The sequence below is a fragment of the Pseudoduganella buxea genome, assembly GCF_009720835.1.
Classification (GTDB): domain Bacteria; phylum Pseudomonadota; class Gammaproteobacteria; order Burkholderiales; family Burkholderiaceae_D; genus Rugamonas; species Rugamonas buxea.
Genome location: NZ_WNKZ01000040.1, coordinates 1 through 53,551, shown reverse-complemented (window position 1 = coordinate 53,551; position 53,551 = coordinate 1). Strand labels below are relative to the sequence as shown.

Sequence of the window (53,551 nt, the reverse complement as noted above, 5' to 3'; positions counted from 1 at the left end):
CGGGCACCTTCGCCGTCGGCATCGCCGCCGCCGGTGCCGTGCTGGCCACCCTGTGGGGCGCCGGCCAGTTCGCCACGCGCAGCCAGCTCCATTCGCTGCTGGCGCTGGACCTGTACCTGGCCATCCTGGCCGTCAGCGGCATGGTGCTGACCAATACGGCGGCCGGCCACCGCCTGCCCGCCAGCGCGCCCGTGCGCAGCCGCTGGCCCGTGCTGACCCTGGCCCTGTGCCTGTCGGTGACGATCGGCGCCTGGCATGCGGCGGCCCGCTACACGGAACGGCGCATCCAGGAACAGTTCCAGGCCGTGGCCGACACCACCTGGCAGCAGATCGACTACCGCCTGGCCAATTACCGCCGCCTGCTGCGGGCCGGCAAGGCACTGTTCGACGCGGCCGAGACGGTGACGGCGCAGGAATGGCACGTCTTCGCCAACAGCTTCGCCCTCGACAGCGCCTTCCCCGGCACCCAGGGCCTGGGCTACGCCAGCTGGATGGCGCCTGGCGCCATCGACGCCTTCGAACGCTCGATTGAACCGCACTGGCCCGGTTTTAAGGTCTGGCCACGGGGCGACACGTCGATGGTCGCCGTCGTAACCTACCTGGAACCGCACGGCGCACGCAACGACCGGGCCATCGGCTTCGACATGGCCTCCGAGCCGGGGCGGCGCTCGGCCATGCTGGCGGCCGCGCGCATGGGCCGCATCGCCAGCACGCCCGTGGTGGTGCTGGTGCAGGAGATCGACCGCAACCGCCAGCAGGGCTTCCTGATGTACGAGCCGGTGTACCGCCACGGCGCGCCTCTCGCCACGCCGGCGCAGCGGCTGGCGGCGCTGCGCGGCTTCGTCTTCAGCCCGTTCCGGCTGGGCGACATGGTTAACAGCATGGTGACGCCGGGCGCGCCGTTCACCGTGCGCATCTGGGACGGCGGGCAGGCCCGCGGACGCATCATCTTCCGCAACGACCCACCCGCGCCGCGGCACGCGCGCTACGAGCGGCCCCTGTCGCTGGCCCAGACCCTGGCAATCGACGAGACGGGGCGGCACTGGACGATCGAGTTGACGGCCACGGAAGCCTTCGAGACCACCATCGACCGCTACAGCAGCCTGACCATCCTGGCACTGGGCACCCTGATCAGCCTCCTGATGTTCGAGGTGGTGAAGAACCTGGCCACGACCCGCTCGCGCGCGCTGCGGCTGGCCCAGGACATGACGCAGGAAGTGCACGAGCAGCAGCGCGCCGTGGTGCGCTCGGAGACCCGGCTGCGCCTGTTCACGGCCAGCGTGCGCAGCCACGCCATCATCTTCCTCGACGGCGGCGGCCAGGTGGAGGCGTGGAACGAGGGCGCCACCAACCTGTTCGGCTACACGGACGAGGAAGCGGTGGGCCGTGCGCTGGCCGCGCTGCCGGTGTGGCGGGATCCGGCGCAAGCTTGGGCGGCGCTGGCCCAGGCCACGGCGCACGGCACCTGCGCGCAGCTGTGCCGCTTCGTCTGCAAGGAGGGCAACGACTTCCTCGGCGAGATGCAGCTGTCGGCCGTGCACCTGGACGGCAGCGACGAACTGACGGGGTTTGCATTCATCGTGCGCGACGTGACGGCGGCCCACGCGGCCGAGGAGCAGATGCGGCGGGCCAAGGAGCACGCGGAAAGCGCCAGCCGGGCCAAGTCCTCGTTCGTCGCCAATATGAGCCATGAATTGCGTACGCCGATGAATGCCGTCCTGGGCCTTGCCACCCTGCTGGGGCGCACGCGACTCGACAGCGAGCAGCGCAACTTCGTCGGCATGATCAGGAGTTCCGGCCAGACCCTGCTGGCGGTACTGAACGATATCCTGGATTTCTCGAAGATCGAAGCGGGCAAGATCGAACTCAATCCCGAGCCGACGGCGCCGGATGCACTGGCCCAGGCGGCCGCCGCGCTGATGGCCGTGGGCGGCGGCGGACGCCTGAAGCTCGTCGTCGACGTCGATCCCGCGCTGCCGTACGAGATCGTGGCCGATCCCCTGCGCCTGGAACAGATCCTGACGAACCTGATCGGCAATGCGCTGAAGTTCACCCAGCAGGGCGGCGTGCGCTGCGCGCTGGCGCTGGCCGGCACGGACGCGGCGCCCCTGTTGCGGGTGGACGTCAGCGACAGCGGCATCGGCATGGACCAGGACCAGCAGCAGCGCCTGTTCTCGCCCTTCGTGCAGGCCGATGCGTCGACCAGCCGGCGCTTCGGCGGCACGGGCCTGGGCCTGACGATCGCTCGCGGCCTGGCCGAGCGGATGGGCGGCGCCATCGCCGTCGCCAGCGCACCCGGCTGCGGCAGTACGTTCACGTTGACGGTGCCCCTGGTGCCGGTGGACGGCGCGTCCGACCACTACCGGCTCGATGCACCCTGGCAGGACCTGGACGTGCTGCTGTTCGAGTCGGACGGCGAGGTGGCCGCGGCGCTGGCCAACGCCACCGTGCGCTGGGGCTGGCGCCTCCATCCCGTCAACGATTTCGACCAGGCCAGGGCCGTGCTGGGCGGTAGCGGGTCCCTGCCCTACCGGCTCGCCATCATCGGCCCGGGCAGCCAGGGCACGACGCCGCTGGCCCTGCTGGCCCAGCGCAAGGAGCGCCTGCCGGCCGGCTTCGCCCTGGTGCAGGTCAGCGCCGGCTTTGCCCCGCCCGTCCCGGGGGCCGCCCAGGCCTTCCCGTTCGCGCTGGTCCACGCCCCGGCCACCCGCGCCACGTTGCACGCGGCGGTGTCGCAGCTGGAGCGGCACGATGGGGCCGCCCTGCCTGGCCACGCCGCGCCGGGCGAGGCGCCGCTGTCGGGCATGCACGTGCTGCTGGCCGAGGACCATCCCGTCAACCAGACTGTGGCCGTGACGATGCTGGAGTATGCGGGCGCCATCGTCGCAGTGGCCAATAACGGCCGCGAAGCGGTGGAGGAACTGCGGCGCCACCCGGCCCGCTACGCCGCCGTGCTGATGGACGTACAGATGCCGGAACTGGACGGGCTGGAGGCGGCCCGGCTGGTGCGCGACTCGCTGCGCCTTTCCTTGCCGATCATCGCCATGACGGCCGGCGTCACCGAGGGCGAGCGGGCCGCCTGCGCCGCCGCCGGCATGGACGACTTCATCGCCAAACCCATCGAGGAAGAGACGATGATCGCCACCCTGCTGCGCTTTCGTCCGGCCCGCCTGGACGCCATATGATTGAAACGGAAACAATCGTTGTTGCTTTTACGCATATTTATGCCGCACGCTCTGCGGTTGCGGCGCCTGCCGGGCGCCGACTCCGGTATAGTCGGTCCTGCCGAACCAGCCTGGAATGTGACCGGATTGTCCGACGATCCGTCTGACAATCTGTCTTGCGCTTCGGATGAAGATCGATTTATCTATCGAATGCCCCAATGTTAAGCGGTTATTACGACCCTACCCTCGTCATCGTTTCCATCCTTGTCGCGATCTTCGCGTCGTACACCAGCCTCAGCCTGGCCGACCGCGTCAAATCGTCGCAGGGACTGGCCGCCTATATGTGGACGGGCGGCGGGGCCCTGGCCATGGGCACGGGCATCTGGGCCATGCACTTCCTCGGCATGCTGGCGTTTCGCCTGCCAATCCCGCTGGGCTACGATTTCGGGCTGACGGCCCTGTCGCTGCTGCTGCCCGTGGCCGTGTCGGCGCTGGCCCTGTGGCAGCTGCGCCACCGCACCGTCGATTCGGTACGCCTGGCCGCCGCCGCCCTGCTGCTGGGACTGGGCATCAACTGCATGCACTACACGGGCATGGCGGCGATGCGGATGGAACCGGGCATCGTCTATGACCCGCTGACCTTCGCCGCCTCCGTCCTGATCGCCATCGCCGCCGCCAGCGGAGCGTTGTGGATCGCCTTCCGGCTGCGCCAGCGCACGCCCCGCGCCAGCCTGATCCAGATCGCCGCCGCCATCGTCATGGGCCTGGCCGTGGCGGGCATGCACTATACCGGCATGGCGGCGGCGCACTTCCCGGCCGACAGCGTGTGTCGCGCGGCCGGCGCCGGGGCGGACTACACGACCCTGGCCCTGTTCGTCACCCTGGCCACGGGCGGCATCCTCACCATCGCGCTGATCGTCTCCATCTACGACGCCCGCCTGGAAGCGCGCACCCATATCCTGGCCGCGTCGATCGCCACGGCCGAGGAACGCCGCACCCAGTTCCTGCACGAGCACGACGCGCGCGTGGCGCTGGCGCGGCTGAATGAGCAGAAGGATGAATTCCTTGCCACCCTGTCGCACGAGCTGCGCACGCCCTTGAACTCCGTGCTGGGCTGGTCGCAGCTGCTGCAGCAGCAGGGGCTGCAGGAGCGGGTCGACCCGGCCGCGCTGCAGCGCGGCCTGGCCGCCATCGAGCGCAATGCCCGTGCCCAGGCGCGCATGATCGACGAGCTGCTCGACATGAGCGCCATCGCGGTCGGCAAGGTGCAGATCGCCCCATCGACCGTGTGGCCGGGCGACTTCGTGCTCGCTGCGCTGGAGACGGTCGGGCCGGCGGCGCTGGCGGGCAGGATCGAGATCGTCACGCAACTGGACCGCAGCGCCGGCCCCGTGTGGGCGGACGCGTCGCGGATGCAGCAGGTGATGGGCAATGTGCTGGCCAACGCCGTCAAGTTCACGCCGCCGGGCGGCCATGTCGTCGTCACCTTGAGCCGCACGGCCGAGGGCATCGCCATCCGCGTCGCCGACAACGGCATCGGCATCGCGGCCGACGTACTGCCGTTTATTTTCGAGCGCTTCCGCCAGGGCGATTCGTCGACGACGCGCCGCCACGGAGGACTGGGACTGGGACTGTCAATCGCGCGCCAGCTGGTGGAAATCCAGGGCGGCGCCATCGTCGCCGAAAGCGCCGGCACGGGCGAAGGCGCCGCCGTGACGGTGCGGCTGCCGCTGCATGTGGCTTCAAACGCGCCACGCAATACGCCGCAACCGGTGCGGCGGGAAGACCGCAGCGCCGATTGCGGCGGCCTGCCGGCGGGCTGACGGGAGGGTTCAGCTCTCGCTGGAAGGATTTGCGGCCTGCTGCGCCTGGAAAGGCTGTGCAGCCTGTCCTTCGCGCGGCCGGAACTCCGTGGGACTCATGCGGTGGCGGCCGCGCCGGTCGCCCATCAGGTCGCGCAGCTCGCGGATATCGATGCCCGATGCCTCGTGCATGCGCAACAGGATCGACGCCCCCACCGGCAGGCGCCCATGGCGGATCTTGCTGACGATGGCCGGTGCCACCTCGATCGCACGGGCCAGCGCCGCATCGTTACGGGCATTCAATTTCGCGGCCAGCGTATCGAGCAGGCGCCCGGGGCTGTAATCCCCACCCAGCCCCTCGCCTTGTGTCGTGTCGTCGTTCGCTTCGTAGTCCATCGCTCTCTCCCCATCGTTGTCACGAGACCATGCACTGGTATCGGCTGCGCCTATTGCAGCGCGCGCCGTTGCAGCGCACGGGCCACCTGGACCAGGATGGAGCGGGTCAACGGCGCGTCGCGGTGTTGCTCGCGCGACGCCTCGGTCAACAGTCGCGCGGCGGCCCGGGCATTGTTCCCCGGCGCGCCCTGCAACACCCGTCCGACCAGGTCGCACGCATCCAGCACGGCGTCGATCTCGACCTTTTTCAGCCCGAGCGTGTAGTGCGGCTCTTCACCCATTTGCAATTCATTTTCCATGTCTGGTCTCCGCTTCCATTGGACTCCAACGGCAAGGTCCGTTGCATCGGCATGCGAGCCGGGGTTTTGTCGGAATGGATGCCGTTGGGATGTCGGGTTGGGGCTGATGGCCGACGGTTTAATACAATCTCGGCAATTCAACTGTTGCCAACCGATGCACAAGAATAATAAATGTCCAATGTATTGCGGCAATTTTCGGGCACCGTGGTGACGTAGCGGTGCATTGATTTTCGGCCTTGTCGTTAGTACGCTGGTGTTATCGTACGGGCTTGCCCCAATCATTTTTCTTATCAAGACTGGCCTGATCGGTTTCCTTCCAAGCGAACACGTTCTAAAGACTCCAGGCGGTGTCGCAACGACCGGGACCATAGCAGGAGCTGCGATAACGGTCGCTGCCATGCTGAAGAGTAAGCCATGGCAGCGAAAGGTTGATTTCTCAGCAATTCGGAGATATTCCCGAAGAACAGTATGTTGAAGCAAGAGCCGAGTAAAAATTATCCGCGTCAGCTGTGGTATTGGACGGCACGATTCTTCGGCTTCGAGACGACTCGCACCGTGCGATTTCGGACAGCATTCCAGCCCAAAAACAAAAAACCCGCCAAAGGCGGGTTTTTTTCATCGCGGCGGATGCCCCACACTATCTGCGTGGTGGAATCCGCCGTTCAGGCTTGTGACTTAGATGGCGGTGATATTGCCAGCTTTGTCGCCTTTAGGGCCGGTCGAGCGCACGAACGAGACGCGCTGGTTTTCCGACAGACTCTTGAAGCCTTCCGACTGGATGTCCTGGAAGTGCGCGAACAGGTCGGCGCCGCCTTCGTCAGGGGTAATGAAGCCGAAGCCCTTGGAATCGTTGAACCATTTTACGGTGCCGGTTTGAGTAGTCATTTACAATCCTTTAAATTTGCATGGGCAAAATCGCCCGAGTGCACATTCGACCAAGAGGGGTGTAGCGGAGGATATCAAACAGGACTGCCGTAAAGGCGAGACGGGAAAGAGACCAACTAGTGCGACGACGACTTGATGTAGTGCGAGTTGGAGAATACATGGGTTTGCCCGATTCACCTACTCTTTTCTGGTTTATTTTTAAAACGTGATCAATTGACCATGGACGAAAAAAAGCGCCGCCCGAGGGCGGCGCGAACTCACTGGGGTAAGACGGGGATCAGAACTTGAAGTCGGCGGTCAGGGTCGCGCTGCGGCCCGGTGCCACGCCGGCGTAGTGCGGCGAGCTGACCTTGTCGAAGTACAGCTTGTCCGTCAGGTTCTGGATGTTCAGCTGCAAGGTGATGTTCTTGTTGACGTCGTAGCTGGCCATCGCGTCGAAGCGGGTGTAGCCCGGCGCGTATTTCGTGTTGTTGATGTTGGCGTACACCTTCGACACGTAGTTGACGCCGCCACCGACGGTAATGCCCGGCAGCACCGCGTACGAGGTCCACAGCGAGGCGCTGTTCTTCGGCGTGGTCGGGAAGACGTTGCCGTTGTAAGGCGACGCCACCCAGACCGGCGCAGCCGTCGTGCCCGCGTTGACGAAGCCGTTGTCATCCACCTTGCCGTCGAGCCAGGTGTAGCCGCCGAAGACCATCCAGTTCGGCGTGATATTTCCCGACACGCCCAGTTCCAGGCCCTCGACGCTCTTCTTGCCCACGTTCTGCGTGGTGCCGTCCGGCGCCGTCACGCGGGCATTGTTCATTTCACTCTTGAACAGCGCGGCGCTGACGGACAGGCGGCGGGCCAGCACTTCCCACTTCGTGCCCAGTTCGAAATTCTTGCTGTCCTGTGGTTTCAGGTTGTACACGGTGACGGACAGGCCGTCCGAACCGTCGCCGCCGTCATTGCCCGGCGGGGTCGACGAGGTGCCGTACGACGCGTAGACGCTGCTGTTGACGGAAGGCTTGTACACCAGGCCGGCCTGGTAGTTGGTGAAGTTGCTCTTCACTTCCGCGTGCTGGGCCGCCGTGGCGGTGCCGTTCAGGGTGTACGCCGGTACATCCAGTTTCGAGCGGAAGTCATCCCAGCGCAGTCCCAGGTTCAGCAGCCACTGCGGCGTGAATTCGATGGTGTCGAACACATAGGCCGAGCGCGTGTTGGTGTGCACATTGGTGCGGGCCGGCGACACGGAACGGCTGTAGACCCACGGGTCGTTGGCGTTCGGATTGACCAGCGGCGCGCAATTGTACATGGTCCCGGCGCCCGAGGTCGGGCACGTGAAGGTCTTCGTCAGCGGATTGTTCGTGCCCGGCGTGAACAGGTAGCTGCTGCGGTCCGTTTCCTCGCGGCCGATTTCCAGGCCCGCCGTGAACGAGTGCTTGATGCCGCCGATCGTGCGCGACCCGGTCAACGCGGACGTGTTCGCCAGCGAGTCCGTCTGCGTCACGCGCGTGTTGGCGCGGCGCCATACGGTGCCGTACAGCACGGCATTGCCCTTCGAATCGTCCGGCTGGGTCCACACGTAATCGTTGGTGTTGCGGCCGTAGCGGGTCACGTTACGTAACGTCAGGCCGTTGCCGAAATCGTGCTTGATGTCGATGGTGCCGATATCGGTCTCGGTGTCGCGGAAGTCGCGGTTGACGAGGCCGTAGAAGGTATCGCGCGCCACGCCGATCGGGGTGCCGTTGCCGTTTTTCGACACGTTCGGGCCGGTCGAGAACGGGTTATTGAAGGGGATGCCCGTGTCCGGCAGCTCGCTCGACTCCATATGGTAGTAGCTCAGCGCCACGGTGGTCGGGCCCTTCAGGCCGAACGTCACGGAAGGCGCCACGCCCCAGCGGTTGCCGTTGATCTCGTTGCGGCCGGCCACGTGGGCGTCATGGCCCATCACGTTCAGGCGCACGGCGGCGTTCTCGCCGATGGTGCGGTTCAGGTCGGCGGTGACGCGGCGGTACTTGGCCGAGCCGACAGCCACGGTGGCGTTGCTGAAGTTCTCGCCCTTGGCCGTCTTGCTGACCAGGTTGACGCCGCCACCGGCCGACGAGCGGCCGCCGTAGGCCGAATTCGGGCCCTTGACCACTTCGACCTGCTCCAGCGCGAAGATTTCGCGCGAGGCCGATCCCGTGTCGCGAATGCCGTCGACGTAGGTGTCCGTCTGGGCGTTGTAGCCGCGGATGAACAGATTGTCGCCGACAGGATTGCCGCCCTCGCCCGCACCGACCGTGATGCCCGGCACCGTGCGCAGCGCTTCCGTCAGCGACACGGCGCCCGTTTGCGCGATAACGGCCGTCGGAATCACGGTCACGGCCTTCGGCGTGTCCAGCAGGGGCGCGGTGAACTTGTCATTGGCGGAGTTGCGCACCTGGAATTCGCTGGTGGCCTTGCCTTCGATACGCACTTCCGGCAGCACCTGGTCGGTGGTCTGGGCATGCAGGGCCAGCGGCATTGCCAGGGTGGCGATGGCCAGCGCGGCAGGGTGTTTCACGGTCTTGATGTAAGGGGAGGTCATTCTCTGTCCAAAGTTTTTTATCGGCTGGCGCGGCGTGCGGTACACGGCCTGGCTGGCACTTTGCCGCCTCCGCCCCGAAGGGTGCGGCGGGATCGAATCTGATTGGTGATGATAGTACTAATGCGAATCATTCTTATTATTACATAGCAAGTTGCCAGTCGTCTACGGATTGTGACGGGATGGTGACGAAGCGATCACGGCATTGCGGGTCAGCACGAAACAAAGCCCGGCGCGGAGCCGGGCGGTCGATGTCGGGAGGAGGTCAGAACACCCAGAGCTTGTCCGCCGGCAGTTGCAGCCAGTACTGGCCGTCGTCCAGGCGCGTGCGGGCATAGGCGCGCAGCACGATGTCGCCCCGCTTGAACAGGCATTCCCACCGGTCGCCCAGGTACATGCACGTCACCAAAGGCAGTTGCAGCGCGTTGTCCACCTGGCCCGCGCTGATGCGCACTTCCTCGACGCGGATCAGCGGCGTGATGCCCTCCCCCACCTGGCCCCGCGCCGTGCCGTGCAGGCGGGTGCCGTCGATGTCGATGGTCACGCCCCCGCCATCACGCGAGACCAGTCTGCCCGGCAGACGGTTATTACTGCCCATGAACTCGGCCGTAAACAGGGTGTCGGGCGTTTCGTACATGCTTTGCGGGCTGCCCTGCTGTTCGATGCGGCCGTTATTGAGCAGCAGGATGCGGTCCGAGATCGCCATCGCCTCGCCCTGGTCGTGCGTCACCATCAGCGCGGACAGGCCCAGGCGCACGATCAGTTCGCGCAGGAAGGCCCGGGCCTCCTCGCGCAGCTTGGCGTCCAGGTTCGACAGCGGCTCGTCCAGGAGGATCACGGGCGGGTTGTACACCAGCGCGCGGGCGATCGCCACCCGCTGCTGCTGGCCGCCGGACAGCTGGTGCGGGAAGCGCTCGCCCAGGTGGCCCAGGCCCAGCTGCGCCAGCACCTCCATCACGCGCGGCTTGATGTCGGCGGCCGAAAGCTTGCGCAGTTTCAGCCCGTAGGCCACGTTGTCGAACACGGTCTTGTGCGGCCACAGCGCATAGGACTGGAACACCAGCCCCAGGTTGCGCTCCTCGGCCGGCATCTCGAAGCGCCTGCCACCGTCGAAGACGCGCCGTTCGCCGATATCGATGGTGCCGGCGCGGGGGCTTTCCAGCCCCGCCACGGCGCGCAGCAAGGTGGTCTTGCCGCTGCCCGAAGGCCCCAGCAGTGCGACAACTTCGCCTTTGCGCAGGTGCATCGACACGCCCTTCAGGATGGGATTGGCGGAGGCGCCGCTGCCATAGTCCAGGTACAGCTCGTCGACGGCCAGTTCGTTCACGCCCTGCTGGTTCATCGTCAGGTCCCGTTTCATAGAGTCTCCTCAGTCGTGCAGCTTGACGCCGAAGCGCAGCGCGATGCCCAGGCCGATGGCGACCAGGGTGATGTTGATGAATGACAGCGCCGCCACCAGCTCGGTCGACCCGCCCGCCCACAGCGACACGAGCATCGCGCCGATCACTTCCGTCCCCGGCGACAGCAGGTACACGCCCGTCGAGTATTCCCGCTCGAAGATCAGGAAGATCATCAGCCACGCGCCCAGCAGGCCATAGCGCACCAGCGGCAAGGTGACGTCGCGCACCACCTGGCCGCGCCGGGCACCGGCGGCACGCGCCGCTTCCTCCAGCTCCGGCCCCACCTGCAGCAGCGCGGCCGAGATCAGGCGCATGCCGTAGGCCATCCACACGACGGAATACGCCAGCCAGACGGCGAAGATGGTCGAACGCACCGCCCGCAGCGCCGGCACCAGGTGTTCGGCCAGCCACACGGCCAGCGCGTTGTCGCTGCCCCGCAGGGCGCCGTCGAGCCAGCTGGGCACGAACAGGAACACCCACAGGAAGGCCAGGCCGGCCAGCAGGCCCGGCACGGCGCGCGGCACCAGAACGCTGTAGTCGAGAAAGCGCGTGACGCCATCCTGCCGCCGGTGCATCGCCAGCGCGATGAACGAGTAGCAGAGCACGGCCAGGCCGCCGCCGGCGACGCCGATCAGCACCGTGTTGACGATGGCCCGCACCAGTGCCGGTTGCTCGAAGATGTCGCGGAAGTGCTGCAAGGTCAGCACGTCCGCAAGATGGACGCCCTCGCCCCAGTTCTGCACGAAAGAACGCAAGCCGATGCCCGACAGCGGCATGACGATCGTCAGCAGCAGCCACGCGCCCAGCAGCGCGAAAGCCAGCCACTTCCACCGGCCCAGCGGCATGGGCTTGCTGCGCGCGCCCTTGCCCTTGATCGACACATACTTGTTGGCCGACTTCAGCAGGCGGCGCTGCAGCATCACCAGCGGCATCGTCACCATCACGAGGCAGACGGCAACAGCCGCCATCAGGTGGTACGACGGCGTGCCCAGCTTGTTCGTCAGCTTGTACAGGTAGGTAGGCAGCACCAGGTGTCCTTCAGGGTCGCCCAGCACCAGCACCAGGCCGAACACCTCGAAGCCGAGGAAGAACACCAGCACGCCCGCATAGGCCAGTGCCGGCATGATCATCGGCAGCGACACGCCGAACATCACCTGTACGGGCGACGCGCCGGACACGCGGGCCGCCTCCTCCACGTCCGAGCCGAGGCTGCGCAGCGCCGACGAGGCATACAGGTAGACGTGCGGCACGTGCGTCAGCCCGGCGATGACGACGATGCTGGTGAACGAATACACGTTCCACGGCACGAAGCCGATCAGCTCCTTTATATATGTCGAGTAGAAGCCCACGGGCCCCATCGACACGACATAGCCGAAGCCCATCACCATGGGCGACACGAAAATCGGCACCAGCAGCAGCGGCGCGATCCAGCTGCGCCCGGGCAGGTCCGTGCGCACCATCAGGAAGGCCAGCATGCCGCCCAGCGGCACGGCGATCAGTGCCAGGCCGCTGGCCAGCAGCAGGCCGTTGGTGAAGGCGGTGGTGAAATCCGGATCGTCGATGATGAAGCGGTAGGCATCCAGCCCCGGCATGGCGTCGGGCATGAAGAATGGCGCGGACAGGAAGCTCTGGTAGAAGATCAGTGCCAGCGGCCCGAAGATCGCCAGCGCGGCCAGCACGACGGCCAGGCCGCGCGGCCAGTTCACGCGCGTGCGCCGCGCGGCCGGCAGCACGCCGGCCGGCATGGTGGAAATGGCGGTGGTCATGGCCGTCCCTTATTTCCTGCCGGCCGTGTCTTTCCAGCCCTTCAGGAAGGCCATCCGCTTGGCCGGCGCCAGGTATTCCAGCACGCTGGGGTGCACGGGAATCGGCTTGACGTTGGCCGCGCCCACCTGGGCGATCAGGTCCGCGCTGGTGGTTTCGCCCTTGACGTCGGCACGGATCGCGTACAGCTTCGATTCGTTGGCGATGATGGTCTGGCCCCGCTGCGACAGCATGTAGTCCAGCCACAGCTTGGCCGCATTGGTGTTCTTCGCCGCCTTGTTGATGAAGACCACGCGCGACATGATCTGCGTATAGTCCTTCGGCAGCACGACCCCGATGGCCGGGTCGGTCTTGGCGCGCACCAGCGCGTAGGAGCCCAGCACGTTGTAGCCGATCAGGTTCTCGCCCGAAGAGATGCGTTCCATCATCGTGCCGGTGGAGGACTGCACGCGCACCTTGGCCACGCCGAAGGCCTGCTGCAAGGCGGGGAACTGGGGATACAGCCTGGCGTCCTGCGTCATGAACATGAAGCCGACGCCGGACTTTTCGATATCGTAGGTGGTGACCTTGTCGCGGAACTTGGGTTGCTGGATCAGGCGCGCGAAGTCGGCATGCGTCTGCGGCACTTCCTTCGGATCGAGCAGGCGCTTGTTGTAGACGATGGCGGCCGGCTCGAACGTGGTGCCGTAGGCCTTGTACTCCCATACGGCCCATGCCGGAATCTTGCCCGCCTCGACGGATTTGTACTGCAACGCGTTGCCGCCCGATGCCAGGCGCAGTTGCAGGTCCATGGCCGACGACCACACCACGTCGGCCGTGTTGCCGCCGGCGGCCGCCTCCGAGATGAAGCGGTTGTAGACCTCGGTGGAATTCATGTCGTTGTATTCGACCGTGATGCCGGGGTACAGCGCAGTGAAGTCGCGGATCAGGGGCTGGGTGGCCTTGCTGTCGGTGGCGCCGTACACCACCAGCTTGCCCTCCTTCTTCGCGCCGTCGATCAGCTTCTGGTAGTCGGCGGGGTAGCCTGCGGGCACCTGCGCCAGCGCGGCGCTGGCGATGAGGAAGGCTGCTGCGGCGATCAGTGTGATTTTCATTTTGTCTCCTGGTTGTGTTTTTTATTTGCGCATCAGGCCAAGCTGGCCGGCGCGCCTGCCGTAGTCGTCCACGGCTTTTTGCACATGCTCGGTCAGGGGCTTACCCGTCAGCGACAAGGGATACAGGCCGGCGTCGGCGCGCAGCCGGGCGAATGCCGGCGTGGCCATCATGCGCTCGAACGTCTCGACCCACTCGCGGTAGGCCCGGTCGGAAACCTGGGGCCCCATCCAGACGCCCCGGATGGTGGGCCAGACCACGTCATAGCCCTGCTCGCGCGCGGTCGGCACCCTGGCCAGCACGCCCGGCAGGCGCTGTTCGGACATCACGGCCAGCACGCGGATGCTGCCGCCGGCCGACATCAAGGTGGCCTCCGAAGCGTCGCCGGACACGACTTGCACGAAGTTCGCGCCCATCGCGGTAAACGCTTCGCCACCGCCCTCGAGGGCGACGAAGCGCACCGCCTTCGGGTCGATGCCGGCCAGCTTGACCAGCAGGGCCACCTTCAGCCAGTCCTGGCTGCCGATGGTGCCGCTCACGCCCACCAGCACCTTGGCCGGGTCTCGCTGCAGCGCGGCGATCAGGTCCGACAAGGACTTGTAGGGCGAATCGCTGCGCACGGCGATCATGCCGTAGTCCGTCCCCAGCGCGGCGACCCAGCGTACGTCGCCCGCCCTGGCCTTGCCGAACTTGCCCTGCGCAAGGTTCAGCAGCGAGCCGCCCGAGAACGCCACCAGGGTATCGCCCTCGACCCGCCGGCGTGCCACCTGGGAATGCCAGGCCACGGCGCCGATGCCGCCGGGGACGTAGCTGATGCGCAGCACGCGGCCGGCCCCGTCGGGCAGCTGGCGCATGCCCTGCTGCACCAGCTTGCACGTCAGGTCCATCGCCCCGCCCGGCTTGGACGGCACGATGCAGTCGACGCCTTGCGCGGGCAAGACGGTGCCTGCCGATGCTGTACCGGCAAGCAGCAGCATCGGTGCAAGGAGGCGGCACATGTCAGAAGCGGTGCTGGATGCCGACGATGGCGCCGTGCTGGCGCGCGTCGAAGCCGGCGTCGTCGCGCGACAGGCCGACGAGCTGGCCGTGCCTGGCCTTGGCGTACCCCACGGTGGCGTACAAGTCCGTGCGCTTGGACAGCGCGTAGCGGTAGCGGGCGACGAACATCAAGGGGTCGGCATCCGTACCGGATGCGACGTTGCGCACGTCCATATAGTAGATGGCGCCCGTCAGCGTCACGTTCGGGACGGGTTTGTAGGCCACGCCGGTCCAGTACGTGTTGGCCTTGACGTCCGCATTGATGCCGTCCTTGCCCGCCTTGCCCGATTCCTGCGCATAGCGCCGGCCGGAAAGGTAGAACTTGACCGGGCCGGCCGCGTACGTGCCGCCCAGGTGGTAGACGCGCGTGGCGTCGCGCCGGCCGGTCGCAGGCACCGTGCTGCCGTTGACCTGCTCGGCCGTGGCCATCAGGGCCAGGCCGTCGCTTTCCCAGCTGCCCGCCACGGCCAGCTTGGCGCCGTCGCGGCTGCCGGAACTCTGCTCGCCGAAGCCGTACGAGGCGCCGTACTTGAAGTTGCCGCTCGTGCCGGAATACTTGACCAGATTGTCGAAGCCCGTCGTCATGCCGTACTTGCTGGGCCCTGTCGCGTTGCCCGTGGTCGCCCACGAGTAGAACGGCGCGAAGCCCATCGGGTCGAAGCGGATGACGGTATCGTAGACGCTCGTGAACGAGCGGCCCAGCACGATGCGACCCATGCTGCCTTCCAGACCCGCGTAGGCCTGGCGTCGAAACAGCGAGCCGTCGATGCCTCCCGTGTCCATCAGGATGCCGCCTTCCAGGTTCCACACGGCCTTCAGGCCGCCACCCAGGTCCTCGCTGCCGCGCAGGCCCCAGCGCGACGTGTTCATGCCGCCGGAACTGACGCGCGTCATGCCGTGGCCGTTGGGCGCGGCATCGGACGCGTAGTCGATACCGGTGTCGAGCAGGCCATAGATCTGGACATTGGATTGGGCATGGGCGGCATGCGCCGCCAGCATGGCGAGGGCCGCCATGGCGATGGAAGTTCTTTTCACGGACTGTCTCCTGGGTTTATAGTGTGCTGCGCTTGCCCTCATTGGCGGGGCATGTCCCCACTATAAATTCGCCAACCTTTCAAAGTCCTTTCAGATGCGCATACTGTTAGTCGAAGACCAGATGGAACTCCAGCACTGGCTGGCCAAGGCACTGCGCGAGTCGCACCTCACGGTCGAGTGCGCGGACAACGGCGCCGACGCGGACGCCCTGCTGCACACCCAGGACTACGCCCTCGTCATCCTCGATTTGACCTTGCCGAAGATGGACGGCCTGGAAGTGCTGCGCCGGCTGCGTGCCCGGGGCGGCGCACGCGGCAAGACGCCGGTGCTGATCCTGACGGCGCGCGGGGGCCTGGACGAACGCGTGCAGGGCCTTAACCAGGGCGCCGACGATTACCTCGCCAAGCCTTTCGAGCTGGTGGAACTTGAAGCGCGGGTCAAGGCGCTGCTGCGGCGCGGCATGGGCAACGAGGCCCTGGTCTACCGCTGCGGCGAACTGTCCTTCGACACCGTCACGCGCATGTTCAGCTACTACGGCAGCCCGCTGGCGCTGACGCCGCGCGAGCACGCCGTGCTGGAAGCCCTGATCACGCGCAGCGGGCGCGCCGTGGCGAAGGAAAAGCTGTTCGGTGAAGTGTTCGCGCTGGACGACGACGCCAACCTGGACGCCATCGAGCTGTATATCCACCGCGTGCGCAAGAAGCTGGAAAGCGGCCAGCCCGGCGCGGCCGCCATCGCCACGCTGCGCGGCATCGGCTACCTGCTGCAGCCGCGCGACCAGACCTGACATGGCAAGCCTGGCCGAGCGTTTGCGGGGCGGCGCCGTCGGCAGCCTGCGCGGCGAACTGCTGCGCTGGCTGCTGCTGCCGCTGATCGTGCTGGAAGTCCTCAATACGGTCTCGGCCTACCGCAATGCCATCGACGCGGCCGACATGGCCTACGACCGCTCGTTGCTGGCCTCCACGCGCGCGCTGGCCGAACGGGTCTCGGTGGCCCAGGGCAAGGTGGTGGTGGACGTGCCCTACGTGGCGCTGGACAGCTTCGAGACCGATACCCTGGGCCGCATCTATTACAAGGTGTCGGGCCTGAACGGCGAGACCGTGTCCGGCTACGACGATCTGCCGCCCGTGCCGGCCAGCGTGCCCCGTTCGGAAAGCTATCCGGCCCTGGTTCGCTTCTATCACACCACCTACAACGGCCAGCCGATCCGCATCGCCGCCCTGCTCCAACCCGTGTACGACGACACCATGCGCGGCATCGCCCTGATCCAGGTGGGCGAAACGCTGGACGCGCGGCGGGGCCTGACGAACAAGATCCTGTTCGACACGGTACTGTGGCAGGCCGGCCTCGTATTCTCGGCCGCATTGCTGATCTGGTTCGCCGTCGGCGTCGTGCTGCGGCCCCTGATGCGCCTGAAGGGCGCAGTTGAAACGCGCAGCGTGTCGGACCTGTCGGACCTCGATCCGGCCCTGGTGCACCGGGAAGTACGTCCGCTGGTAGCGGCGATGAACGCTTCGATGGCGCGCATCCGCGCCCTGATCAACAGCCAGCGGCGCTTTATCGCCGATGCCTCGCACCAGTTGCGCACCCCGCTGGCGGTGCTGCGCACGCAGACGGAAATGGCGCAGCGCGAGTTGGCGCGCCTGCCCCCGGGCACGGTGCCGGCGCCGCTGGCCGACATGCTGGCGGGGATCGCCGGCACCACCACCGCCACCGTCCACCTGGCCAACCGCCTCCTGATGCTGGCCCGCATCGAGCACAGTCGCGGCAGCCTGGCCGAACCCGTGGCGCTGCGCGCGCTGGTGCAGCAGGTGGCGCTGGAACTGGCGCCGTTCGCCGTCAACCGCGGCATCGACCTGGCGCTGGAAGCCCAACAGGAAGCTGTCATCGCCGGCCAGCCCCTGCTGCTGCACGAGCTGGTGGCGAACCTGGTCGACAATGCCTTGCGCTACACCCCGGCCGGTGGCGCCGTCGTGCTGCGCGTGGCGGCGACCGGCGACGGCGTCGTACTGGAAGTGGAAGATGGCGGCCCCGGCATCCCCGCGGCCGAACGGGAACGGGTGTTCGCGCCGTTCTATCGGGCCCCCGGCACCAGCCACGTCAACCCCGGCGGCGCCGGCCTGGGCCTGGCCATCGTGCGCGATATTGCCCTGCTGCACGACACCGTACCTGTCTTGCTCGACGGCACCGGCGGTGGACTGCTGGTCCGCATTTCCTTCTCGTCTTCAGAAACCCTTAAGGCAGCTTCGGCATGATCCCACCCCAAGATCAGCATTTGTCCTACAGCTGAGCTCAGCCCCGGATGGCACAATGCTGGCCCTGCAACAGTGATGATATTTATGCAAGGAGCAAGATGACCGACACCACACTACAAACTGCCCAAGCCGCCCAGGCGGCCTACGATCCCGATCGTCTGTTCGACACCCTGCGCCAGCGCCTGCAACTGCACAGCGACAAGGCGCTGGCCAAGCTGCTGCAGATCGCCCCGCCCCTGCTGGCCCGCCTGCGCCAGAGCGGCGTTCCCGTCAGCGGCTCGCTGTTGATGCGCATCCACGATGCCACCGGCATCGCCATCGACGAACTGCGCCGCGTGCTGGGTGACCGCCGCCAGCGCCTGCGCCTGTCCTTCGCCAACGTCAACCGGGCCGCCCTGCCGGCCTGACCCACCAGGCAGTCATGCGCCTTGCGCGGCCGAGGCCGCCTATACTGGGCGCATGGCTTCCCCGCAAATACGCATCGGTATATCCGGCTGGCGCTACGTTCCGTGGCGCGGCGTGTTCTATCCCGGCGACCTGGCCCAGGCCCGCGAACTCGATTTCGCGTCGCGTGCCCTGCCCACCATCGAGATCAACGGTTCCTTCTACTCGCTGCAGCGCCCGAAAAGCTACCAGGAGTGGTATGACGCGACCCCGAGCGATTTCGTCTTCAGCCACAAGGGCAACCGCTTCATCACCCACACGCGCCGGTTGCGCGAACCGGAAAAGCCGCTGGCCAATGTGTTCGCGTCGGGTGTACTGAACCTGCGCGAGAAGCTGGGGCCCTTCCTGTGGCAGTTCCCGCCCAACTTCCAGTTCGACGCGGAACTGGTCGAACACTTTCTCAGCCTGCTGCCGCACGATACGGAAGCGGCGGTGGAACTGGCGCGTGGCTTTGAAGCGCGCATGAACGGGCGCACCGCCCTGGAAACGGGCGGCAAACGCAAGCTGCGGCACGCGATGGAAATCCGCCACGAGAGCTTCAACGACAAGCGCTTCATCACCCTGCTGCGCAAGTACAAGGTGGCCCTGGTGGTGGCCGACACGGCCGGCAAGTGGCCCGATTATGAGGACGTGACGGCGGACTTCATGTACCTGCGCCTGCACGGCGAAAAGGAGCTGTACGCCAGCGGCTACACGGATGCGGCGCTGGACCGGTGGGCGGACAAGATCCGCGCGTGGAGCACGGGCGGCCAGCCGGCGGATGCAAAACTGATTTCAAGCGCGGCGGCGCCGAAGCGGGCCAGCCGCGATATCTTCTGCTACTTCGACAACGACATCAAGGTGCACGCGCCCTTCGACGCGCGCGCCCTGCTGGCCCGCCTGGAGCTGGGCCAGGGCCTGACACAACTGGGGCCCCGGCCGGCGCCGTGACGATCACGCGGCCTGCTGTTCCAGTTCGGGGCTGTGCAAGGGCGCCTCGCGCAGCCGCCGGCACAGGCCCAGCATCACGAGGCCCAGCGCGGCGGCCGTGGCGCCGAACAGGAACACCCCCGCCAGGGCCGACGCAAACTTGCCGACGAGACCAATGCCCACAGTGCCCAGCGCGTCGCCGCCCGCTTCCTGCGCCGTCCACAGGCCGTTGACCCTGCCCAGGTAATGGTCCGGCGTGTGGCCCTGCACCAGCGCATACTGCAACAGCGACGCCACCGATACCAGGTAGCCGAAGGCCGTCAGCAGCACCAGCGACGCGGCCAGGCCCGGATCGGTCCCCAGCAGCATCACGCAGGCACAGGCGCCCACGCCGGCCAGCATCATGGCGCGGCCCGGGCGCTGCAGGCGCTCCGTCCATGCGCTGACCAGCGCGCCCAGGGTGGCACCCAGCGGCACTGCCGAATACATCAGCCCCGCCGCCACCGCCGGCGACACGCCGCCCTGCCCTTCGGCCAGCGCCGGGAACAGCACGCGCACGGCGGTGGCCAGGGTGACGATGGTGCCGGCCAGCGCCGTGCCGGCGACGACGGCGTTCGTGACGAGGAAGCGCAGGCCCTGCACCAGCGCGCGCAGCGGATGCTCGTCCTCGCCGCCCTGCGCCACCATCGATGGCAGGCGCAGCAGCGGCAGCATCGTCAGGCCCGTGCCGATGGCGGCGATAGCATAGCACCAGCCGACGCCGGCCATGGCGATCAGGGCGCCGCCGATGGCAGGCGAAATCACCGTGGCAAGGCGCATCGTCACCATGCTGATGGCGCGCGCCTGCATCAAGTTCTCGCGCCCGACGATGGCCGGCATGCAGGCCATCAGGGCAGTCACGCCCAGGGCGCCGAAGAAGCCGTCCCAGGCAGCGAGCAGGTAGATCGCCAGCAGCGACGGCGCCGGCAGCCAGGCATTGGCCGCCAGGCCGACGAAGCCCAGGCCGCAGATGAAGCGGGCCGCCAGGATCAGGCGGCGCCGGTCCCACCGGTCGGCCAGCACCCCGCCCAGCAGCAGGCCGATGAACATGCCCGCCCCTTCCAGCGCCATGGCCGTGCCCACCTTGAGCGGATCGCCCGTAAGCGCATGGATCTGCATCGGCACGGCCACCGACAGCATGCCCAGGCCCAGCAGCGAGATGGTGCGGGCGATGAAGACGCTGCGAAAATCGCGGTTGCGTCCCAGCAGGCCGAAATCGGCGAACAGTTTCTTCTTCATTGCTTTTCCTTCGATGAGTCGATTTCCCGCTGCAGCAAGGGCCCCAGCGTTTCCAGCGATCGGGGCGACATGATGTCCTCGTGCGAGGCCTCCGGCAGCCGGTGCACGCGCAGCGACGTCACGTGGCGCCGCCACGACGCTTCCGGTTCGATATAGCCGGGCAGCGACTGCTCGGCCACGAATACCGTCAGGTCGCCGTCGTAGTCGGGCGTCGTCGTTCGCGACAGCAGGCGCACGGCGTCGCCGTAGTTGGCGAAGATCTGGGCCAGCAGCGCCTCCCGTTCCGCGCGCAGGGCCGCATCGGCCTCACTGTTGTCACTACTGTCTTCGTTCCCGTCATAGGCATCCGCCAGCAGTTGTTGCTGCTCGCGCTCGGCGCCCATCGCCGCCTCGGCCCCTTGCGGGTCGCTCCAGTCGTGCACTTCGGCCGGATAGGTGTCCAGCAGGCCGAGGAAAGCCACTTCCTCGCCCTCTGCCCGCAGCCGCGCGGCCACCGCATAGGCCACCGTGCCGCCCAGCGAATAGCCCAGCAGCCGGTACGGCCCCGTGGCCTGCACGCCCCGCACGATGGCGAGCTGGCGTTCCACCAGCGCCGGCATGTCCGGGCTGGTGGCAATCAGCCCGTCCGGCCGGGGCGACTGCAGGCCGATGATGGGCATGCCGTCCTCCAGGTAGCGCGCCAGCACGCTGTACTGCCACGCGAAGCCGGAGCCCGGGTAGAAGCAGAACAGCGGCGTGCCGGCGCCACCGCGCAGGTGGATCACGGGAGCGAAGCCGTCGTTGCCGAAATCGTTGCGCATGCCGTCTTCGTTCAGCCGCGCGGCCAGCCGCGCCACGGTGGGTGCCGTCATGATCTGGCCGACGGACACGGGCCGCTCCAGCGTCTTGCGGATTTCGCTGGCCAGGCGCATCGCCAGCAGCGAATGGCCGCCGATGGCGAAGAAATCGTCGTCGGCGAACACTTGCGGCACGCCCAGCACGGCAGCGAACACGCCGGCCAGCCGGCTTTCAAGGCCCCGCGCCGGCAGCCGTCGTTCGCCTTCGGCCCGGGCCGGCAACGGCAGCGCCTTGCGATCGAGCTTGCCGTTCGCGCTCAGGGGCAGGCTGTCCAGCACGACGAAGGCCACCGGCACCATATGGGCCGGCAGGCGTACTGCCAGCCGGTCCCGGAGGGACGCCTCGTCGACCGCGCCGCCGGCAACGGCGACCAGATAGGCCACCAGTTGCCGGTTGTCGACGCCGCCGCCATCGCCACCCAGCGCCACCGCATGCACTGCCGCCTGCGCCACTTCCGGCTGGGCCGCCAGCACGCTTTCGATCTCGCCCAGCTCGATGCGCTGGCCGCGGATCTTGACCTGGTCGTCGGCCCGGCCCAGGTACTCGACATTGCCGTCCTCCAGCCAGCGCACCACGTCGCCGGTGCGGTACATGCGCTGGCCGGCCGTGAACGGGTCGGCCACGAAGCGGCCCGCCGTCAGGCCCGGCTTGCCCAGGTAGCCGAAGGCCAGCTGCACGCCGCACAGGTACAGCTCACCGATGGCGCCCGGCGGCACGGGCCGCAGCCAGCGGTCCAGCACGCGCAACTGCGTGTTCCACACGGGGCGGCCGATCGGCACGCCGCTGCCCGCACCCACGAACGGGCCGGCGGCCGGCATGTGCGTCACGTCCACGGCCGCCTCGGTGGGACCGTACAGGTTGTGCAACTGGGCCCGGTTCAGGCGCGCGAACTCCGCCGCCTGCGCGCGCGTCAGGGCCTCGCCGCTGCAGAACACCAGCCGCAGCGAAGCAGCCCGGCGTTCGTCCAGCGACGCCAGGTGGGCGCTGAAGGTGGCCAGCATCGACGGCACGAAGTGCATGCACGTGGCGCCGTAGCCTTCCACCGCCCGCAGCAACTGCGCCGGGTCCTTGTGCGCGTCCGGCGCGGCCATGGCCAGGCTGGCGCCCGTCATCAGGGGCCAGAAGAACTCCCATACGGACACGTCGAAGCCGCACGGCGTCTTCTGCAGCACGACGTCGCGCGCGCCCAGGCTGTACTGGTGCTGCATCCACGCGATGCGGTTGACGATGGCGCGGTGCGACACCAGCGCCCCCTTCGGCCGGCCGGTGGTGCCCGAGGTGTAGATGATGTAGGCCGGGTGATCCGGGCTCAAGGCCGGTTCCAGTTCCGGCACATCGGTGCCCGGCGGCGCCAGTGCATCGAAGCGCAGCATCGGCGTCGCCCCGGCGATGGCGGCCAGGCGCACGCTGTCGGCATGCTGCCCGATCAAGAGGCGCGGCGCGGCGTCGCCGACCATATAGGCCAGCCGCTCGTCCGGATAGGCCAGTTCCAGCGGCAGGTAGGCGGCGCCCGCCTCGATGACGGCCAGCAGCGCGATGGACAGGCGCACGGAACGGGGCAAGGCCACCGCGACGATGTCGCCCGGCCCCACGCCGCCTTCAGCCAGCCGCGCCGCCAGCGCCCTGACCTGCTGGCGTAGCGCCGCATAGTCGAGCTGGTGATCCGCGTCGCACAGGGCCGGCGCGCGCGGCGTGCGTTCCGCCTGCGCCGCCAACGCGCTGCGCAAGGTCGCGGCAGGCAGCGGCTGCGCCGTGGCGTTGACGGCGTCGATCAGTGCCGTCTCGGCGGGCGTCACGAGCCGGTAGCGGCGCAGCGGCAGGTCCGGCTGTTCCAGCGCCGTGCGCAGCAGTTGCATGACGCGCTGTGCCAGCACCGCTGGCTCGGCCAGCGCCCCCCGGTTCTCCACCAGCAGCGTGATCTCCTCGCCGGGCAGTACCAGCAGCGCCAGCGGATAGTGGCTGTAGCCCCGGTTGTGGACGTCGCCGGCCCGCAGCGGCTGGCCATCGATGCCGGCCAGTTCCTGGCCCAGGTAGCTGTGGTCCGGGTAGTTTTCCACCACCAGCAGGGTGTCGAACAAGGTGGCGCCGCCGGCGATGCGCTGGATTTCGGCCAGGCCGATGCCGTCGTGTTCCTGCAGGCGCGCGTGGTGCTGCTGCAGGCCCGGCAGCTGGGTCCACAGCGGCGCGTGGCCGTCGAGCCGGATGCGCACGGGGATGGTGTTCAGGAACAGGCCTACCTGCTCGCCGATGCCGTCGACGGGCGCGCTGCGGCCCGCCACCGGCGTCCCGAACACGACGTCGTCGCGGCCGGCCTGGGCACCCAATACCATGGCCCACACGGCCTGCATCAGTACATTGAGCGTGACGCCCGTCGTGCGCAGGCGTTGGGTCAGCCGTGTGCTTTCATCTGCGGTCAGCGCCAGGGTTGCCTCGGTGACGGTGCGGGTCGGTTCGCCGAACAGCACGGTGGGCTGCACGCCATCCAGCGCTTCGCGCCAATGGGTGGCTGCAGCGCCGTGCTGGCGGGCGGCGAGGGCCGCCACCACGGCCGGGTACTGCACCGCCAGCGGCGACAAGGCCGAGTCGAGCCGGTACGCCGCCAGCAGGTCGCGCAGCAGCAGCGGCGTCGACCAGCCGTCGATGACGAGGTGGTGAACCGCCAGCAGCAGCACGTGTTCGCGCGCGCTCACGCGCATCAGCCCCGCCGCCAGCATGCCGCCGAAGCGGTCGAGCTGGCAGGAACGGGCCAGCAAGTCGGCCTCGATGGCGGCGATGCGTTCATCGCGCGCCGCGCCGCCAAGGGGCGACAGGTCGTCCTCGCGCCAGGCCCACGTCACAGCGCCGGGTTCGGGCAGCAGGAGTACTGGCTGGTCGACGGTATCCGTGTCGAACAGCCCGCCCAGTTGCGGGTAGCGCGCCAGCAGGGAAGCCAGCGCGCGGCGCAACCTTGCCGCATCGAGTGCGCCGTCGAAGCGCAGGCGCGTGAAGGCGCTGTAGCTTTGCGCATCGGCGCCGCCGACGCGGGCGTGGTAAAGCATACCCTGCTGCAGCGGCAGCACGGGCGCGGCGGCGGCGAATGGGCCGTGGCGCGCCGTCAGTAAGGCATGGTCGGCGGCGGAGAGCTGCCATCCGGCGCCGGTGTCGGCTTCCAATGAGGTCAAGCCTGGCGCGATGCGCCGGGCATTGCGCAAGCTGAACACGGCCGACGGGCGCAACTGCCGACCCGCCTGGCGCAAGGCCCCGCACAGCATGATGGCCGAGATGCTGTCGCCGCCCAGCGCGAAGAAGTCGTCGTCCATGCCGATGCGGGGCAGTTTCAATACCTGCGCCATCAGCGCGCACACGAGTGCCTCGTCGCTGCCTTCCACGGCCGACTCGCCGGCCGGCAGGTCGGCCACCGACTCCGGCGCGGGCAAGGCCTTGCGGTCGATCTTGCCGCTGACATTGCGGGGGAAGGCCTGCAGCACGATCAGGCGCGCCGGCACCATATAGTCCGGCAGGGCCAGGGCCAGCGCGGCCAGCAGCTCGCGGCCACGGTGGGCGGCCTGGTCTTCCGGGCAGCCCGGCACGGCGCAGTAGCCCACCAGCCGGTGGCTGCCGTTGACGGGCTGCGCCAGCACGATGACGCTTTCCACGCCGGGCAGCAGCGACAGCGCGTTCTCCACCTCGCCCAGTTCGACCCGGTAGCCCCGCACCTTGACCTGGTCGTCGCAGCGGCCGGTGAATTCGAGCTCGCCTTCCAGGTTCCAGCGCACCAGGTCGCCCGTGCGGTACATGCGCGTGCCATCGCCGTCGAAGGGATTGGCGACAAAGCGGGCCGCGCTCAGGTCGCCCCGCGCCAGGTAGCCCAGCGCCAGGCCGGCGCCGGACACGTACAGCTCGCCCAGCGCGCCAGGCGGCACCGGCTGCAGGCGCGCGTCCAGCACGTACACGCGGGTATTGGCGATGGGGCGGCCGACCACGGGCCGTTCGCTCCCGGCCAGCGGTGCGCGCAGGGTATCGACCGTGTATTCCGTCGGCCCGTACAGGTTATGCGCCTGCAGGCCCGGGCAGCCGCGCAACTGGCGCCACAACGCGGCCGGCGCGGCTTCGCCGCCGATCAGGATCAGGGTCGGATGGTGGCTGCCCTCGCCCATCAGGCCATTGTTCAGCAATTGCGCCAGGAAGGAGGGCGGCAGGTCCATCGCGTCGATGCGGGCAGTATCGACGTATCGGGCCAGCGCCCACGCATCGCGGCGCAGCTCTTCGTCGACCACGTGCAGCTCCTCGCCCAGCAGGAGCCAGAACAACTGCAGCCACGAGGAATCGAAGGAGAACGAGTGCGTATGCGCCGCGCGCAATGCCCGCTCCGGGAACCTGGCCGCGACGGCGGCGCGGGCCGGCTCGTAGATCGTCGGACGGTGCGAGGCGATCAGGTTCAGCAGCGCGCCGTGCGTGTTCATGACGCCCTTCGGCCGACCCGTGCTGCCGGACGTGAAGATGACGTAGGCGATATCGTCGGCCGTCAGCGCATCCTGCTCGTGGGCCGCCAGTGGACCTGCCGGCAGGCCGGCCAGCTCGCGGCGCACCCCGGGCGCGTCGATGCGCAGGCACGGCAGGCCGTCCGGCAGCGGCACGTCGGCGCTTTCGCTGCACACGGCCAGCACCGGTACGGTGTCCTCGCACATCATGGCGATGCGCTCGGGCGGATAATCCAGGTCCAGCGGCAGGAAGGTGCTGCCCGAGGCCAGCACGGCCAGCAGCGCCACCACCGAGTCGCCGGAGCGGGGCAAGGCCACCGCCACCACGCGGCCCCGGCCGGCGCCGTGGGAGCGCAGCAGGCGTGCCAGTTGCGCTACCCGGCCCGCCAGTTCGCCGAACGACAGGCGCACGTCGCCGCAGACCAGTGCCGTCGAAGCCGGCCGGTCCAGCGCCTGGCGCGCCAGCAGATCGGCGATCGTGCGCAGGCCTGGCTCGGCCGTCACGGCGGCGCCGCGCGACCACGCCGCCAGCGCTGCCAGTTCCGGCGCGGGCAGCAGCGGCACGCGCCCGTTCGGCATGTCCGGTTGGGCCGCCCAGGCTTGCAGCAGTTGTTCGATGCGGGACGCATGGGCCGCCAGTTCTGCCTTCGTATAGCGGGCGCCCTCGGCGCGCAGCTCCAGGGAGATGGCATGGGCGTCCACCTGCACGCCGAATTCCAGGTCATCCACCGGGCCCGTCGCCAGATGGTGGGTGATGCCGGGCGTGCCGGCCAGGTCGAGGCGGTAGTCGAACATCTTGAAGTTGATCAGGGCGCCGTACAGCTTGCGGCCCGTGCCGACGATGCCGGCATCGCGCCCGATCTGCTCGGCCTCGTAGCGCTGGTGCGGACGCACCGCCTTCAAGGCCTGGCGGAAGCGCGCGGCCACGTCGAACCAGTTCGCCTCCGGCGCCACGTCCACGGCCACGGGCAGCACGTTGACCAGCGGGGCCAGGGTCTGCACCGCGGCCGTGCCCATGCGGCGCATGAACGGCACGCCGATGCTCTGGCCGCCCTGCCCCGTCATGCGCGCCAGATAGGCGGCCAGCGCGCCATGCAGCAGGTCCGCCACGGCAAGGCGTTGCGCCGCCGCCTCAGGTTCGCGGCTCAGGGCATCGAGGCGGCGCGCCAATGCCGGTGCCAACGCCAGCGCGTGGGTCACGACGCCGGCCTTGCCACCCGTTGCATGCAGCGACAGGGTGGTGGCGGCCGGCAGGCTTTCAGCATAGTCGCGCCAGAACGCGGCATCCTCCTCGCGGCGGGCCGACGCCTGGTAGGCCTCGTACTCGGCCACCGCGGTGGCGACACCGGTGAACGGTGCCGCTGGCGGTTCGACTCCCCGCGCCAGGGCCGAATAGACGGCGGCGATATGGCGGGTCAGCGCGACGAAGCTGAAGCCGTCCAGCATGATGTGGTGGTAGCGCTGGTACCACAGCCACAGCTCACCTTCGCCATCGCGTACATGGTACAGCGCGTGGCGGTACAGCAGGCCGGCGCCATCCGCCCGCAGCACGGCATCCGTATCGCTGCGCATCGCGGCCTGAGCGCGGGCCATGCCGTCGGAATCGTCGCGCCAGTCGTGCAGCTCCGGCGCTGGCACGTCTTCCTGGGTCAGCACGTGGCTGACGTCCTGCACGGGGCCCTCCTCGCCGGTGCGGTAGCGCGCCATCACGGTATCCGCACCGGCCAGGCCGATGCGGATCGCACGGCCCAGCAGTGCCGCATCCAGCGGCCCGCGTACGTGCACGCAATGCGAAATGACGTAGCCGTTGCTGCTTGCCTCGTCCGCGACCTGGTCGGCCAGCCAGATACCCAGCTGGGTGCCGTTCAGCGGCAGCTTGTCGATAATACGAATATCGTTCATCGAAGGCCTCAGGCCGCGCGGGCGAAGGGGTTGATGGCGTGCCAGTGGCGCTCGATATAGTCGACGCATTCGGCGCGCGGGGCGGGGCCGAAGCGGCTCTCCCACCCCGGCGGCGCCTCGGCAAAGTCCGGCCACAGGCTGTACTGCCCCTTTGCGTTGGCCAGCACGGTGAACTGGTACTGCTCGTCGTCAAACGGATTCACGTAGTCCTTCATCATCGCTTCCCTATTCTTGAGTGTTCTTATGGTTTCAACAGCAGCGCGAGGCCGTCCAGCAGCCCGTCGCGCCAGCAGATCCAGTCATGGCCGCCGCGGAACTGCGTGTAGTGCACGGTGTGGCCGGCACCGGCCAGCGCGGCGGCCATCGCCCCGTTCACGCCCGTCATGTCATGTTCGTGGCAACCCACTTCCAGCAGCGCCGTCAGGCGCGCGCCCTGCCCCAGGCCGGCCTTGACCTGTTCGGCCAGCCAGCCGTCGCCTTCGGTGCGGGCGGGGTCCGGCCACCAGAACGAGCCGGACTGGCTCAACACGCAGCCGAAGCATTGCGGCCAGCGCAGCGCCCCGTAAAGCGCCGCCAGGCCGCCGTAGCTCTGGCCGGCAACGATGCGTCGGGCCGGGTCGGGCGTAACGGGATGGCGCGCCGCCACCGCCGGCAGCAGCTCTTCCTGCACGGCCAGCCAGAAGTCTTCATTGCACGGCATCTCCTGGCCGCGCCGCTCGGGGCTGACGGCGTCGATCAGCACATACACGGCCGGCGGCAAGGTCCCTTGCGCCGTCATGTGCTGGAGCGGCCCGAACACGGGCATGTGCCGCGCCCAGTACTGCCCGTCCAGCAGCACGACCAGCGGCAGGTTCTCGCCCGTGCCGGTGGCGCAGAGCCACACATCGCGTGTCACGCCGAGGCGCGGGCTGTCCCAGGAGTGGACTCCCACGTCGCCATCGGCCGCGCCGGCGCGCCAGGCCGGATGCACCGGCGCCTGCGGCAGCAAGAGCGGCGACAGCGGCACGCCCCAACCCGTGCCATGGGCCGGCTGGTGATTGAACGGGTCGGCACTGGCCTGACGTCCCATCAGGTCGATCCACCAGGCCCGAATGGCCTGACGTCCGCCGGTTGCCGGCGCCTCCTGCCCTGGCATGGCCGGCAGCAGGAAGTAGCTGCCGCGCCAGTCGGCCGGCAAAGTGGTGCGCCACACCCACGCGTCGGTACCGGCGACGCGTTGCAGGCCGGTCGGTCCCGTCACAGGGTGCGGCGTATGCGAATAGACGTCGAGGTAGACGGCCGCGCAGTCGCTGCCGCGCCACAGGAAGGCCAGGTCGACGCCGCCGCCGGTACTCGGCCGGCGCAGCGGCGTGCCGGCGGCCCGTACGGCATCCCACCACGCGGCGCTGCCCACGTCGGGCCGGTCCAGCAGGTCCATCATGTGCCGACCTTCCTTGCCGGTTCGGCCAGCATTTCCTGGGCCGGTTGATGGGACCAGACGCTGTCGGCCGGGCCATGAGCAGCGCGGCGCGCAGCGCGCCCGGCGCTCCACCAGAACAGCCCGGCCATGGTGAGGGCCGTGGCGTCCACACCCAGGGTAGCCGGGCTGGCATGGGCCCACATGCCCAGTGCCGGCACCGCCGCGCCGATGGCGCTGGTGACGGGAATGGCCAGCGCCGCCAGCGCGCAGGCACGCAGCAGCTCGGCACCGGCACGGGCCGCGCCGCGCAGGAAGGCCCAGGCTACGCAGGCCAGGAACACGGTGTAGTAAACCGTCAGGTAGGCATCGTTGGCATGCGCGCCGAACGCGTGCAGCCACTTGGCCGCGACCAAGGTGGCGCCCACGCCGGCGACGCTGCCCAGGCACACGCCCACCGTGGCCGCACCGATCAGCACCGTCTTGCGCGGCTGCGCGGGCAGCGGCTGCTGCTTCAGCTGATTCTTGCGGCGCTTCTCGACCCACAGCAGGTTCCCCGTATAGAAGAGGGCCGCGCCGGCCAGGCCGAACACGAAGTACAGCCAGCGCACGGTATTGCCGCCGTAGCTGCCGAAATGCAGCGCGAAGAACGGCGCCACCAGGGTGCTGTAGGTACTGCCCTGGCCTGGCAGCATGCTGGTGCTGAGGATGTCGCCCGTGTAGGGCTGCAGGATGACGAAGCCCGTCTCCGCGCCCTGCACCACGTGGCGCGGGCTGGCCACGGCCGCGCGCACGATGGGGCGCGGCGAGTCGACGCCCATGTACAGCAGCTCGGTCACTTCGAAGCCAGGGGCTTGCCGCTGCACGCGCTCTACCAGCTGGCTGGCGGGCAGCAGCTTGCTCGCGTCGCCCAGCGCGCCGTGGATCGGCGGCGGCGTGAACATCGGCTGGTCACGGTAGACGACGGCGCGCAGGCTGTCGTAGAACTGGTCGTGGAAGGCGAAGACGATGACGGTCAGGCTGATGACGATGTGGAACGGCAGGCTGGCGATGCCGAGGATATTGTGGGCATCGAGCCAGAAGCGCTTGCGGTTCTTCCCCGGGCGCAGGGCGAAGAAGTCCTTCACCAGGGTTGGCAGCAGCAGGATCACGCCCGAGACGAGGGCCAGGAAGTACAGCACGCCGGCCACGCCCATCACGTAGATGCCCAGGTATTCCTCGCCAAGGGTGCCGGGAATGCCGCCGGTGCGGTGCAGCATGTCGATCAGCTCGGCCAGCAGCGAAGGCTGCTCCTGGCTCACGGCCAGTTCGCCGTCCGCGCCCAGGGTGGCCTGCCAGCGCACCAGGCCGAAGTCCAGCTCATGGCCGCTCTCGCCGGCCTGCCAGCTGACGGGCGCCGGCGTGTGCTCCTGGCGCGCCACGTGCAGGGTGAATTCCTCGCGCGCCGCCGGGTAGGCCGCCAGCACGCCGGCCACCACCTTGTCGACCTGGGCCGGCGCCAGCTGCTGCACGGGCAGCAGGGGGGCGCTGACCCAGCGCTCCAGCGGCGCCTTGAACATCGTCAGCGCACCACCGAAGAAGCCGATGAACAGCAGCATGCCGGCACAGATGCCGCCCCACGTGTGGACGGCCTGGTAGACGCGCATGATATCGCTACGGATTTTCATGTCAGCCTCGTACGTAAAGAAGCAGGCCCCAGGCCAGCAGGTTGGCGCCGCCCAGCCACAGCAGCGCGTGGGTACCGGTGCGGAACAGCCAGACGAAGCCGAATACCGTCATCCACACGGGCGCGATCGACCACATGACGAACTGGGACTTCTCCGGCGCGGCGATACCGCCCGGGCCCACCCACGCGAACAGGCCGGCCAGTGCGAATGCCAGGGTGGCCCCCAGCACGGCGCCGGCGAAGGTCTTGCGCCACCAGTCCGGGCGGATCGGCGCTCGTTTCACGTCAGCGCCCATCGCGGTCCTCCGGCAGCAGCAGCGGCACGAACGGCAGCAGCGACCAGGCCAGCATCGCCAGCACCAGCCAGGCGAAGACGGCCGTCAGCGGCGTCCATGCGGCCAACGCAGCGGCGAGCGCACCGGCCAGCAGCAGCACGCCGGCGGCGCGGGAAGCAGCCGGCAGCGGCTGGCGCAGCCAGCGCTGGTGGCGGTGGCTCAGGTACAGCACGGCGCAGGCGGCCGTGCCCAGGATCAGGAACAGGAAGCTCATATCAATGGAAGGCAGGAACGGTGGAAGAGACGGGGGGCACGGCGACGCGGGGCGCCAGCCGTGCCACCAGCAGGTAGCACAAGGGAATCAGGAACACGCCCAGCAAGGTGGCCGACAAGACGCCACCCAGCACGCTGGCACCGATGGCGCGCTGCGCGGCCGCGCCGGGGCCCGTGGCCATCAGCAGCGGCACGATGCCGGCACCGAACGCGAGCGACGTCATGACGATGGGACGCAGGCGCTGGGCCGCCGCCATGGCCACGGCCTGCAGCGCGGTGCTGCCGGCGCGGCGTGCCCCTTCGGCGAACTCGACGATCAGGATGGCGTTCTTGGCCGACAGGCCCACGGTCGTCAGCACGCCCACCTGGAAGAAGATATCGCGCTGCATGCCGCCCAGCCAGGCACCGGCGACGGCGCCCAGCACGCCCAGCGGAATGGCCAGCAGTACCGAGAATGGGATCGACCAGCTGCCGTACAGGCCCGCCAGGCACAGGAACACGAACAGGATGGAGGCGCAGTACAGCAGGGGCGCCTGCCCGGCCGACAGACGGTCCTGGTAGGACAGGCCGCTCCACGCCAGCTGCGTGCCCGCCTGGGCGGCGGCCAGGCGCTCGACGCCTTCCATCAGCGGGCCGGAGCTGGCACCCGGCGCCGCGGCGGCGGACATCTGCACGGCCGGCATGCCGTTGAAGCGGCGCAGCTGGCCGGCGCCGGAATCCCACCGCGTGGCGGCGAACGCCGTCATCGGCGTCATCGCCCCGCTGGTGCCGCGCACGAACCAGTGCTGCAGGTCTTCCGGCGCGGCCCGGTACTGCGCGTCGGCCTGCACCATCACGCGGCGGATGCGACCCCGGTCGATGAAGTCGTTCACATACACGCCCCCCCAGGCCGCGCCGAGGGTGGCATTGACGTCGGCCAGCGCCAGGCCCAGGGTGCGGGCCCGCACCTGGTCGATCTCGATGCGCAGCTGCGGCACCTCGCTGCCGCCGTCGGCATCCACGTACAGCATCCCGGGCAGCTCGCCCGCGCCTTCGGACAGGGCTGCCGCCGACGCGGCCAGCGCCGCGGCGCCGTTGCCGGCGGCATCCTGAAGCCAGAATTCCAGGCCGCCGGCCTGGCCCAGCCCATCGATGGGCGGCGGCACCATGGCGAACACGCGCCCGTCGCGCAGGCCGGCCAGGGCCCGGGTGGCACGCGCGGCGATTGCCTGCGCCGTGTTGTCGCCCGCGCCCCGCGCTTCCCACTCCTTCAGCGACACAAAGGCCATGCCGGCATTCTGGCCGCCGCCGTTGTTGCCGAAACCGGCGATGGTGTAGATGGCGTCGACCGTGCCCTTCTCGTTTTCCAGGAAATGCCGTTCCACCTGCGCTGCCAGCGCCGCCGTGCGCTCGTATGGTGCGCCGGGCGGCAGCGCGAAGCGCACCATCACCGTGCCCTGGTCGTCCTCGGGCAGGAAGGCCGTCGGCAGGCGCAGGTAGGCAAAAGCCGCCACGGCCAGCATGGCGCCGTACACCAGCATCCAGCGCAGGGGCCGGCCCAGCAGGCGCGCCAGCACGCCGTCATAGCGCAGCTGCACACGCTGCTGCAGCAGGTCCAGCTTGCGCGCCAGGCCCTTGTTGCCCTGCTTGCCCGCGTGCGGGCGCAGCAGGCCGGCGCACAGCACGGGCGTCAACACGACGGCGACGACGACGGACAGCGCCATCGCCGTGACCAGGGTGATGGCGAACTGGCGGTAGATCACGCCCACCGAACCGGGGAAGAAGGCCATCGGCACGAACACGGCGCCCAGCACCAGCGCGATGCCGGCCAGCGCGCCGCTGATGCCCTGCATCGACATCAAGGTGGCGGCGCGCGCGCTCAGGCCTTCCTCGCGCATGATGCGCTCGACGTTCTCGACCACGACGATGGAGTCGTCCACCAGCAGGCCGATGGCCAGCACCATGCCGAACAGGGTCAGCGTGTTGACGGAGTAGCCGCAGGCTGCCAGCATGGCGCAGGTGCCCAGGAGGACCACCGGCACCGTCACCAGGGGCACCAGCGTGGCGCGCCAGCCGCCCAGGAACAGGAACATGACGGCACCCACCAGCACGACCGCTTCGGCCAGGGTGATGGCCACCTTGGCGATGGAGCGCTTGACGAAGCGGGTGGCGTCCTCCGGATAGGTCACTTCCACCCCGTGCGGGAAGGTCAAGGCGGCGATGCGTGCGCGTACGGCGGCGGCCGTGCTCAGGGCGTTCGCGCCGGGAGCGAGCATGACGGCAAAGCCGGAAGCGGGCATGCCGTTCAGGCGCGACGTGCTGCCGTAGCTTTCGCTGCCGATCTCCACGCGGGCCACGTCGCCCAGGCGCACGACGGCGCCGTCGCCCCCAGTCTTGACGACGAGCGAGCGGAATTGCTGGGGCGTGCGCAGGCGCGACAGCGCCGTGACGGTCACGTTCAGGCCCTGCCCCGTGTCGGACGGGCGCGCGCCCAGTTCGCCCACGGGCACCTCCGTGTTCTGTGCCTCGATGGCGTCGATGACGTCGCCCGGCATCAGCGCGTAGCTGTGCAGCTTGTGCGGATCGAGCCACACCCGCATCGCATAGGGCGCGCCGAAGTTGCGCACCTGGCCCACGCCGGGCACGCGGCCGATGGCGTCCACCACCTGGCCGCTCATCCAGTCGGCCAGGTCGGCGTCGCTGTGCCGGCCGCTGCGGTCGGCGAAGACGGCCACCATCAGGAAGCTGTTCTGCAGCGCGCTGACGGACAGGCCGTTCTGCTGCACGGCGCTGGGCAGCCGGTAGGCCACCTGGTTGACCTTGTTCTGCACCTGCAGCTGGGCCAGCACGGGGTCCAGGCCCTGCTGGAAGGTCAGCATCAGTTCCGCCTCTCCGGAGGAATTGCTGGCCGAATCGAAGTACAGCAGCCCTTCGACGCCTTTCAGTTCCTGTTCCAGCACCTGCGTGACGGCGTTTTCCACCACGGTGGCCGACGCGCCGGGATACATGGCGGCCACGCGCACGACGGGCGGCGCGATGTCCGGGTACTGCGCCACGGGCATGCGCCACAAGGCCACGCCGCCGGCCAGCATCAGCACCACCGCCAGCACCCAGGCCAGCACGGGCCGTTCGATAAAGAAGCGCGACAGCATGTCAGCCCTCGCTTGGCGGCATGGTGGCGGCACTGACCGGCGCAGGCGGCACCGGCACGGCGGCCGTGCGCTCGCGCCACTCGACCACCTTGACCGTGGCGCCCGGCGCCACCTTGGCAGCCCCTTCGACAATGACACGCTCGCCCGTCCGCAATCCGGCGCGCACGGACCATTGGCCGCCCTGGTCGCCCGCGTCGGCGATCAGGTCCAGCGCGCGCTGCTCGACCTTGCCGGCGCCGTCGACCACCCAGGCCGTCGCTTCGTTGCGTTCGTTGTGGCGCACGGCCTGGCGCGGCAGCAGCACGGCGTCGGGCTGGACGCCCTGCTCCAACTTGGCCCGCACGTACATGCCCGGCACCAGGAGGCGGTCCGGGTTGGGGAAGCTGGCACGCAGGGTCACGGAACCGGTGTCGCCGTCCACGTTCATCTCGGTAAATTTCAGGGTGCCCGCATGGCGGTAGGGCTGGCCGTCTTCCAGCAGCAAGGTCACCCTGGCCTGGCCCGGCTGCAGGGCACCGCTGCCCAGGCGGCGCTTGAGCTGCGTCAGCTGCTGGCTGGACTGGACGATATCGACGAGGATCGGGTCGACCTGCTGGATGCGCGCCAGGGGCTCGGCCTGCTCGCTGGCCACCAGCGCCCCTTCCGTGACGGCCGAGCGGCCGATGCGCCCGGCAATCGGCGCGCGGATGCGGGTGCGCTGCAGGTCGATCTGCGCCGTCCTCAGCGCCGCCTGGCGCGCCTTGACCCGGGCCAGGCCCTGCTCGTAATTGGCCTGCGCCAGGTCATGGTCCTGCTGGGTGACAGTCTTGCTGTCGATCAGGCGCCGGTAACGCTCGGCGATGATGCGCAGGTTGACGAGGGCGGCCTGCTCGATGGCCAGTTCGGCCTCGGCCTGTTCGTGGCGGGCCGCATGGCTGTCGCTGCCGATTTCATACAGCAGTGCGCCGGCCGCGACGTCCGTGCCTTCCTCGAAGTGGCGCCGCACGATCATGCCGCCCACCTGGGGCCGCACCTCGGAGACACGCAGCGCCGTCACGCGTCCCGGCAGTTCGGCGCGCAGCGGCACCGGCTGGGCCTTCACCGTCAGCACCGCGACGGTGGCGGCGGCGGCCTTCGGCCCGGGCGCGGCGGGCGGTTCGCCACAGCCGGCCAGGGCTGCGGCCATGGTAGCCAAGGCCGCCACGGGCAGGCACATCGATTTTCCCAGCATAGACATCTCGTTTCTATTGATAGTAAGGGGGGGTGAAGGACTAAGCAGCGAGGGTCGCGCCGCCATCGACGACCAGTTCCTGCATCGTGATATGGCTGGCCAGGTCGGAGGCCAGGAACAGCACGGTGTTGGCGATCTCGCGCGCGGTGGCGATCTTGCGCAGGGGGATGCCGACCTTGAACTGCTCCGGCAGGCCCTCGATGGTGCGCCGCATGCCCTGCTCGTCGGGCAGCATGGCGCGCAGCATCGGCGTATCCGTGGAACCGGGCGACACCACGTTGCAGCGCACGCCGTACTGGGCCAGTTCCAGCGCCGCGCAGTGGCTCATGCCCACCAGCGCCGACTTCGACGCGCAGTAGGCCAGCATGTTCAGGCGCGGCACCCGCGCCGCGTTCGACGCCACGTTGACGATGGCGCCGCCCCGCTGGGCGCGGAACTGCGGCATCAGCTCGCGCAGCAGGTAGAACACGGCGCTGACATTGATGTCGAAGCTGGCCTGCCAGTCCTCGACCGTGGTCGAGTCCAGGGTCCCCAGGCGCAGCACGCCCGCCGCGTTGACCAGCACGTCGATACGGGGCGTCTCGGCCAGCAGCTGCCTGCATGCTTTCCCGATGCCCGGCTTGTCCGTGATGTCCAGGCGCACGGTGCGAAACGGGTAGCGCTTGCCGCCCGGACCATCCGGGTGGGTTTCCTCGTCGTCGAAGGCGCGGTCGATGCCCGTCACGCGTGCGCCCAGCTGGCGAAACGCCATGGCGATCTGGTAGCCGATGCCGCGCGCGGCGCCCGTCACCCATACCTGCCGGCCCTCGAACTGCAGCGTCGGCGGCGCCAGCGGCCGCGCACTTTGCGCCGTGCCCAGGTTCTTCTGGTCTGCGAGCATCATGGCGCGGTCCTCAGGCAGCCTGCTTGCGCTCGACCAGCGCCCACCACGCGTTCAGGGTCGGCGTGCCGGCCAGCTCCTCGAACGACACCTTGATGCCGCGCTTGTCCAGCTCCGCCACCAGGTTCATCACCTCCAGCGAATCGAGCCCATAGTCCATCAGGTTCTCGTCCGGACCGAAACCGGTGTCGTCCAGGGCCGGCGCCACGCGCTCGCGCAACCACTCGATGGTCGGCGCGGCGTGCCGGGCCAGCACGGTGCCGGTGGCGACGACGGCGCCACAGCGGCCCGTCACGTAGTCCAGCGCCATGCGGTGTTCGCGCTCGGAGAAATCGGCCACGGCGTCGGCCACCATGAAGGCCTGGATATCGCGCATGAAGGCGTCCAGCGCCGTCGTCATGCAGCCGATATGGGCATAGACACCCGTGATCAGGAGCTGGTCGCGGCCCCATTCGCGCATCAGCTCCTGCAGGTTGGAGCGCTGGAAGGCGCTGTAGCGCCACTTCACCAGCACCGTGTCGCCTGGCGCGGGAGCCAGGGCGGCCGTGACCTGCTGCAGGGCCGGATCGGCGGTGGTCAGGCCCGGGCCCCACATATCGTTGAGCAGCGCCCGCTCGGCGATGCTCTGTTCGACGGGCTGCGCCGTGTAGACGACGGGCACGCCGGCCGCATCGGCCCAGGCGCGCAGCCGGCCGATATTGGCAATGAGGGTCGTCAGCAGTTCGCTGTCGGCGCCGTAGAAACGCAGGAAGTAGTCCTGCATGTCGTGCACCAGCAGCACGGCGCGTTTGGCGTCCACGTGCCATTGCACGCGGTTGGCGGGCAGCGCGGCGGGCGCCGGCAGAGGGTAGGAGGAAATCGAGGGAATGGCCATGGTGTTCTCTTTTCTGGAATAGGGTCAGGCCGCGGCCTGGTTCGTTTCAAGGCCGGCGACGACGGCGCGCAGGGCCACCTTGTCGGTCTTGCCGACGGCCGTCAGCGGCAAGGTGTCGAGCATGCGGAAGCGGTCCGGCAGCTTGAATTCGGCCACGCCCTGCTCGCGCAGGTACTTGCGCAGCAGCGGCGGGCGCAGGGCATCTGTAACGTCGGCTGCGGTGCCGCCACCCGGGCGGGCCACGATGCAGGCGCAGCTCATCTCGCCCAGCAGCGGGTGCGGCACCGACACCAGCGCGGCCTGCAGCACGCGGGGATGGCGCAGCAGCAGGTTCTCCACTTCCTCGGCGGCGATCTTCTCGCCACCCCGGTTGATCTGGTCCTTGACCCGGCCCACCACGGTCAGGTAGCCGTCGACGCCGCGGCGCACCAGGTCGCCCGTGGCGTAGTAGCCTTCCGTGTCGAACACCTGGGCGTTATGCTCGGGCGCGCGGTAGTAGCCGCGGAAAGTGTAGGGGCCGCGCGTCAGCAGCAGCCCTTCCGCGCCGTCCGGCACGTCCTGGCCGTCCAGGTCGACGACGCGCACTTCGTCGAATGGGCTCATCGGCCGGCCCTGGGTCGTATATACCTTGTCTTCCGGGTCGTCCAGGCGGGTGTAGTTGACGAGGCCTTCGGCCATGCCGAACACCTGCTGCAACGCGCAGCCCAGTTCCTCGGGCACGCGGCGCGCCAGCGCCTCGGCGAAGCTGGCGCCGCCCACCTGCAGCAGGCGCACCGAGGCCAGTTGCGCGCGCCGGCCCGGCGCGGCCTGCAGCCACAGCGCCACTGCCGACGGCACCAGGGCCGCCATCGTCACGCCATGGCGTTCGATCAGTGCGAAGCAGCCCAGCGGTTCCGGCGACGGCGCCAGCACGACCGTGCCACCCGCGTGGAACACGCCCAGTGCGCCGGGAGAGCTGAGCAGGAAGTTATGCCCGGCCGGCAGCGCGCACAGGAACCGCGTCGTCGTATCGAGCCGGCAGATCTCGGCGCTGCGGCGCACGCTGTAGTAATAGTCGTCGTGGGTGCGGGGAATCAGCTTGGGCGTGCCGGTGCTGCCGCCGGAGAGCTGGAAGAACGCCACCTCGCTCGCGGGCGACGGCGCCAGGACAGCCGTCCCGCCCTCCTCCATCAGCAGGTCGGCCAGTTCCGTGGCGCCGGCGGGGGCGCCCAGCACCAGTACGTGTGCCAGGCCCGGAACTTCCGCATGCAGGGTGGCGGCAAAGGCGCCGTCGGCGAACAGCGGATGGACACCGGCGCCGATCACGAGCCTGGGCTGCAACTGGCGGGCATAGGCCGTCAGTTCCAGGCGCTGGTGGCTGAACAGCGCATTGACGGGGGCGACGCCGATTTTAAGCAGCGCGAAGAAGACGATATGGAACTCGGCCACGTTGGGCAGCTGCACCAGGGCCGTATCGCCCCGCGCCAGGCCGCGCAGTGCCAGCGCGTGGGCCAGCCGGGTCGACCGCGCATCAAGCTCGCGGTACGTCACCTGCCGTTCGCCGCAGGCGATGGCGATGCCGTCCCCATTGTCGCGGCACTGGCGCGCCAGGATATCGGTCATCGGCAGGCCGAGCCAGCAGCCGGCCTCGCGGTAGCGCCGCGCGGCGTCTTCCGGCCAGCGGGTGAAGTCGATGCCGCTCATGCCGCCTCCGCCGTCGTGCCTTGCGGACGGGGCTCGCCGGTGGCCGGAGCCCGCGCGCCCAATGCGCGCAGCATGGTTCCCAGCTTGCCTTGCGTTTCGGCCCACTCGGCATCCGGGCAGGAATCGGCGACGATGCCGGCCCCGGCGAACAGGCGGATGGTATTACCCTGCACCCTGCCGCACCGGATCGTCACGGCCCATTCGCCGTTGCCATGGGCGTCGCACCAGCCGACGATGCCGGCAAACAGGCCCCGCTCGAAGGGCTCGACCAGGTCGATCAGCTTGCGTGCCTGGCGCGTCGGGTAGCCGCAGACGGCGGGCGTCGGATGCAGGTGGCACGCCAGGTCGAGCGCCGTCAGGCTGGGGTCGCGCAGGGTGCCCTCGATGCGCGTCGACAGGTGCCACATGGCGTTGGTCGACAGCAGCGACGGCTGCTCCGGGACGTCCAGCTCCGTGCACAGGGGCGCCAGAAGGCGGCGGATTTCGTCCGTGACGAAGCGGTGTTCGCGCAGGTCCTTGGCCGACTGCAGCAGCGCGCCGCCGGCGGCCGCGTCGCTGTCGCCATCGGGCTGGCGCCGCGCGGAACCGGCCAGCGGGTTCGACACGATGCGCCCGCCTTCCTTGCGCAGCAACAGCTCGGGGCTGACGCCCACCAGCTCGGCGCCATCGGCCAGCGATACGCGGAACTGGTAACCGGTGGGGTTCTGGGCCGCCAGGCTGGCGAACAGCTCGCCGGCATCGGCGTCGCCGGCCAGTTCCACTTCCAGCACGCGCGACAGCACGGCCTTGCGGATGTCGCTCAGGCCGAAGTTCGCGATGGCCTGGCGCACGCCCTGCTTGAAACGGTCCTCGCCGGGGATGCTGGTTGAAGACAGGATGGGCGGCATCGTGCCGGGGCCCGGACGGGTGTGCGCAGCGCGCTCGAAGATGTCGCTGGCCAGCGGCACCACCAGTTCGGATGGCTGGGCGATATCGAAGGGGATCGCGCCGATCGCGATGGGGTCGGCGATGCCGGCCGCACGCGCGCGCTCGAAGGCCTGGGCCAGCGCGCGCTGCAGGTGGCCGCCCAGGGCGGGCGTGCCGATTCGTTCAAAGATGCCGTCGGCGCGCACGCTCTTGTGCGGCGACAGGAAAAGGGATGATGCCATCGTTACCTCGCAAACTATGGGAGACGTTCACGTTGGCTGGCATCATGCTGGCTACGTTGGGGCGGCGCCCCGGGGAGGTCAGAAATCGTAGGTGGCGCTGACGTAGTAGTTGCGACCCAGCTCGAAGAAGTCGAAGGCCTTGTTCTTCTTCTCCAGGTCGACGTCCGTCAGGTTCTTCACGCCGGTACGCACCGTCAGGTTCCTGTTCACCTTGGCCGACAGCGACAGGTCGACACGGGTGTAGCCCGGCAGGTCCTGCGTCAGGTAGAACTGCTTGCCCGTGTAGTGGGCCGACAGCGACGAGCGCAGCCGGTCCGTCATCTTCCAGTTCAGGGCCACCATGCCCATGTTCTCCGGGCGGTTTTCCAGCCTTGCCTCGGTGCCCGTCTCGTCGATATAGTCGGCCTTCAGGTGGGTGTAGTTGCCGCTGACGGTGAAGGCCGGCGACAGCACCACTTCACCCTGCAGCTCGACGCCGCGGGTCTTGGCCTTGGCCACGTTGGTCCATGCGCGCGACGGGCCGGCGGCGTCGTAGGTGGCGACGATCATGTCCTCGACATCGTTCTTGAAGACGACGGCGGTAAAGTCCCAGCCGGAGCGGTGGATCTCGAAGCCTGCTTCGTAGTTGGTGCTGGTCTCGGGCTGCAGGTTGGCGTTGCCGGACAGGTAGCACTTGCCGCCGCAGCTGACGGTGCGGTATTCGGGGCTCAGCTGGTAGGCTTCCGGCGCCTTGAAGGCCTTGCTGATGCCGCCCTTGACGGTCAGGCCGCCCGCGCCCTGCCATACCAGGTAGCTCTTCGGCGAGAAGTGATTGCCGAAGCGGTTGCTGTCGTCGAAGCGGCCGGCGAGGGTCAGGTGGAGGTTCGGCGCCAGCGCCAGTTCGTCCTCGACGAAGAAGGCCTTGCTGTCGGTGCTGATGCGGCCCGTTTCCAGGTAGGTCACGCCGTCCTTGATGACCTGGCGGCGCAGGTCGATACCGGCCGTGACGGCGTTGATGCCCCAGTTGAAGTTGGCATAGGCCTTGGCGTAGGTATTGTCCTCGTGGAGCACGCGCTCCTGCGGCGTGTTGTAGCGGCTGTTGAAGTCGTCGATGCGGGCGTGTTCCTTCGTGATGAAGGCCGTCGTGTTACCCCAGCCCCAGTCGGCCTTGTGCGTCACGCCGAAGGTGCCCCGTTCGATTTCCTGTTCACGGTAGTCGCGCGTGGTCCAGTCCCAGGCCGCGTTGTAGTCGTAGTAGAACAGCGCGCGCGGGCGCTTGTCGCGGTTGTAGCTGGCGTCGATGTCGAGCGACTGGTTTTCCGCCAGCTTCACCGTCAAGGTGCCGTTCAGGTTGGCGGCGCGTTTTTCCTCAAGGCGCGCCGGGCGCGTGTCGTCCGATTTCGACGTGGCATACCAGGCGTCGCGGTCGTAGAATTCGCCGGCCAGCGACAGGCCGAAGGTGTCGTTGAGCGCACCGGAAACGGCGGCGCTGACGCGGTACTGGTCGCCCTCCTCGCCCGGCTGCACGACACGGTATTCGCCGCCGATGCTGCCCTTCCACTCGCGCGTGGGCGCCTTCGTGATGATGTTGACGACGCCGCCGATGGCGTCCGACCCGTACAGCGCCGCCATCGGGCCGCGCACGATCTCCACGCGCTTGATCGAGGACAGCGGGATCGAGCTGAAATCGAAGTCGCCGCCGCGCCACAGGGCGCCGCCGGACGACACCCGCTTGCCGTTCACCAGCATCAAGGTGTACTTGCCGCCCAGGCCACGGATCTGGATCTCGTCGCGGCCCGTGCTGTCCGTCATGTTGTTGACGCCGACCGTATCGCGCAGCAGGTCCGGCAGGCTGTTGACGGGCGACTTGTTGATGTCTTCCTCGGTGACGATGGTGGTGAAGGCCGGCGCCGACGCGGCCGTGTGATTGCGCAGCGAGGCCGTGACCACCACGACGGACTGCTCGGAAACCGCTGCCCCAGCGGGTGCTTCAGGTGCATCGGCAGCAAAAGCGTGCTGACCGATGGCGGCGATACTGATTGCTAACAGCTTTCTTGTGATGGACATTATGATTTGCCTATTGTTATAAAATTCGCACTTCCCAGAAACGCGAATGATACTGATTCTCATTTACATAGGCAATGACTTTTTTTCTTCGGCCGGCGCTAGCGCGCTGGAACCGGTTTGACGCGTAAAACGGGGTAAATTTCACCAGTAAAATGTAGCGTTATCGCAACATTCGTGCGGTGCGGCGGTAGTGCACTGCCGGCAGGGCCTGCGGTGTCTGTCGATACTTGCTCGAAACCGATCTCTGACGGTTTTCGAGCAACGTTTCGGAGCCGGCGGAGCCGATGGGATGTCCGGCCGCATGGGAACGACCGGTATTGAGGCCTCGTCAGAATTCGGTGTCTGAACCAGGTGTTTGACACCGAATCGCGATCGACGTTTACCGCACCGTCAGCTTGCCCGTGCCCGCGTTGGTCAGCACGGACTGCTTCACGGCCGAGGTGGACAGCAGTGGCACGCTGTACGGCACGGTCCAGCCGACGGAGGCGCTGAAGCTGCACTTGCTGGCCACGTTCAGCGCCGCACCGTTCAGCAGCGAGCCCGTATCCGTGATGGCGCCCGTCTTGCTCGACGAACCCGGGTTCGTCAGGATATTGGCGCAGCCGGAAGCGCCGGCGATATCGAAGGCATTGTTCTGCGAGATGATTTTCGCCAGGTAGCCCACGCCGATGCTGTAATGGTGCGGATACACGGCGTGCGAGCGGCTGCCCTCGAAGTAGTTGTTGTACAGGTGGACCATGCCGAAACGCACGCGCGGCGCCCGCTCGGACACGTGCAGGAAGTGGTTGTTGTTGAACGTGACGGTCAGGTGGCCGTTGTCGCTGGTGGTGCTGTCGGACGAGCCGATCAGGTTGTTCTTCGTGTGCAGTTCGAAGCGGTTGTTCGACACCGTCACGTAGTCCGACCCGTTCTTGACGTCCAGCGCGCCGTCGTGGCACTGCTTGATCTTGCCGTTACTGACGGGCAGGGTGTTGTCCGTCCTGGGTGCGTCCGTGAACACGTTGTGGTCGATCCATACATTCTTCGAATTGCTGATCACCACGGCGTCGAACTCGGAGTTCCAGTTGCCGCTGCTGCCATCGTTCGGGTCCCACACGGGATTGACGTCGCAAGGATTGACGATGGCGAGGTTGCGCACGATGACGTTCTGCACGCCGCTGATGGAAATGGTGGCGTTCACCAGACGCGCGTCGCTGCCCGTGCCGATCAGGGTGCTGTTGCTGCCCACCTTGATCTGACTGCGCTGGGCCTGGTCGCTGGTGCTCGTGAACGGGCCGCCGTTGTCGGACGCCGCCATGTCGATGGTGCCGGTCAGCTTGATGATCTTCGGATTATTGCCCTGTGCCTTCAGCGCCGCCAGCAACTGGTAGGCGGAACTGACCTTGTACACGGCCGTCGCCGGCGCCGCGGCACCGCCCGTCGTGCCGCCATTGCGTCCGGCCCAACCGCTGACCGGCGCTGCTTCCGTGCTGGCATCGGTACCGGCCCCTGGCGTCGGGGTCGGGGTGGGAGTCGGGGTGGGGGTGGGGGTCGGGGCCGGCGTCGTTCCGCCCACCGGGCCGACGGCGCACTTCTTGGCAACGCCCGGATTCGGGTCCGAGCCGAAGGTGGCCACCGTGCACGGCACGTTGTTGGACAGGGTCTTCACGACGAACTTGTCCTTGCTGCCGAAGGAAACGGCGCGCGAGCTGGAGCCCACCTTGCAGGTGCCGCCCTGGTCCGCGCACTTGGAATAGCCGGATGGCCAGTCGGCCGCCTGTACCGCGCCGGCCGCAAACAGCAGCGTCGCCGCAAAGGCTGGCATGAGATGTTTTGATGTCAAGATTCGTCTCCCAGTTGAAATTTCCTGCGGCAAGGGCGCCGCAGGTCAACTGACATCATACAACTTCCGAGACGAAAACATTCAATTAAAGCAATGTTGCGCAACAATTGAGCAAAGGGATTTCACAATGCTCAACTACTGAGCGCAGGGTTGTCTCCTGCCATCAAGCGGTCGTCTTGTGACCGTCGCCGCGCTGGGCGCGATAGATGCCGCGGTGACCGGAGACCAGATAGGCAACGGCGCAAGCCAGCGCCGCGTACGGGCCCACGGCGGGGCCGAACAGCTCCAGCGCCATCACGGTCGATGCCAGGGGCGTGTTGGCGGCGCCGGCAAACACGGCAACAAAGCCGACGCCGGCCAGCATGGCGAACGGCAGGTGCAGCAGTGGCGCCAGCGCGTTGCCCAGGGTGGCACCGATATAGAACAGGGGCGTTACTTCCCCGCCCTTGAAACCGCTGCCCAGGGAAGCGACGGTGAAGACGAACTTGCCCAGCCAGTCCCATGGCGGCAGCGGCTGCGCGAAGGCCTCGACGATGACGGGAATGCCCAGCCCCACATAGCGCTGCGTCCCGATCGCCCACACGGCGCAGGCGACGACGAGGCCGCCCAGCGCGGGGCGCAGCGGCGCGTACGGCAACCACCTCTTCATCACGCCTGACAGGCCGTGGGTGGCGCCCGCGAACGCCCTTCCCGCCAGGCCGAAGGCGATGCCGGCGACGACGATGGCGCCGATGCTCCATGCGGTGATGGCGGGGACGGTGCCAATGGCATAGTACGTGTGGTGAACGCCCCAGGCCAGTCCCACCTGGTCGGCCAGGATGGCCGAGGCGATGCAGGGAAAAATGGCATCATGGCGCAGGCGCCCGATCACGAGCACCTCCAGCCCGAACACGGCCCCCGCCAGCGGCGTGCCGAAGACGGAAGCGAATCCCGCGCTGATGCCGGCCATCAAGAGCAGACGACGGTCGCCCGGACCCAGGCGCGGCAACCGTGACAGCTGGTCCGCCAGGGTGCCGCCCATCTGCACGGCCGTGCCCTCGCGCCCCACCGAGGCGCCGAACAGGTGCGAAAGGACGGTACCGGCCAGCACCAGGGGCGCCATGCGCAGCGGCACGACATTGGTCGGGTCGTGGATTTCGTCGATCAGCAGGTTGTTCCCCGCCTCCACCGCCCGGCCGAAGCGCCAGTAGACCCAGCCGACGGCAAAGCCGGCCAGCGGCAGGCCCCAGACGATGGCGGGATACGCGATGCGCCAGGCAGTGGCGGTATCGAGAGCGAACAGGAACAGTGCGGAAGCGCTGCCGGCCAGCACGGCGACCAGCGCGGACAAGACGCTCCATTTCGCCAGGTAGGGCAGCATGCGCGACAGCGAAGCGGGAGGTTCGGGCAGGGAAGTCATCGAGCGCGACTATAACATGGCCCTCTGGCAACCCTGCCCTGGCGACAACTAGTTGCTCAGAAAATGGGGTCTGTCCCCATTTTCCAGGCAAGGTCAGTGATGCTCGTGCCCGCCCCCGCGCCGCACCTTCATCGCTTCCGCGGCCGGCACCGTCGGTGCATCCGGCGCCGTCGGCGCGGGCGGCAGCTCGCCCTTCCATTCGTAGGCCACCGTGCCTTTCGGATGGCGGTAATGACCGGGGTCGCGGTAGTCGCCGCGGCGTACGTCGGGACGCACCTTCAGCATCGTGAACATGCCGCCCATCTCGATGTCGCCGAACTGGCCCTTCCCCGTCATCATCGGCAGCGTGTTTTCCGGCAGCGCCATCTGCATGCCGCCCATCGAACCGCCCTTCTCGCCCATCACCATATAGCCCGGCACGAGGGCGTTGATCTTCTCGGCCACGCCGCGGTGGTCGACGCCGATCAGGGTCGGCACGTCGTGGCCCATGGCGTTCATCGTGTGGTGCGACTTGTGGCAATGGAAGGCCCAGTCGCCGGGATTGTCGGCGACGAACTCGATGGCGCGCATCTGGCCGACGGCGATATCGGTCGTCACTTCCGGCCAGCGGGCACCCGGCCTGACCCAGCCGCCGTCGGTTCCCGTCACTTCGAAGGTGTGGCCATGCACGTGGATGGGGTGGTTCGTCATCGTCAGGTTGCCGGCCCGGATGCGGACCCGCTCGCCCTGGCGCACCACCATCGGATCGATGCCGGGGAAGACGCGGCTGTTGAAGGTCCACAGGTTAAAGTCCAGCATCGTGTTGACCTTCGGCGTATAGCTGCCCGGCTCGATGTCGTAGGCGCCCAGCAGGAACACGAAGTCGCGGTCCACGGCATGCTGGCGCGGGTCCTTCGGATGCGTCACCCAGAAGCCCATCATGCCCATGGCCATCTGCGTCATCTCGTCCGCATGCGGGTGATACATGAAGGTGCCGGCGTGCTTCGCCACGAATTCGTAGACGAAGGTCTTGCCCGGCTGGATGGCAGGCTGCGTGACGCCGGAAATGCCGTCCATCCCGTTCGGCAGGATCTGGCCATGCCAGTGGATGCTGGTGTGCTCGGGCAGCTTGTTGGTGACGAAAATGCGTACCCTGTCGCCCTCCACCACTTCGATGGTGGGGCCCGGGCTCTGGCCGTTGTAGCCCCACAGGTTGGCGTGCATGCCCGGCGCCAGCTCGCGCACGACGGGTTCGGCCACCAGGTGGAATTCCTTGACGCCGTCCTTCATGCGCCACGGCAGGCTCCAGCCGTTCAAGGTGACGACGGGATTGTAGGGCCGTCCGTTCGGTGGCAACAAGGGGGCGGCGGTGGTGGCCGTGCCCTGCACGGGTGCTTCCGGCAGCGAGGCGGCGCCCGCCTTGCTGACCAAGCCGGCGCCGACCAGCGCGGCGCCCTGCAAAAACGATCTGCGATTGTTCATTGGGTTACTCCGTGTGCTCGGTGATGCGAGTGGTCTTGCGTCGTCGTGGCGGGCAGGCGGCCGCCCAGCGCCGCTTCCAGGCCGGCCTCGGCCAGCCAGAACGCCTTTTGCGCGTCGATATAGGCAATGACGGCGCTGCGCTGTTCGCGCGCATCGGCCAGCAGCTCGAACACGCTGACCAGCATGCCGTTATAGCGCAGCAGCGTCTCGTCCGACAGCTGCTTCCTCACGGGGATGACGACGTCCCGGTAGTGGCGCGCCAGGTCGTAGCCGGCGCGGTAGGCCTGGTAGCTTTCGCGTGCCTCGCTGCGGGCATCGGCCGCCGTCTGCGCCAGCCGGTTGACGGCCTGCATGTACACCGCCTCGGCCCGTACCGTGCGGGCGCCGCCCCAGTCGAACAGGGGAATTTCCAGGGTGATCTCGTAGCCGCGCTGGCGCTCGGCGCCCTCCCGTTCGTGCACGCCGCCCAGCTCCAGCACGTTGATGAAACGGGTGGCGCGGCTCAGGCCCAGCGATGCCGCCGTGTGCTGCGAAGCCAGGGTGGCGGCGCGGATGTCGAGCCGCTCGCGCACGGCGACCTGCTCGACATCCGTCATCTCGCGCGGCGCGGCAGGCAGATCCGGCAGGCGCTCCGGCAGCCGGTATGCCGCCTGCCCGCCCCACAGTCCCATCAGCCGCGTCAACGCTTCGCGCGCGGCGGTGGCGGCCGACGTGGCGCGCACCACGTCGGCCATCGCCTCGGCATAGAAGGCCTGCTCGCGGGCCTGGTCGAAGGCGCTCCAGTTGCCGGCGCGGCGCATGCGCTGGCCCAGGTCGGCACTGGCATCGGCCGCCGCGGCAACCTGGCGTGCATACGCCAGCGACTGCGTGGCGGCGACCGCCTCGACCCAGGCGCGGCGCGTATTCGATGCCACCGTCACCGCCTCGTTCGCCACCTGCAGCCGCGTGGCCTCCAGCTGGCGCCCTTCGATGCGCGTGGCCAGCGGCGCCGTGATCAGGCTGACGAGGTTGAAGGTCAGGCTGCGCTCGATCGACGTCGTGCCGCCGCCCGTCTTGTGCTGGTAGCCAAACGCGGGGTTGCTGAGCCGACCGGCCTGCACCAGGTCCGCTTCGGCGATGCCCAGCTCCCAGTAGCTCGCCTGCAGGCCCCGGTTGTTCAGCAGCGCGATCTGTACGGCGTCGTCGGCCGTCAGCGGCTGCGTCATGCGCGCGGCCAGCAGCTCGTCCAGCGCGCGGCGGTCGGCATCGCTGCGCAGCAGTTTTACGGGTGCACCCGCCTTCGCCTGCGCCAGGTCGTTGACGGCCTGGATGCCGCCGTCCGGCGAGAAGGTGGCGCAGCCCGAGAGGCTTATCGCCAGCGCCGCAACGGCGAGGAGCCTTGGCTTGGTTCCGGGCTTATTCATGGTGGCCCTCGTGCCCCTTGTGGGGATTGTGGGCATCCCGTGCCTTGCCGCCGGCATCCTTGGGCGCCGGTGCCGGCATATGGTGACCGGCGTGCGGATCCTGGGCCGGTGCGGGCTTGGCCGCGTCGTGGTGCATGTGCATCGCATGCCCGGACGGGCCGGCCACGGCCGCGTTGGCGGCGCGCCAGTTGGCGGCAGGCGTGGTGCTGTCGGGCTTAATGGAGCGGAACGCCGCCAGCGGGGATTGATAGGTCGTCGCCGGTACCGGGGCGGCCGGATTGGCGGCGTCCTGGGGCGATGCTGCATGCGCGGATGCGCACATCGCCAGCCAGGCGGCCAGCGTGATGGTGAATCGATTCATTGGAAAACCTCGTGCTTGAACGGCCCGCGCGGTGCGCGGGCGACACCGGCCCCTCAGGGACCGGACCGTCGGGGATCAGGCGTGCAGGCGTTTCGGCGGGCGCTCGATGCCGGCCAGGTCGACGGCAGCGGGCGCCGTCGTCTCGAAGGGAATGGGGGCGCCGCCTGCGTCCGGCAGGGCCGGCGCGGTCGGCATCCTCGTGGCCAACGGCGCGCCGGTGCAGCAGAACGCAGCCCCGGCACACTTGGCGTCCTGGCCATGGTGGCCGGGACTGTCGTTCTCGCCATGGCTGGCATGCTGCTGCGCCGCCACCATGGCGGCATGGTCGTGATGTTCTTCCATGGCCGCTGCCGGCACGGCCGCCATCGGGGCTGCCGGCGGTGCGCACAGCAGCATCGTGCTGGCGGCGAACCCTTGCAGGGGCACGCCGGCCAGCAGCAGCCAGATGAGGAAGGTCCGAAGCAGCGCTTTCATGGCCGCCATCTTACCATGGCATGGGGGCGTTCATCAGCGGAACTGCTCCGGCGCGCGGCCGATCGGCTCGTCCATATTGGCCAGGAACCACGTCAGGGTGGTCATCACGGCCACGTGGCGCTTCAGGTCTTCCGGCTTGACCTTGTCGAAGGTGTCGGCCGGCGTGTGGTGGTAATTGAAGTAGCTGCTCGTGTCGACATGGGGCGCGAAGCTGGGCACGCCATCGGACTCCATATAATGCAGGTCGCCCTCGCCCAGTACGTCGCGGCGGGTCAGCGCGCCGGCGCCGATCTTGACGAGGCTGGCCTGCAGCGGCGCGAACAGTTTCTCGTACTGGGGACGTACGCCGGCCACGACACCGAAGGTGCGGCCGGCAACGCCGCCGTCGCTTTCGATGGCGGCGAACTGCTTGTCCAGCGCCGCCTTGTGGGCCTGGTGGTAGGCGCGCCCTCCGCTGCCGCCGTTTTCCTCGGCCATCCAGGCCACCACACGGATGGTGCGGCGCGGCTTCAGGTTCAGCTTCTTCAGCGTTTCGATGACGCCCATCGAGGCCGTCACGCCGGTGGCGTCGTCATGCGCGCCCGTGGCCAGGTCCCACGAATCGAGGTGGCCGGAAACGATCACCACTTCGTCGGCCTTGTCCGTGCCCGGCAGGTCGGCAATGACGTTGAAGCTGTCGGCGTCGGGCAGGTTCTGCGGCGTCAGGGTCAGGTGCATCCTGACTGGGCCGCGCCGGGACAGGCGCTTGATCAGCATCGCATCCTCGGCCGTCACGGCGGCGGCCGGGATGCGCTTGCCCTCTTCCAGCCGCGTCATGCCCGTGTGGGTCAGGCGGAAGTCCGCGCCGCCGACGGAGCGCACCAGCGCCGCGGCGGCGCCCAGGTCGGCCGCCAGTGCCGGGCCACGCGTGCGCGCCGCGGAACCGCGGCCATAGGCATTGCCGGCCAGGCCGCGGTCGGCCATGCCCTGGTCGAACGGCACGTCGATCAGCACGATCTTGTCCTTCACCTGCGCGCCGCGGGCCTTCAGTTCGTCGAAATCATGCACGACGATGACTTCGGCCGTCAGGCCGCCGGCCGGGGTCGCGCCGGAGCCGCCCAGTGCTGTCAGCACGACGTTCTGCGTCACGCCGTTCGGGCGTCCCGCGTAATCGACCAGCCGCGCCTTTTCCTCGCCCCGCACCCAGTGCGGCACCTTGACCGGCTGCAAGGTCACCTTCGCGCCCAGCTTGCGCATCGTGTCGGCCACCTGCTCGACGGCTGCTGCGGCGCCGGCCGAACCGGACAGGCGCGGTCCGATCAGGTCCGTCATGTCCTCCAGGCGGCCGTAGGCCCAGTCGCTCGCCATCGCCGTATCGCGGATCTGCGCCAGGGTGGCGCTGTCGTTGGGTGAAGCGGCATGGACGGGGACGGCGGCGATGGCGAACAGGCTGGCGGCAATGGCGGTCAGTACGGGCTGGCGGAGGTTCATGCGTTGGGTCCTGGTGAGGGGCGCGCGGTGGCGCCGGAACCCATAACGATAACCCATTTGACAAGCTTGTGCAGGACGGTCCCGGGCCAGCGCCTGGCACGGGCAGCGGTTGCCTGGCGCCTGCCGATGGCTTAGACTTCGCTCATGCTCAAAGGCCAACTCTGCACGGTGCGGCACCTGCTCAATACCGACCTCAATACGTTCATCGCGCTGGTCAACGACCTGCCGTCGCGGGGCGAGCATTTTTCACTGCAGTTCAAGTCGCCCGAGGCGATGCGCAAGGAATTCGTGCAGACGGGCTTCGTCACCGAAGACAGCGAACTGTTCGTCGTCGAGGACCGGCAGCACCACATCGTCGGCGTCATCACCCACTTCAAGACACGCACGCCGACCAGCCGGGAAATCGGCTACCGCCTGTTCGACCGCGAGCTGGACGGCCAGGGCTACACGACGGAGGCGCTGCGGCTGCTGTGCAGCTACCTGTTTCGCGTGCATACGTGGCACCGGCTGGAAGTGCTGGCCGCGCCGGCCAATATCGCGTCCGTGCGGGTGGCGCAGAAATGCGGCTTTCGCGTCGACGGCAGGTTGCGCGAGGCCTTCTTCATCAACGGCCGCTACGCGGATGTGCAGATCATGAGCCTGCTGCGGCCGGAATGGGAGCAGCTGGCGGCCGCCGGGCCATGATGCCTGGCCCGAGCTTGTTACAGGGCTTGGCGCGATTGTAAGAATGTGTATTAGCGATGTGCACGCTTGACGTGCTTCGTTATAGTCACCTCATCTGCCGACAGGCCAGTACATAATAATGAGGGGAAACACCATGACGATCAAAAAATTCCTGAGCGTGCTGCTGCTGGGTGCCGCCGCCCTCACCACCTCTTCCGCCGCGCTGGCCGCCGGCGACCGTGAATTCAATACCGCCGCCGGCGCCGTGCTGGGCGCGGCCATCGGCAGCCACAATGCCGGCACGGGCGGCGCCATCGTCGGTGGCCTGGCTGGTGCCGCCATCGGCAACGCAATCAGCTCGGACCGTCACCGCGAGCGCAGCCGCGTCTACGCCCAGCCGCAACGGGTCTACTACGAACCGGCGCCGGTCTATTACGAACGCGCGCCGCGCGTGCATTACGTCGAGCCGCGCCGCGTGTACCGCGAGCGTTACTACGAATCGCGTTACTACGAACCGCGCCACCATGGCCGCGGTCATGGACGCGGGCACGGACGTGGTCACGGCCACGGCCACCACGGTCACTGATCCGTATCAACGAAGCCCGGCACCGCCGGGCTTTTTTCATGTCTGTCCCCTTCTTTTGCCCCTCCCCCCGCTAGCGGCGCATGAACAATGGAGAAGCCATGCCCGCCCGCGATACCGTCATTGCCCTGGAAAAGGGCCACTACCGCCTCGCTGAACAGATCGGCGCCTCCGTGTACGGCGTGCTGTGGCGCGCCATGGGGCCTGGGGCACAGGGCGACGTCGCGCTCAAGCTGGTGAACCGGGAGCAGATGGCGCGTGCCCAGCCGGGCCAGCGCGAGCGGTGGATCGCCAGCGCCGCCACCGAGATCGCTTTCCTGCAGACGCTGGCGCCGTGGGACGGCCGGCATATCGTCCGGCTGCTCGACAGCGGCTGGTGCGACGGCCTGCCCGTGCTGGCGCTGGAACTGCTGCAGTCGGACCTGGCGCGGCACCTGGCGCACCGGCGTGCCGCCGGCGCCAGCCCCGGCCTGGCACAGGTACTGGACTGGCTCGGCCAGCTGAACCAGGCCCTGGCCAAGGTGCACGGCCACGGCTGGCGCTACCTCGACCTGAAGCCGGCCAATATCCTCGTCACCCGCGACGGCGGCGTCAAGCTGGCCGACTTCGGCACCAACCGGCCCCTGGCCGACGCCGCAGCGCACAGCTACGCGGGCACGGCCAACTGGCAGGCGCCGGAGCAGTTCGTGCCGGCCCCGGGCGGCGGCTACGCGACGGGCCGCCAGACCGACTACTTCGCGCTGGGCGTCCTGTTCCACTACCTCGTCACGGGTGGCACGCCACTGCGCTGGAATGCCGCCTGCGCCCAGGCCTACCGCGCCCACCCCGCCGACTGTGGCCGCCATCTGCTCGACGCCCACGGCGGCAGCCTGCCGCCGCCCCTGGCGCCCGACGAGGAAGCGCGCTTCGCCGCGCTGCTGCCCCGCGCCGCCCGCGATCCCGCCCTGGCCCTGCTGCGTGCGCTGCTCGCCGCCGATCCCGCCCAACGCCCCCGCGATGCCGTGCAAATCAGCCGGATGCTGCAGGCCGTGCGCGCCGGCGCCGGCTGCGCCCCGCTGCACGCGGTGCGACCCGCACTCGTCGAGGCCTGCGCATGAACGGCACGCCGACATTGTCGCTGTTGCGCTTTGCCTTATCTGCCTTGTTCGCGTTGCAGTTGCTTGCCCTGCTGCGCGCACCGGCGGCGTGGCAGCCCGCCGCCATCGCCATTACGCTCGCACCCGGGCAGTCGCAGCCGCTGGGCCGGCGCGAGCTGGCGGCCGTGCAGGCGCAGGCGGACCACGTCACCGTGCGGCGCGATGGCGCGGGCACGTGGTACGTGGCGATGCCGGATGGGGTGCGTCCGCCCGTGCTGGGCCGCGCCACGGGCGAGAACCGCATGGGCAGCGTGGCGGCGCACGGCCTGCGTTCGTTCCAGGTCGGCGCCGTCGTGTTGCGTCTATCGGAGGCGCACGGCCAGGGCATCGCTTTTCTCCACGGCGCGCGCCGCTGGGACTACGACGGCGCCACCCTGCGCCGCGATGGCGTGGCCCAGCCGCCCTGCCCCGGCGCGGCGCTTACGGCCCGCATCGCGGCGGCGTGGAACCGGGCCGTACCCGGGGCGTTGACGCTCGCACGGGGCCTGACGTTCGGCGGCAACCTGCACTGCGGGAACCGGCTCGGCCTGGAAGACGTCGCGGCCGGCACGGCGCAACTGGCCAGGAAGGATGGCGCGCTGTGGCTGTCGGCGGCCCCGGATGCGGCCGTGGCCGTGCTGGCCGACGGCGCCGACCTGCGCGCATCGAGCCAGCCGCTGGCGGACGTGCGGTCGCTGGCGATCGGCGCC

39 protein-coding genes and 1 pseudogene are annotated in these 53,551 nt (G+C 68.5%); 10 read left to right on the top strand and 30 right to left on the bottom strand.

Annotation, left to right across the window (positions count from 1 at the left end; translation table 11 throughout):
* Nucleotides 1–3,185: CHASE domain-containing hybrid sensor histidine kinase/response regulator family protein (locus GM672_RS14900; RefSeq protein ID WP_155471321.1), on the top strand; the 3,185-nt coding region annotated here is incomplete at its 5' end.
* A 197-nt stretch (nucleotides 3,186–3,382) separates the two neighbouring features.
* On the top strand, nucleotides 3,383–4,987 hold the full coding sequence (locus GM672_RS14895; protein WP_155471320.1) for an MHYT domain-containing protein: 1,605 nt from the start codon (nucleotides 3,383–3,385) through the stop codon (nucleotides 4,985–4,987).
* Between the two features lie 9 nt (nucleotides 4,988–4,996).
* Here GM672_RS14895 and GM672_RS14890 read toward each other — a convergent pair whose 3' ends face one another.
* From GM672_RS14890 to GM672_RS14850, 9 genes are all read right to left on the bottom strand, one after another.
* Nucleotides 4,997–5,362 carry a hypothetical protein gene (locus GM672_RS14890; protein WP_155471319.1) on the bottom strand — a complete coding sequence of 122 codons (366 nt, stop codon included), beginning with the start codon at nucleotides 5,360–5,362 and terminating at the stop codon, nucleotides 4,997–4,999.
* Between the two features lie 50 nt (nucleotides 5,363–5,412).
* Nucleotides 5,413–5,661: a hypothetical protein gene (locus GM672_RS14885; protein ID WP_155471318.1), complete on the bottom strand. Its 249-nt coding sequence runs from the start codon at nucleotides 5,659–5,661 to the stop codon at nucleotides 5,413–5,415.
* 675 nt (nucleotides 5,662–6,336) lie between these two features.
* A complete protein-coding gene (locus GM672_RS14880) occupies nucleotides 6,337–6,546 on the bottom strand; it encodes a cold-shock protein (protein WP_155471317.1) in 210 nt (69 codons plus the stop codon).
* A 277-nt stretch (nucleotides 6,547–6,823) separates the two neighbouring features.
* Entirely contained in the window at nucleotides 6,824–9,097 is a 2,274-nt protein-coding gene (locus GM672_RS14875; protein WP_155471316.1) for a TonB-dependent receptor, read from the bottom strand.
* A gap of 262 nt (nucleotides 9,098–9,359) precedes the next feature.
* Nucleotides 9,360–10,421 carry an ABC transporter ATP-binding protein gene (locus GM672_RS14870; RefSeq protein ID WP_170300077.1) on the bottom strand — a complete coding sequence of 354 codons (1,062 nt, stop codon included), beginning with the start codon at nucleotides 10,419–10,421 and terminating at the stop codon, nucleotides 9,360–9,362.
* Between the two features lie 42 nt (nucleotides 10,422–10,463).
* A complete protein-coding gene (locus tag GM672_RS14865; RefSeq protein ID WP_155471324.1) occupies nucleotides 10,464–12,239 on the bottom strand; it encodes an ABC transporter permease in 1,776 nt (591 codons plus the stop codon).
* A gap of 30 nt (nucleotides 12,240–12,269) precedes the next feature.
* Nucleotides 12,270–13,352, bottom strand: a complete 1,083-nt coding sequence (locus tag GM672_RS14860) for an ABC transporter substrate-binding protein (protein WP_155471315.1) — start codon at nucleotides 13,350–13,352, stop codon at nucleotides 12,270–12,272.
* Between the two features lie 21 nt (nucleotides 13,353–13,373).
* Complete coding sequence (locus GM672_RS14855; protein ID WP_371867071.1) at nucleotides 13,374–14,348, bottom strand: Bug family tripartite tricarboxylate transporter substrate binding protein; 975 nt, start codon at nucleotides 14,346–14,348, stop codon at nucleotides 13,374–13,376.
* A gap of 1 nt (nucleotide 14,349) precedes the next feature.
* A complete protein-coding gene (locus tag GM672_RS14850; RefSeq protein ID WP_170300075.1) occupies nucleotides 14,350–15,423 on the bottom strand; it encodes a porin in 1,074 nt (357 codons plus the stop codon).
* A 94-nt stretch (nucleotides 15,424–15,517) separates the two neighbouring features.
* Here GM672_RS14850 and GM672_RS14845 point away from each other — a divergent pair, with 94 nt between their 5' ends.
* The 4 genes from GM672_RS14845 (at nucleotide 15,518) to GM672_RS14830 (ending at nucleotide 19,052) form a co-directional block, all read left to right on the top strand.
* A complete protein-coding gene (locus GM672_RS14845) occupies nucleotides 15,518–16,210 on the top strand; it encodes a response regulator (protein ID WP_155471313.1) in 693 nt (230 codons plus the stop codon).
* Between the two features lies 1 nt (nucleotide 16,211).
* Nucleotides 16,212–17,678 (top strand): sensor histidine kinase, encoded by a 1,467-nt coding sequence (locus GM672_RS14840; RefSeq protein WP_155471312.1) that lies wholly within the window; start codon nucleotides 16,212–16,214, stop codon nucleotides 17,676–17,678.
* A 98-nt stretch (nucleotides 17,679–17,776) separates the two neighbouring features.
* Complete coding sequence (locus GM672_RS14835; RefSeq protein ID WP_155471311.1) at nucleotides 17,777–18,085, top strand: hypothetical protein; 309 nt, start codon at nucleotides 17,777–17,779, stop codon at nucleotides 18,083–18,085.
* 52 nt (nucleotides 18,086–18,137) lie between these two features.
* On the top strand, nucleotides 18,138–19,052 hold the full coding sequence (locus GM672_RS14830; RefSeq protein ID WP_155471310.1) for a DUF72 domain-containing protein: 915 nt from the start codon (nucleotides 18,138–18,140) through the stop codon (nucleotides 19,050–19,052).
* Between the two features lie 3 nt (nucleotides 19,053–19,055).
* Here GM672_RS14830 and entS read toward each other — a convergent pair whose 3' ends face one another.
* The 21 genes from entS to GM672_RS14725 all read right to left on the bottom strand — a co-directional run bounded on the left by entS (nucleotide 19,056) and on the right by GM672_RS14725 (nucleotide 50,480).
* Nucleotides 19,056–20,309, bottom strand: a complete 1,254-nt coding sequence (gene entS, locus GM672_RS14825; protein WP_155471309.1) for an enterobactin transporter EntS — start codon at nucleotides 20,307–20,309, stop codon at nucleotides 19,056–19,058.
* Nucleotides 20,306–27,508 (bottom strand): non-ribosomal peptide synthetase, encoded by a 7,203-nt coding sequence (locus GM672_RS14820; RefSeq protein ID WP_155471308.1) that lies wholly within the window; start codon nucleotides 27,506–27,508, stop codon nucleotides 20,306–20,308. The genes entS and GM672_RS14820 overlap by 4 nt, the downstream gene beginning before the upstream one ends.
* An 8-nt stretch (nucleotides 27,509–27,516) precedes the next feature.
* Entirely contained in the window at nucleotides 27,517–27,726 is a 210-nt protein-coding gene (locus GM672_RS14815) for an MbtH family protein (RefSeq protein ID WP_155471307.1), read from the bottom strand.
* 23 nt (nucleotides 27,727–27,749) lie between these two features.
* Nucleotides 27,750–28,928 carry an enterochelin esterase gene (gene fes, locus GM672_RS14810; RefSeq protein ID WP_155471306.1) on the bottom strand — a complete coding sequence of 393 codons (1,179 nt, stop codon included), beginning with the start codon at nucleotides 28,926–28,928 and terminating at the stop codon, nucleotides 27,750–27,752.
* Nucleotides 28,925–30,571 carry a PepSY-associated TM helix domain-containing protein gene (locus GM672_RS14805; protein WP_155471305.1) on the bottom strand — a complete coding sequence of 549 codons (1,647 nt, stop codon included), beginning with the start codon at nucleotides 30,569–30,571 and terminating at the stop codon, nucleotides 28,925–28,927. The genes fes and GM672_RS14805 overlap by 4 nt, the downstream gene beginning before the upstream one ends.
* Nucleotide 30,572: 1 nt before the next feature.
* A complete protein-coding gene (locus GM672_RS14800) occupies nucleotides 30,573–30,854 on the bottom strand; it encodes a hypothetical protein (RefSeq protein ID WP_229427763.1) in 282 nt (93 codons plus the stop codon).
* A 1-nt stretch (nucleotide 30,855) separates the two neighbouring features.
* Nucleotides 30,856–31,119: a hypothetical protein gene (locus tag GM672_RS14795; protein ID WP_155471303.1), complete on the bottom strand. Its 264-nt coding sequence runs from the start codon at nucleotides 31,117–31,119 to the stop codon at nucleotides 30,856–30,858.
* A 1-nt stretch (nucleotide 31,120) separates the two neighbouring features.
* Nucleotides 31,121–34,249: a multidrug efflux RND transporter permease subunit gene (locus GM672_RS14790; RefSeq protein WP_155471302.1), complete on the bottom strand. Its 3,129-nt coding sequence runs from the start codon at nucleotides 34,247–34,249 to the stop codon at nucleotides 31,121–31,123.
* A 1-nt stretch (nucleotide 34,250) separates the two neighbouring features.
* Nucleotides 34,251–35,459 (bottom strand): efflux RND transporter periplasmic adaptor subunit, encoded by a 1,209-nt coding sequence (locus GM672_RS14785; RefSeq protein ID WP_170300074.1) that lies wholly within the window; start codon nucleotides 35,457–35,459, stop codon nucleotides 34,251–34,253.
* A 40-nt stretch (nucleotides 35,460–35,499) separates the two neighbouring features.
* Nucleotides 35,500–36,342: a 2,3-dihydro-2,3-dihydroxybenzoate dehydrogenase gene (gene dhbA, locus GM672_RS14780; protein WP_229417744.1), complete on the bottom strand. Its 843-nt coding sequence runs from the start codon at nucleotides 36,340–36,342 to the stop codon at nucleotides 35,500–35,502.
* Between the two features lie 10 nt (nucleotides 36,343–36,352).
* Nucleotides 36,353–37,213, bottom strand: coding sequence for an isochorismatase (locus tag GM672_RS14775; RefSeq protein ID WP_155471300.1), 861 nt, complete (start codon nucleotides 37,211–37,213; stop codon nucleotides 36,353–36,355).
* A gap of 24 nt (nucleotides 37,214–37,237) precedes the next feature.
* Nucleotides 37,238–38,896: a (2,3-dihydroxybenzoyl)adenylate synthase gene (locus GM672_RS14770; RefSeq protein WP_155471299.1), complete on the bottom strand. Its 1,659-nt coding sequence runs from the start codon at nucleotides 38,894–38,896 to the stop codon at nucleotides 37,238–37,240.
* The gene (locus GM672_RS14765) at nucleotides 38,893–40,044 is read right to left on the bottom strand and encodes an isochorismate synthase (RefSeq protein ID WP_155471298.1); all 1,152 of its coding nucleotides are present in this window, start codon (nucleotides 40,042–40,044) and stop codon (nucleotides 38,893–38,895) included. The genes GM672_RS14770 and GM672_RS14765 overlap by 4 nt, the downstream gene beginning before the upstream one ends.
* A gap of 78 nt (nucleotides 40,045–40,122) precedes the next feature.
* Entirely contained in the window at nucleotides 40,123–42,090 is a 1,968-nt protein-coding gene (locus GM672_RS14760; RefSeq protein WP_170300073.1) for a TonB-dependent receptor plug domain-containing protein, read from the bottom strand.
* 379 nt (nucleotides 42,091–42,469) lie between these two features.
* On the bottom strand, nucleotides 42,470–43,894 hold the full coding sequence (locus tag GM672_RS14755; protein WP_155471296.1) for a pectate lyase family protein: 1,425 nt from the start codon (nucleotides 43,892–43,894) through the stop codon (nucleotides 42,470–42,472).
* Between the two features lie 181 nt (nucleotides 43,895–44,075).
* The gene (locus GM672_RS14750; RefSeq protein ID WP_155471295.1) at nucleotides 44,076–45,311 is read right to left on the bottom strand and encodes a voltage-gated chloride channel family protein; all 1,236 of its coding nucleotides are present in this window, start codon (nucleotides 45,309–45,311) and stop codon (nucleotides 44,076–44,078) included.
* Between the two features lie 93 nt (nucleotides 45,312–45,404).
* The gene (locus tag GM672_RS14745; RefSeq protein WP_155471294.1) at nucleotides 45,405–46,772 is read right to left on the bottom strand and encodes a multicopper oxidase family protein; all 1,368 of its coding nucleotides are present in this window, start codon (nucleotides 46,770–46,772) and stop codon (nucleotides 45,405–45,407) included.
* Nucleotides 46,769–48,175, bottom strand: coding sequence for a TolC family protein (locus GM672_RS14740; protein ID WP_155471293.1), 1,407 nt, complete (start codon nucleotides 48,173–48,175; stop codon nucleotides 46,769–46,771). The genes GM672_RS14745 and GM672_RS14740 overlap by 4 nt, the downstream gene beginning before the upstream one ends.
* Nucleotides 48,168–48,536 carry a hypothetical protein gene (locus GM672_RS14735; RefSeq protein ID WP_155471292.1) on the bottom strand — a complete coding sequence of 123 codons (369 nt, stop codon included), beginning with the start codon at nucleotides 48,534–48,536 and terminating at the stop codon, nucleotides 48,168–48,170. Before GM672_RS14735 ends, GM672_RS14740 begins: the two co-directional genes overlap by 8 nt.
* 75 nt (nucleotides 48,537–48,611) lie before the next feature.
* Nucleotides 48,612–49,010 (bottom strand): hypothetical protein, encoded by a 399-nt coding sequence (locus tag GM672_RS14730; protein ID WP_155471291.1) that lies wholly within the window; start codon nucleotides 49,008–49,010, stop codon nucleotides 48,612–48,614.
* 33 nt (nucleotides 49,011–49,043) lie between these two features.
* Nucleotides 49,044–50,480 (bottom strand): M20/M25/M40 family metallo-hydrolase, encoded by a 1,437-nt coding sequence (locus GM672_RS14725; RefSeq protein ID WP_155471290.1) that lies wholly within the window; start codon nucleotides 50,478–50,480, stop codon nucleotides 49,044–49,046.
* Between the two features lie 144 nt (nucleotides 50,481–50,624).
* Here GM672_RS14725 and GM672_RS14720 point away from each other — a divergent pair, with 144 nt between their 5' ends.
* The 4 genes and pseudogenes from GM672_RS14720 to GM672_RS14705 form a co-directional block, all read left to right on the top strand.
* On the top strand, nucleotides 50,625–51,164 hold the full coding sequence (locus GM672_RS14720) for a GNAT family N-acetyltransferase (RefSeq protein WP_155471289.1): 540 nt from the start codon (nucleotides 50,625–50,627) through the stop codon (nucleotides 51,162–51,164).
* A 133-nt stretch (nucleotides 51,165–51,297) separates the two neighbouring features.
* Entirely contained in the window at nucleotides 51,298–51,729 is a 432-nt protein-coding gene (locus tag GM672_RS14715; RefSeq protein WP_155471288.1) for a glycine zipper domain-containing protein, read from the top strand.
* Nucleotides 51,730–51,827: 98 nt separating this feature from the next.
* Nucleotides 51,828–52,823, top strand: coding sequence for a protein kinase domain-containing protein (locus tag GM672_RS14710; protein ID WP_155471287.1), 996 nt, complete (start codon nucleotides 51,828–51,830; stop codon nucleotides 52,821–52,823).
* Nucleotides 52,820–53,551 (top strand): annotated as a pseudogene (locus GM672_RS14705) (FtsW/RodA/SpoVE family cell cycle protein); the annotation flags it as partial. The gene GM672_RS14710 and the pseudogene GM672_RS14705, both read left to right, overlap by 4 nt.

What these genes read in the sequence shown, in the direction of transcription:
- GM672_RS14830 (WP_155471310.1), top strand. Translation starts at nt 18,138, where the DNA reads ATGGCTTCCCCGCAAATACGCATCGGTATATCCGGCTGGCGCTACGTT.
- GM672_RS14805 (WP_155471305.1), bottom strand. Translation starts at nt 30,571, where the DNA reads ATGAAAATCCGTAGCGATATCATGCGCGTCTACCAGGCCGTCCACACG.
- dhbA (WP_229417744.1), bottom strand. Translation starts at nt 36,342, where the DNA reads ATGATGCTCGCAGACCAGAAGAACCTGGGCACGGCGCAAAGTGCGCGG.
- GM672_RS14865 (WP_155471324.1), bottom strand. Translation starts at nt 12,239, where the DNA reads ATGCCGGCCGGCGTGCTGCCGGCCGCGCGGCGCACGCGCGTGAACTGG.
- GM672_RS14760 (WP_170300073.1), bottom strand. Translation starts at nt 42,090, where the DNA reads ATGTCCATCACAAGAAAGCTGTTAGCAATCAGTATCGCCGCCATCGGT.
- GM672_RS14755 (WP_155471296.1), bottom strand. Translation starts at nt 43,894, where the DNA reads ATGCCAGCCTTTGCGGCGACGCTGCTGTTTGCGGCCGGCGCGGTACAG.
- GM672_RS14875 (WP_155471316.1), bottom strand. Translation starts at nt 9,097, where the DNA reads ATGACCTCCCCTTACATCAAGACCGTGAAACACCCTGCCGCGCTGGCC.
- GM672_RS14835 (WP_155471311.1), top strand. Translation starts at nt 17,777, where the DNA reads ATGACCGACACCACACTACAAACTGCCCAAGCCGCCCAGGCGGCCTAC.
- GM672_RS14880 (WP_155471317.1), bottom strand. Translation starts at nt 6,546, where the DNA reads ATGACTACTCAAACCGGCACCGTAAAATGGTTCAACGATTCCAAGGGC.
- GM672_RS14745 (WP_155471294.1), bottom strand. Translation starts at nt 46,772, where the DNA reads ATGAACAATCGCAGATCGTTTTTGCAGGGCGCCGCGCTGGTCGGCGCC.
- GM672_RS14725 (WP_155471290.1), bottom strand. Translation starts at nt 50,480, where the DNA reads ATGAACCTCCGCCAGCCCGTACTGACCGCCATTGCCGCCAGCCTGTTC.
- GM672_RS14715 (WP_155471288.1), top strand. Translation starts at nt 51,298, where the DNA reads ATGACGATCAAAAAATTCCTGAGCGTGCTGCTGCTGGGTGCCGCCGCC.
- GM672_RS14885 (WP_155471318.1), bottom strand. Translation starts at nt 5,661, where the DNA reads ATGGAAAATGAATTGCAAATGGGTGAAGAGCCGCACTACACGCTCGGG.
- GM672_RS14740 (WP_155471293.1), bottom strand. Translation starts at nt 48,175, where the DNA reads ATGAATAAGCCCGGAACCAAGCCAAGGCTCCTCGCCGTTGCGGCGCTG.
- GM672_RS14890 (WP_155471319.1), bottom strand. Translation starts at nt 5,362, where the DNA reads ATGGACTACGAAGCGAACGACGACACGACACAAGGCGAGGGGCTGGGT.
- GM672_RS14730 (WP_155471291.1), bottom strand. Translation starts at nt 49,010, where the DNA reads ATGAAAGCGCTGCTTCGGACCTTCCTCATCTGGCTGCTGCTGGCCGGC.
- GM672_RS14720 (WP_155471289.1), top strand. Translation starts at nt 50,625, where the DNA reads ATGCTCAAAGGCCAACTCTGCACGGTGCGGCACCTGCTCAATACCGAC.
- GM672_RS14795 (WP_155471303.1), bottom strand. Translation starts at nt 31,119, where the DNA reads ATGAGCTTCCTGTTCCTGATCCTGGGCACGGCCGCCTGCGCCGTGCTG.
- GM672_RS14895 (WP_155471320.1), top strand. Translation starts at nt 3,383, where the DNA reads ATGTTAAGCGGTTATTACGACCCTACCCTCGTCATCGTTTCCATCCTT.
- entS (WP_155471309.1), bottom strand. Translation starts at nt 20,309, where the DNA reads ATGAAGAAGAAACTGTTCGCCGATTTCGGCCTGCTGGGACGCAACCGC.
- GM672_RS14785 (WP_170300074.1), bottom strand. Translation starts at nt 35,459, where the DNA reads ATGCTGGGAAAATCGATGTGCCTGCCCGTGGCGGCCTTGGCTACCATG.
- GM672_RS14845 (WP_155471313.1), top strand. Translation starts at nt 15,518, where the DNA reads ATGCGCATACTGTTAGTCGAAGACCAGATGGAACTCCAGCACTGGCTG.
- GM672_RS14775 (WP_155471300.1), bottom strand. Translation starts at nt 37,213, where the DNA reads ATGGCCATTCCCTCGATTTCCTCCTACCCTCTGCCGGCGCCCGCCGCG.
- GM672_RS14790 (WP_155471302.1), bottom strand. Translation starts at nt 34,249, where the DNA reads ATGCTGTCGCGCTTCTTTATCGAACGGCCCGTGCTGGCCTGGGTGCTG.
- fes (WP_155471306.1), bottom strand. Translation starts at nt 28,928, where the DNA reads ATGATGGACCTGCTGGACCGGCCCGACGTGGGCAGCGCCGCGTGGTGG.
- GM672_RS14710 (WP_155471287.1), top strand. Translation starts at nt 51,828, where the DNA reads ATGCCCGCCCGCGATACCGTCATTGCCCTGGAAAAGGGCCACTACCGC.
- GM672_RS14770 (WP_155471299.1), bottom strand. Translation starts at nt 38,896, where the DNA reads ATGAGCGGCATCGACTTCACCCGCTGGCCGGAAGACGCCGCGCGGCGC.
- GM672_RS14840 (WP_155471312.1), top strand. Translation starts at nt 16,212, where the DNA reads ATGGCAAGCCTGGCCGAGCGTTTGCGGGGCGGCGCCGTCGGCAGCCTG.
- GM672_RS14860 (WP_155471315.1), bottom strand. Translation starts at nt 13,352, where the DNA reads ATGAAAATCACACTGATCGCCGCAGCAGCCTTCCTCATCGCCAGCGCC.
- GM672_RS14750 (WP_155471295.1), bottom strand. Translation starts at nt 45,311, where the DNA reads ATGACTTCCCTGCCCGAACCTCCCGCTTCGCTGTCGCGCATGCTGCCC.
- GM672_RS14855 (WP_371867071.1), bottom strand. Translation starts at nt 14,348, where the DNA reads ATGTGCCGCCTCCTTGCACCGATGCTGCTGCTTGCCGGTACAGCATCG.
- GM672_RS14765 (WP_155471298.1), bottom strand. Translation starts at nt 40,044, where the DNA reads ATGGCATCATCCCTTTTCCTGTCGCCGCACAAGAGCGTGCGCGCCGAC.
- GM672_RS14820 (WP_155471308.1), bottom strand. Translation starts at nt 27,508, where the DNA reads ATGAACGATATTCGTATTATCGACAAGCTGCCGCTGAACGGCACCCAG.
- GM672_RS14815 (WP_155471307.1), bottom strand. Translation starts at nt 27,726, where the DNA reads ATGATGAAGGACTACGTGAATCCGTTTGACGACGAGCAGTACCAGTTC.
- GM672_RS14735 (WP_155471292.1), bottom strand. Translation starts at nt 48,536, where the DNA reads ATGAATCGATTCACCATCACGCTGGCCGCCTGGCTGGCGATGTGCGCA.